At 67.3% G+C, this 55,213-nt stretch carries 54 protein-coding genes, 1 tRNA gene and 3 pseudogenes (1 of these 58 cut by a window edge); 22 read left to right on the top strand and 36 right to left on the bottom strand.

What is annotated here, in order from left to right; translation table 11 throughout:
- Positions 1-139: 139 nt before the first annotated feature.
- The 4 genes from C8N38_RS10425 to C8N38_RS10410 all read left to right on the top strand — a co-directional run bounded on the left by C8N38_RS10425 (position 140) and on the right by C8N38_RS10410 (position 3,851).
- Complete coding sequence (locus C8N38_RS10425) at positions 140-586, top strand: GNAT family N-acetyltransferase (RefSeq protein WP_425440036.1); 447 nt, start codon at positions 140-142, stop codon at positions 584-586.
- 109 nt (positions 587-695) lie between these two features.
- The gene (locus C8N38_RS10420) at positions 696-1,997 is read left to right on the top strand and encodes a DUF2927 domain-containing protein (protein WP_245895662.1); all 1,302 of its coding nucleotides are present in this window, start codon (positions 696-698) and stop codon (positions 1,995-1,997) included.
- A gap of 63 nt (positions 1,998-2,060) precedes the next feature.
- Positions 2,061-3,245 (top strand): vWA domain-containing protein, encoded by a 1,185-nt coding sequence (locus C8N38_RS10415; protein WP_108027040.1) that lies wholly within the window; start codon positions 2,061-2,063, stop codon positions 3,243-3,245.
- A gap of 243 nt (positions 3,246-3,488) precedes the next feature.
- Positions 3,489-3,851, top strand: a complete 363-nt coding sequence (locus C8N38_RS10410; protein WP_108027038.1) for a cytochrome b — start codon at positions 3,489-3,491, stop codon at positions 3,849-3,851.
- 356 nt (positions 3,852-4,207) lie between these two features.
- On the opposite strand, the gene C8N38_RS10405 is transcribed toward C8N38_RS10410, so the two are convergent.
- From C8N38_RS10405 to C8N38_RS10380, 6 genes are all read right to left on the bottom strand, one after another.
- Positions 4,208-4,618, bottom strand: coding sequence for a F0F1 ATP synthase subunit epsilon (locus C8N38_RS10405; RefSeq protein ID WP_075784985.1), 411 nt, complete (start codon positions 4,616-4,618; stop codon positions 4,208-4,210).
- Between the two features lie 57 nt (positions 4,619-4,675).
- Entirely contained in the window at positions 4,676-6,100 is a 1,425-nt protein-coding gene (gene atpD, locus C8N38_RS10400) for a F0F1 ATP synthase subunit beta (RefSeq protein WP_108027036.1), read from the bottom strand.
- 19 nt (positions 6,101-6,119) lie between these two features.
- Positions 6,120-6,989, bottom strand: coding sequence for a F0F1 ATP synthase subunit gamma (locus tag C8N38_RS10395; protein WP_108027034.1), 870 nt, complete (start codon positions 6,987-6,989; stop codon positions 6,120-6,122).
- Between the two features lie 21 nt (positions 6,990-7,010).
- Positions 7,011-8,549: a F0F1 ATP synthase subunit alpha gene (gene atpA, locus C8N38_RS10390; protein WP_108027032.1), complete on the bottom strand. Its 1,539-nt coding sequence runs from the start codon at positions 8,547-8,549 to the stop codon at positions 7,011-7,013.
- Positions 8,550-9,110, bottom strand: coding sequence for a F0F1 ATP synthase subunit delta (locus C8N38_RS10385; protein ID WP_108027030.1), 561 nt, complete (start codon positions 9,108-9,110; stop codon positions 8,550-8,552).
- 288 nt (positions 9,111-9,398) lie between these two features.
- Complete coding sequence (locus C8N38_RS10380) at positions 9,399-10,145, bottom strand: class I SAM-dependent methyltransferase (protein ID WP_108027028.1); 747 nt, start codon at positions 10,143-10,145, stop codon at positions 9,399-9,401.
- 66 nt (positions 10,146-10,211) lie between these two features.
- Between C8N38_RS10380 and gloB the strand changes: the two genes are divergently transcribed.
- Positions 10,212-10,973: a hydroxyacylglutathione hydrolase gene (gloB, locus tag C8N38_RS10375; RefSeq protein WP_108027026.1), complete on the top strand. Its 762-nt coding sequence runs from the start codon at positions 10,212-10,214 to the stop codon at positions 10,971-10,973.
- A gap of 175 nt (positions 10,974-11,148) precedes the next feature.
- A complete protein-coding gene (clpA, locus tag C8N38_RS10370) occupies positions 11,149-13,485 on the top strand; it encodes an ATP-dependent Clp protease ATP-binding subunit ClpA (protein WP_108027024.1) in 2,337 nt (778 codons plus the stop codon).
- 127 nt (positions 13,486-13,612) lie between these two features.
- Here the strand turns inward: clpA and C8N38_RS10365 are convergent.
- Positions 13,613-14,079 (bottom strand): annotated as a pseudogene (locus tag C8N38_RS10365) (IS5 family transposase); the annotation flags it as partial.
- Here C8N38_RS10365 and C8N38_RS10360 point away from each other — a divergent pair.
- Both C8N38_RS10360 and C8N38_RS10350 read left to right on the top strand, forming a co-directional pair.
- Positions 14,080-14,358 (top strand): annotated as a pseudogene (locus C8N38_RS10360) (integrase core domain-containing protein); the annotation flags it as partial.
- A 768-nt stretch (positions 14,359-15,126) separates the two neighbouring features.
- Positions 15,127-15,411, top strand: coding sequence for a transposase (locus C8N38_RS10350; RefSeq protein ID WP_108027020.1), 285 nt, complete (start codon positions 15,127-15,129; stop codon positions 15,409-15,411).
- 624 nt (positions 15,412-16,035) lie between these two features.
- On the opposite strand, the gene C8N38_RS10345 is transcribed toward C8N38_RS10350, so the two are convergent.
- Entirely contained in the window at positions 16,036-16,788 is a 753-nt protein-coding gene (locus tag C8N38_RS10345) for a cytochrome c biogenesis CcdA family protein (protein ID WP_108027018.1), read from the bottom strand.
- A 130-nt stretch (positions 16,789-16,918) separates the two neighbouring features.
- Between C8N38_RS10345 and C8N38_RS10340 the strand changes: the two genes are divergently transcribed.
- A complete protein-coding gene (locus tag C8N38_RS10340) occupies positions 16,919-17,158 on the top strand; it encodes a sulfurtransferase TusA family protein (RefSeq protein WP_108027016.1) in 240 nt (79 codons plus the stop codon).
- A gap of 61 nt (positions 17,159-17,219) precedes the next feature.
- On the opposite strand, the gene C8N38_RS10335 is transcribed toward C8N38_RS10340, so the two are convergent.
- From C8N38_RS10335 to purC, 7 genes are all read right to left on the bottom strand, one after another.
- Positions 17,220-20,162, bottom strand: a complete 2,943-nt coding sequence (locus tag C8N38_RS10335; protein ID WP_108027014.1) for an Rne/Rng family ribonuclease — start codon at positions 20,160-20,162, stop codon at positions 17,220-17,222.
- A 417-nt stretch (positions 20,163-20,579) separates the two neighbouring features.
- Positions 20,580-21,914, bottom strand: a complete 1,335-nt coding sequence (locus C8N38_RS10330; RefSeq protein ID WP_108027012.1) for a sigma-54-dependent transcriptional regulator — start codon at positions 21,912-21,914, stop codon at positions 20,580-20,582.
- A 7-nt stretch (positions 21,915-21,921) separates the two neighbouring features.
- Positions 21,922-23,685: a sensor histidine kinase gene (locus tag C8N38_RS10325; RefSeq protein ID WP_108027010.1), complete on the bottom strand. Its 1,764-nt coding sequence runs from the start codon at positions 23,683-23,685 to the stop codon at positions 21,922-21,924.
- A gap of 46 nt (positions 23,686-23,731) precedes the next feature.
- Positions 23,732-24,400, bottom strand: coding sequence for a phosphoribosylformylglycinamidine synthase subunit PurQ (gene purQ, locus C8N38_RS10320; RefSeq protein WP_108027008.1), 669 nt, complete (start codon positions 24,398-24,400; stop codon positions 23,732-23,734).
- 24 nt (positions 24,401-24,424) lie between these two features.
- Complete coding sequence (locus C8N38_RS10315; RefSeq protein ID WP_108027005.1) at positions 24,425-25,468, bottom strand: zinc-dependent alcohol dehydrogenase family protein; 1,044 nt, start codon at positions 25,466-25,468, stop codon at positions 24,425-24,427.
- Positions 25,469-25,471: 3 nt separating this feature from the next.
- Positions 25,472-25,711: a phosphoribosylformylglycinamidine synthase subunit PurS gene (purS, locus tag C8N38_RS10310; RefSeq protein ID WP_108027003.1), complete on the bottom strand. Its 240-nt coding sequence runs from the start codon at positions 25,709-25,711 to the stop codon at positions 25,472-25,474.
- 198 nt (positions 25,712-25,909) lie between these two features.
- A complete protein-coding gene (gene purC, locus C8N38_RS10305) occupies positions 25,910-26,671 on the bottom strand; it encodes a phosphoribosylaminoimidazolesuccinocarboxamide synthase (protein WP_108027001.1) in 762 nt (253 codons plus the stop codon).
- Positions 26,672-26,925: 254 nt separating this feature from the next.
- Between purC and C8N38_RS10300 the strand changes: the two genes are divergently transcribed.
- A complete protein-coding gene (locus C8N38_RS10300) occupies positions 26,926-27,240 on the top strand; it encodes a DUF1476 domain-containing protein (RefSeq protein WP_075785628.1) in 315 nt (104 codons plus the stop codon).
- A gap of 113 nt (positions 27,241-27,353) precedes the next feature.
- The gene (gene bmt, locus C8N38_RS10295) at positions 27,354-28,367 is read left to right on the top strand and encodes a betaine--homocysteine S-methyltransferase (protein ID WP_108026999.1); all 1,014 of its coding nucleotides are present in this window, start codon (positions 27,354-27,356) and stop codon (positions 28,365-28,367) included.
- Positions 28,368-28,443: 76 nt separating this feature from the next.
- Here the strand turns inward: bmt and C8N38_RS10290 are convergent.
- A pseudogene (locus tag C8N38_RS10290) lies at positions 28,444-29,573 on the bottom strand (PA0069 family radical SAM protein).
- Between the two features lie 184 nt (positions 29,574-29,757).
- Here C8N38_RS10290 and C8N38_RS10285 point away from each other — a divergent pair.
- The 3 genes from C8N38_RS10285 to C8N38_RS10280 all read left to right on the top strand — a co-directional run bounded on the left by C8N38_RS10285 (position 29,758) and on the right by C8N38_RS10280 (position 32,054).
- Positions 29,758-30,462 carry a corrinoid protein gene (locus tag C8N38_RS10285; protein ID WP_108026997.1) on the top strand — a complete coding sequence of 235 codons (705 nt, stop codon included), beginning with the start codon at positions 29,758-29,760 and terminating at the stop codon, positions 30,460-30,462.
- 795 nt (positions 30,463-31,257) lie between these two features.
- Positions 31,258-31,419 (top strand): hypothetical protein, encoded by a 162-nt coding sequence (locus C8N38_RS21530; protein WP_170120314.1) that lies wholly within the window; start codon positions 31,258-31,260, stop codon positions 31,417-31,419.
- Positions 31,416-32,054 (top strand): DUF1638 domain-containing protein, encoded by a 639-nt coding sequence (locus C8N38_RS10280; protein ID WP_245895660.1) that lies wholly within the window; start codon positions 31,416-31,418, stop codon positions 32,052-32,054. Before C8N38_RS21530 ends, C8N38_RS10280 begins: the two co-directional genes overlap by 4 nt.
- Positions 32,055-32,060: 6 nt before the next feature.
- On the opposite strand, the gene C8N38_RS10275 is transcribed toward C8N38_RS10280, so the two are convergent.
- Positions 32,061-32,480 carry a PaaI family thioesterase gene (locus tag C8N38_RS10275; protein ID WP_108026993.1) on the bottom strand — a complete coding sequence of 140 codons (420 nt, stop codon included), beginning with the start codon at positions 32,478-32,480 and terminating at the stop codon, positions 32,061-32,063.
- 59 nt (positions 32,481-32,539) lie between these two features.
- Here C8N38_RS10275 and C8N38_RS10270 point away from each other — a divergent pair, with 59 nt between their 5' ends.
- Complete coding sequence (locus C8N38_RS10270; protein WP_108026991.1) at positions 32,540-33,328, top strand: enoyl-CoA hydratase; 789 nt, start codon at positions 32,540-32,542, stop codon at positions 33,326-33,328.
- Between the two features lie 52 nt (positions 33,329-33,380).
- Here the strand turns inward: C8N38_RS10270 and C8N38_RS21525 are convergent, their stop codons facing one another.
- The 5 genes from C8N38_RS21525 to C8N38_RS10250 all read right to left on the bottom strand — a co-directional run bounded on the left by C8N38_RS21525 (position 33,381) and on the right by C8N38_RS10250 (position 37,512).
- Positions 33,381-33,539 (bottom strand): hypothetical protein, encoded by a 159-nt coding sequence (locus tag C8N38_RS21525; protein ID WP_170120313.1) that lies wholly within the window; start codon positions 33,537-33,539, stop codon positions 33,381-33,383.
- Positions 33,540-33,772: 233 nt separating this feature from the next.
- Positions 33,773-34,030: a hypothetical protein gene (locus C8N38_RS10265; protein ID WP_108026989.1), complete on the bottom strand. Its 258-nt coding sequence runs from the start codon at positions 34,028-34,030 to the stop codon at positions 33,773-33,775.
- A gap of 55 nt (positions 34,031-34,085) precedes the next feature.
- On the bottom strand, positions 34,086-35,564 hold the full coding sequence (locus C8N38_RS10260) for a carboxypeptidase M32 (protein WP_108026987.1): 1,479 nt from the start codon (positions 35,562-35,564) through the stop codon (positions 34,086-34,088).
- A 6-nt stretch (positions 35,565-35,570) separates the two neighbouring features.
- On the bottom strand, positions 35,571-36,716 hold the full coding sequence (locus C8N38_RS10255) for a COX15/CtaA family protein (RefSeq protein ID WP_108026985.1): 1,146 nt from the start codon (positions 36,714-36,716) through the stop codon (positions 35,571-35,573).
- 55 nt (positions 36,717-36,771) lie between these two features.
- Positions 36,772-37,512 carry an RNA methyltransferase gene (locus C8N38_RS10250; RefSeq protein WP_108026982.1) on the bottom strand — a complete coding sequence of 247 codons (741 nt, stop codon included), beginning with the start codon at positions 37,510-37,512 and terminating at the stop codon, positions 36,772-36,774.
- 70 nt (positions 37,513-37,582) lie between these two features.
- On the opposite strand from C8N38_RS10250, the gene C8N38_RS10245 reads away from it, so the two are divergent.
- Both C8N38_RS10245 and C8N38_RS10240 read left to right on the top strand, forming a co-directional pair.
- The gene (locus C8N38_RS10245; protein WP_108027068.1) at positions 37,583-37,912 is read left to right on the top strand and encodes a TfoX/Sxy family protein; all 330 of its coding nucleotides are present in this window, start codon (positions 37,583-37,585) and stop codon (positions 37,910-37,912) included.
- A gap of 73 nt (positions 37,913-37,985) precedes the next feature.
- Positions 37,986-38,606, top strand: coding sequence for a thiamine phosphate synthase (locus C8N38_RS10240; RefSeq protein ID WP_108026980.1), 621 nt, complete (start codon positions 37,986-37,988; stop codon positions 38,604-38,606).
- A gap of 20 nt (positions 38,607-38,626) precedes the next feature.
- On the opposite strand, the gene olsA is transcribed toward C8N38_RS10240, so the two are convergent.
- From olsA to C8N38_RS10225, 3 genes are all read right to left on the bottom strand, one after another.
- Positions 38,627-39,442: a lyso-ornithine lipid O-acyltransferase gene (gene olsA, locus C8N38_RS10235; protein ID WP_108026978.1), complete on the bottom strand. Its 816-nt coding sequence runs from the start codon at positions 39,440-39,442 to the stop codon at positions 38,627-38,629.
- The gene (gene olsB / locus C8N38_RS10230) at positions 39,439-40,215 is read right to left on the bottom strand and encodes an L-ornithine N(alpha)-acyltransferase (RefSeq protein WP_108026976.1); all 777 of its coding nucleotides are present in this window, start codon (positions 40,213-40,215) and stop codon (positions 39,439-39,441) included. The genes olsA and olsB overlap by 4 nt, the downstream gene beginning before the upstream one ends.
- 166 nt (positions 40,216-40,381) lie before the next feature.
- Positions 40,382-40,564: a DUF3553 domain-containing protein gene (locus C8N38_RS10225; protein ID WP_108026974.1), complete on the bottom strand. Its 183-nt coding sequence runs from the start codon at positions 40,562-40,564 to the stop codon at positions 40,382-40,384.
- Between the two features lie 35 nt (positions 40,565-40,599).
- On the opposite strand from C8N38_RS10225, the gene C8N38_RS10220 reads away from it, so the two are divergent.
- Positions 40,600-41,205 carry a histidine phosphotransferase family protein gene (locus C8N38_RS10220; protein WP_108026972.1) on the top strand — a complete coding sequence of 202 codons (606 nt, stop codon included), beginning with the start codon at positions 40,600-40,602 and terminating at the stop codon, positions 41,203-41,205.
- A 44-nt stretch (positions 41,206-41,249) separates the two neighbouring features.
- Here C8N38_RS10220 and C8N38_RS10215 read toward each other — a convergent pair whose 3' ends face one another.
- The 8 genes from C8N38_RS10215 to C8N38_RS10180 form a co-directional block, all read right to left on the bottom strand.
- Positions 41,250-42,515, bottom strand: coding sequence for a glutamate-5-semialdehyde dehydrogenase (locus tag C8N38_RS10215; RefSeq protein WP_108026971.1), 1,266 nt, complete (start codon positions 42,513-42,515; stop codon positions 41,250-41,252).
- Positions 42,512-43,618, bottom strand: coding sequence for a glutamate 5-kinase (proB, locus tag C8N38_RS10210; RefSeq protein WP_108026968.1), 1,107 nt, complete (start codon positions 43,616-43,618; stop codon positions 42,512-42,514). Before proB ends, C8N38_RS10215 begins: the two co-directional genes overlap by 4 nt.
- Positions 43,606-44,646, bottom strand: coding sequence for a GTPase ObgE (gene obgE, locus C8N38_RS10205; protein WP_108026966.1), 1,041 nt, complete (start codon positions 44,644-44,646; stop codon positions 43,606-43,608). The genes proB and obgE overlap by 13 nt, the downstream gene beginning before the upstream one ends.
- A complete protein-coding gene (locus tag C8N38_RS10200) occupies positions 44,633-45,184 on the bottom strand; it encodes a GNAT family N-acetyltransferase (RefSeq protein ID WP_108026964.1) in 552 nt (183 codons plus the stop codon). Before C8N38_RS10200 ends, obgE begins: the two co-directional genes overlap by 14 nt.
- Before the next feature lie 3 nt (positions 45,185-45,187).
- Positions 45,188-45,727 (bottom strand): GNAT family N-acetyltransferase, encoded by a 540-nt coding sequence (locus tag C8N38_RS10195; protein WP_108026962.1) that lies wholly within the window; start codon positions 45,725-45,727, stop codon positions 45,188-45,190.
- 323 nt (positions 45,728-46,050) lie between these two features.
- On the bottom strand, positions 46,051-46,320 hold the full coding sequence (rpmA, locus tag C8N38_RS10190) for a 50S ribosomal protein L27 (protein ID WP_075785608.1): 270 nt from the start codon (positions 46,318-46,320) through the stop codon (positions 46,051-46,053).
- 18 nt (positions 46,321-46,338) lie between these two features.
- On the bottom strand, positions 46,339-46,965 hold the full coding sequence (locus C8N38_RS10185; RefSeq protein ID WP_108026960.1) for a 50S ribosomal protein L21: 627 nt from the start codon (positions 46,963-46,965) through the stop codon (positions 46,339-46,341).
- Positions 46,966-47,221: 256 nt separating this feature from the next.
- A complete protein-coding gene (locus tag C8N38_RS10180; protein ID WP_108026958.1) occupies positions 47,222-48,049 on the bottom strand; it encodes a DUF2059 domain-containing protein in 828 nt (275 codons plus the stop codon).
- 158 nt (positions 48,050-48,207) lie between these two features.
- Between C8N38_RS10180 and C8N38_RS10175 the strand changes: the two genes are divergently transcribed.
- Positions 48,208-48,297 (top strand) — tRNA-Ser (locus C8N38_RS10175).
- 441 nt (positions 48,298-48,738) lie between these two features.
- On the opposite strand, the gene glmS is transcribed toward C8N38_RS10175, so the two are convergent.
- Positions 48,739-50,559, bottom strand: a complete 1,821-nt coding sequence (gene glmS, locus C8N38_RS10170; RefSeq protein WP_108026956.1) for a glutamine--fructose-6-phosphate transaminase (isomerizing) — start codon at positions 50,557-50,559, stop codon at positions 48,739-48,741.
- Between the two features lie 33 nt (positions 50,560-50,592).
- A complete protein-coding gene (gene glmU / locus C8N38_RS10165; protein ID WP_108026954.1) occupies positions 50,593-51,942 on the bottom strand; it encodes a bifunctional UDP-N-acetylglucosamine diphosphorylase/glucosamine-1-phosphate N-acetyltransferase GlmU in 1,350 nt (449 codons plus the stop codon).
- 126 nt (positions 51,943-52,068) lie between these two features.
- On the opposite strand from glmU, the gene C8N38_RS10160 reads away from it, so the two are divergent.
- Positions 52,069-52,740, top strand: a complete 672-nt coding sequence (locus tag C8N38_RS10160; protein ID WP_108026952.1) for an HAD-IA family hydrolase — start codon at positions 52,069-52,071, stop codon at positions 52,738-52,740.
- A gap of 3 nt (positions 52,741-52,743) precedes the next feature.
- Entirely contained in the window at positions 52,744-53,946 is a 1,203-nt protein-coding gene (locus C8N38_RS10155; RefSeq protein ID WP_108026950.1) for a DegT/DnrJ/EryC1/StrS family aminotransferase, read from the top strand.
- Here the strand turns inward: C8N38_RS10155 and C8N38_RS10150 are convergent.
- Positions 53,943-54,464, bottom strand: coding sequence for a DUF3280 domain-containing protein (locus C8N38_RS10150; RefSeq protein WP_108026948.1), 522 nt, complete (start codon positions 54,462-54,464; stop codon positions 53,943-53,945). The two genes, C8N38_RS10155 and C8N38_RS10150, sit on opposite strands and share 4 nt — an antisense overlap.
- Before the next feature lie 155 nt (positions 54,465-54,619).
- Here C8N38_RS10150 and C8N38_RS10145 point away from each other — a divergent pair, with 155 nt between their 5' ends.
- Positions 54,620-55,213, top strand: the 5' portion of a protein-coding gene (locus C8N38_RS10145; protein ID WP_158272335.1) for an AraC family transcriptional regulator. It continues 420 nt past the right edge of the window; the window shows 594 of its 1,014 coding nt (coding positions 1-594); its start codon is at positions 54,620-54,622; its stop codon lies off the right edge, out of view.

Genomic DNA, 55,213 nt, shown 5'->3' with positions numbered 1-55,213 from the left:
CGCAAAAAGCCGGGCCGCAAGGCCACGCCCGGCCCCGCAATGGTCGGCGAACCGCGTCCGACCCTTGTGAAGACCGCGGCGGTCTCGCAAGATGCGACTGTCGGATTCCCCCTGCTCTCCCCGCGAAAGGCCCCCCGCCGTGACCGACCTCATCGTCCGTCCGCTTCGCCCCGAGGACGCCAGTGCCTGGCATCGGCTCTGGGCGGCCTATCTCGACTTCTACGACACCTCGGTCCCGGCCGAGACCTACGACATCACCTTCGCGCGACTCCTGCATGGCGGCGATCCGAACATGGGCTGCCGCCTCGCGCTGAGCGGCGGTCAGGCGGTGGGGCTCGTGCATTTCATCTTCCACCGGCATTGCTGGAAGCCCGAGAATGTCTGCTATCTGCAGGATCTCTACGCCGATCCCGCCATGCGCGGCCGCGGCGTCGGCCGGGCGTTGATCGAGGCGGTCTACGCGGTGGCCGATTCCCGGGGCACGCCTTCGGTCTACTGGCTCACCCAGGACTCGAACGAAACCGCGCGACAGCTTTACGACCGGATCGGCCAGCCCACCCCCTTCGTGAAATATGTCCGCGGCTGACGCCCGCCGCGGCGGCCCCGCGGCGCGGACCATCGACCGAGCCGCGGCCCTGGCGCGGCCTTTGGCCCTGCTGCTGGCGCTTGCCGCCTGCGCCGGTCCCGGACCGGAAATGCCGGCACGCCGCCCGCCGGCGCTCGCCGATCTGCCGCCGATGAAAACCTTCGTCACCCATCGCGTGACACCGCCCCAACGCTCGAACGCCGCCATCGCCCAGGACTTTCTCGACCTCGCCTTCCAGATGGAAAGCGGGCGCAGCCTGCCTTACATGACGCGCTTCGAAGGGCCGATCACCGTCCGCGTCACCGGCCCTGCCCCCGCCAGCCTCGAACCCGATCTGGCGGCGCTGCTGGTCCGGCTCCGCCGCGAGGCCGGGATCGGGATCCGCCGGGTCGCCGCCGACGCGCCGGCCAGCATCACGATCGAGTTCCTGCCCCGCAGCCAGTTGCAGCGGCTGGTGCCGCAGGCCGCCTGCTTCGTGGCACCGCGCGTCTCCTCCTGGGAGGACTACCGGCAAAGCCGCCGCTCGGGCGAGGTCGACTGGACCACGCTGCCGGTGCGCGAACGGGTCGCGATCTTCATTCCCGGCGACGTCAGCCCGCAAGAGGTGCGCGACTGCCTGCATGAGGAACTGGCCCAGGCCATCGGCCCGCTGAACGACCTCTACCGGCTGCCGGATTCGGTCTTCAACGACGATAATTTCCACACCGTCCTGACCGGCTTCGACATGCTGATCCTGCGCGCCTATTACGCGCCCGAATTGCATAACGGCACCACCCGCGACGAAGCCGCCCGGGCGCTGCCGCGGCTTCTGGCCCGGCTCAACCCGCGCGGCGAACGCATCGGCGGAGGCGATCTGATGTCGCCGACGCCGCGGGTCTGGATCGACGCCATCGAGACCGCGCTCGGCCCCGGCACCGCCCCGTCGCAGCGGGTTGCGGCCGCCCGGAGCGCGGTCGAGATCGCCCGCACCCAGGGCTGGCGCGACACCCGCCTGGCCTTCAGCCTCTTTGCCTTCGGCCGCCTGGCGCTTGGCCAGAACAATGGCGAAACCTCGCTGGCTGCGTTCCTCGAGGCGGGCCAGATCTATGCCGCCCATCCGGTGACCCGCGTGCAATCGGCCCATGTGGCCATGCATATCGCGGCTTTCGCGCTGTCTGCCGGGCAGCCGGATACCGCCGTCCTGATCATCGACGATCACCTCGACGACGTGCAGAACGGCGAGAATGCCGCCCTTCTGGCCTCGATGCTGCTGATGAAGGCCGAGGCGCTCGACATGCTGGGCTGGCACAGGGAGGCCGCCGCGATCCGGCGCGATGCGCTTGGCTGGGCGCGCTACGGATTCGGCTCCGAGGACGAGGTGCGCGAGCGCATGGCGGAAATCGCCTGGCTGAACCCGGCACAGTCCGACTGATCCGGTCCGACTGATCCGGGCTTTTCCCTTTCCGGCGCGCCCGCCCGCCCCTATGCTCGGACCATGTTCCTGCCCTTTTTCCAGACGCTTCGCGCCACCGGCATTCCCGTCTCGCTGCGGGAGTATCTGAGCTTTCTCGAAGGGGTGAAGCTGGGCCTCGTCACCTATGACGCCGAGGGCTTCTACTATCTGGCGCGCACCGCGCTGGTGAAGGACGAACGCCTGCTCGACCGGTTCGACCGGGCCTTCGCGCAAAGCTTCGGCGGGCTCGAGGAAATCGGCCCGGGCGAGGTGCTCGAGGCGCTCGACCTGCCCGAGGACTGGCTGCGCAAGCTGGCCGAACGCCACCTGTCCGAGGCCGAGCGCGCCGAGATCGAGGCGATGGGCGGTTTCGACAAGCTGATGGAGGCGCTGAAGGAGCGCCTGAAGGAACAGAAGGAACGCCACCAGGGCGGCAACAAGTGGATCGGCACCGCCGGGACCTCTCCCTTCGGCGCCTATGGCTACAATCCCGAGGGCGTGCGCATCGGTCAGGACGAAAGCCGCCATCGCCGCGCGGTCAAGGTCTGGGACAAACGCGAATTCCGCAATCTCGACGACTCGGTCGAGCTTGGCACCCGCAACATCAAGGTGGCGCTGAAACGACTGCGCCGCTGGGCGCGCGACGGCGCCCGCGAAGAGCTGGACCTCGACGGCACGATCCGGGCCACGGCCGATCACGGCTATCTTGACGTCAAGACCCGGCCCGAACGGCACAACGCGGTCAAGGTGCTGCTGTTTCTCGATGTGGGCGGGTCGATGGACGACCATATCCGAGTCGTCGAGGAACTGTTCTCGGCCGCGCGGTCCGAGTTCAAGCATCTCGAGCACTATTACTTTCACAACTGCCTTTACGAACGCGTCTGGCGCGACAACCGCCGCCGCTGGGACCGGGTCACGCCGACCGCCGAGGTGCTGCGGACCTACGGGTCCGACTACAAGTGCATCTTCGTCGGCGATGCCAGCATGTCGCCCTACGAAATCGCCTTCGCGGGCAGCGCGAACGAACACTGGAACGCCGAGCCCGGCCGGGTCTGGCTGGAACGCGCCCGGGCGCAGTGGCCGGACCATCTCTGGATCAACCCGGTGCCCGAACGGCACTGGCACTACACCCAGTCGATCGGCATGATCCGCGAGATCTTCGACAACCGCATGGTGCCGATGACCCTCGACGGGATCGAGCGGGGCATGAAGGCGCTGGGCCGCTGACGCTTCGCCCCCTCTGCACGGTCCATTCCTCCGGCGCAAGCGCGGTAGGCGAGGGCGTTTGGACGTGTCCGCGCCCTGACCCTGGCTCCATCTTCCGATTGTAACCCCAATCGCAATCGGCGCGTCCCGCCGAACCGGGCTGCCGGACCGCCCCCCAAGCGACAGCCCGGCCCACTCCCGGGCAGGTCCGGACGGCGGCCGCGCAAGGGCGGTCCGCGCGGCCAGACAAGAGATACCCGACCGATGGACAGGCATGCCCAAACCGGCGCGCCCGGCCAGACGGCCGAGCGGGCTTTCAATCGGATCTCGAAATTCTTTCGCTGGATCATGGCCGCCCCCCTCCTGATCGCCTGGATCTTGGGCTATTACGGCGGCGCCAAGCTGCATTACGGCGTCAACGATGCCGAGACCGCCCAGAAGATCTGGGCAATCACCACCGACAAGTCGATCGCCGCGCTGACCATCTTTCTGATCGTCGCGCGCAGTGCCTGGCGTGCCACCCATCGGCCGCCGGCACTCGATGCCGCCATGCCGCCCCGGATGCAGCGTGCCACGCATCTGGGCCATTTCGCGCTTTACCTGCTGATGATCGCCGTCCCGCTGTGAGGCTGGCGAAACAGCTCGTCGGCCGGATACTCGATCCCGGTGGCGGGGCTTTTCCACATCCCGACGCTGGGCGGTAAGCACACGGAACTGACGCCCTGTCTGGTTCGGGCGCATTGGGCGCTGGCCTGGGCGCTGCCGATCATCGTCGCGGGACACGTTCTTTTGGCGCTGAAGCACCACTGCATCGACCGCGACAGCACGCTTTGGGCGATGGCCCCGACTTCCGGCACAGCCGCTGAGCGGTGTTCGGCGGACGGGGTGGTCCCGCCCGATCCGGACCCGCCGAAAGCGAAAGACCGAAAAAGAAAAAGGGCCCGCCGAGGCGGACCCTTTTCAAAGCGTACGAGCAGCGGGCCTCAGGTCTGCGGCTCGAAGCCAATATGGGTGCCCATCGCGACCATGTCGGCCAGCATCCGCGCCGCGGCGTCGACCACATCGGGATGCGCGTCGCGAGCGGCCGCACGGGCCTCGGCGACCATCTCGTCGATCATGTCCTGCGTCACCTCCTCGACCGGATGCGAGCGTTCGGCCAGAACCGTCGCCGCATCAGCGGTGATTTCGGCGAACCCGCCGGTGACGATGTATTTCTGCGATCCGCTCTCGGTGAAGACCTCAAGCAGGCCGGGGCGCAGGGTGGTGATCAGCGGCGCGTGCTGGGGCATCGCGGTCAGATCGCCCTCGAAGCCCGGGATAACGACCGAGGTCGCCTTTTCCGAGGCCACCCGGCGTTCCGGCGCCACCAGATCGAATTGCATCGTGTCGGCCATGTTGCCTCCTTGCAAGCAGGCGCCGGGCGGACGGTCCGTCCGGCGCCGTAAGCCCTATCAGGCCGCGTCGGCCGCCATCTTCTCGGCCTTGGCGATCACGTCGTCGATGTCGCCAACCATGTAGAAGGCGGCTTCCGGCAGGTGATCGTATTCGCCGGCCACGACCGCCTTGAAGGACGCGATGGTCTTTTCAAGCGGCACCTGGACGCCGTCCGAACCGGTGAACACCTTCGCCACGTCGAAGGGCTGGCTGAGGAACCGCTGGATCTTCCGGGCGCGGGCCACGGTCAGCTTGTCCTCTTCCGACAGTTCGTCCATGCCGAGGATGGCGATGATGTCCTGCAGCGACTTGTAGCGTTGCAGGATCCCCTGCACGTCGCGGGCCACCTGGTAATGCTCTTCGCCGACGACGGACGGATCGAGGATCCGCGAGGTCGAGTCGAGCGGGTCCACCGCCGGGTAGATCCCGAGTTCCGAGATCGCACGCGACAGAACCGTGGTGGCGTCGAGGTGGGCGAACGAGGTCGCGGGCGCCGGGTCGGTCAGGTCGTCCGCAGGAACGTAGATGGCCTGAACCGAGGTGATCGAGCCCCGTTTGGTCGAGGTGATGCGTTCTTGCAGCGCGCCCATGTCGGTCGCCAGCGTCGGCTGGTAGCCCACGGCCGAAGGAATACGGCCCAGAAGCGCCGACACCTCGGAGCCCGCCTGGGTGAAGCGGAAGATGTTGTCGACGAAGAACAGCACGTCGGTGCCGGACTGGTCGCGGAACTGCTCGGCCAGCGTCAGGCCGGTCAGCGCGACGCGGGCGCGGGCTCCCGGAGGCTCGTTCATCTGGCCGTAGACCAGGGCCACCTGCGACTTGGACAGATCGTCGACCTTGATGACGTTCGACTCGATCATCTCGTGATAGAGGTCGTTGCCTTCACGGGTCCGCTCGCCAACACCCGCGAACACCGAGTAGCCGGAGTGCACCTTGGCGATGTTGTTGATCAGTTCCATGATCAGAACGGTCTTGCCCACGCCGGCGCCGCCGAAGAGGCCGACCTTGCCGCCCTTCGAATAGGGGGCCAGCAGGTCGATGACCTTGATGCCGGTGACCAGGATCTCGGACGAGGTCGCCTGTTCGGCGAATTCCGGGGCCGGCTGGTGGATGGCGCGGGTTTCCGAGGCGCGCACCGGACCCTTTTCGTCGACCGGCTCGCCGATCACGTTGAGGATACGGCCCAGCGTGGCGTCGCCCACCGGCACCGAGATCGGCTTGCCCGAATCCGTGACCTTGGCGCCGCGCACGAGACCCTCGGTCGCGTCCATGGCGATGGTGCGCACGGTGTTCTCGCCAAGGTGCTGGGCCACTTCCAGCACCAGCCGCTTGCCGTTGTTCTCGGTTTCCAGCGCGTTCAGAATCTCGGGCAGGTGTTGGTCGAATTGAACGTCGACCACGGCGCCAATCACCTGGGTGACCTTGCCTACAGCATTTGCCATTGTCGTTTCTCCGGTTCCGTTAGAGCGCCTCGGCGCCCGAAATGATTTCGATCAGCTCCTTGGTGATCGCAGCCTGACGCGAGCGGTTGTACTCGAGGTTCAGCCGGTCGATCATGTCGCCCGCGTTCCGGGTCGCGTTGTCCATCGCGGACATCCGCGCGCCCTGTTCGGAGGCGCCGTTCTCAAGAAGCGCGGCGAAGATCTGGGTCGCCACCCCGCGGGGCAGAAGCTCGGCCATGATCTCGCCCTCGGTGGGCTCGTAATCATACATGGTCGAGCTGTCCTCGGGTTCGTCGAAGACGGCCGGGATGATCTGCTGGGCGGTCGGCTCCTGGCTGATCACCGACTTGAAGCGGCTGAAGAAGATCGTCGCGACGTCGAACTCGCCCTTTTCGAACCGGGCGATGATGTCCTGCGAGATGTCGCGCGCATTGCCGTAGCGGATGCGCTTGACCTCGCTCAGATCGACATGGCCCACGAAATGGTCGGCGAAGTCGCGCTTCAGCTGCTCGCGGCCCTTGCGGCCCACGGTCAGGATCTTGACGGTCTTGCCCTCGGCGATGAGGTCCTGCGCCTTGTGGCGCGCGAGACGCACGATCGACGAGTTGAAGCCGCCGCAAAGGCCCCTCTCGGCCGTCATCACGACCAGGAGGTGCACCTTGTCCGCTCCGGTGCCGACCAGAAGCTTCGGCGCATTGGCCGCGCCGGTGGCCGAGGCCGCGAGCCCGGACATGACCTTTTCCATCTGCGCGGCGTAGGGCCGTGCATTCTCGGCAGCTTCCTGGGCGCGGCGGAGCTTGGCCGCCGCGACCATCTGCATGGCCTTCGTGATCTTTCGCGTCGACTTGACGCTGGCGATCCGGTTCTTGAGGTCCTTGAGGCTAGGCATCTATCCTGATCCCATCCCCGCTCAGGCGAAGTTCTTGGCGAATTCGTCCAGCGCGGCGCGGATCTTATCCTCGAGCTCGCCCTTCACCTTGCGGTCGTTGTTGGTGATGTCGTCCAGCAGCGCCTGGTGCTTGGTGCGCAGGAAGCTCAGCAGGTCCGCCTCGTAGCGGGTCACGTCCTTGACGGCGACCTTGTCGAGATAGCCCTGGGTCCCCGCGAAGATCACGCAGACGATTTCGGCGTTGGTCAGCGGCGAATATTGCGGCTGCTTCATCAGCTCGGTCAGACGCGCGCCGCGGTTCAGCAGCTTCTGGGTCGCGGCATCGAGGTCCGAGCCGAACTGCGCGAAGGCCGCCATCTCGCGGTACTGAGCCAGTTCCAGCTTGACCGGACCCGCGACCGATTTCATCGCGTTGGTCTGCGCCGCCGAGCCCACCCGCGACACCGACAGACCGGTGTTCACGGCCGGACGGATGCCCTGGTAGAACAGGTCGGTTTCCAGGAAGATCTGGCCGTCGGTGATCGAGATCACGTTGGTCGGGATATAGGCCGACACGTCGCCCGCCTGGGTTTCGATGATCGGCAGGGCGGTCAGCGAACCGGCGCCGTGATCCTCGTTCATCTTGGCCGACCGTTCCAGCAGGCGGGAATGGAGGTAGAACACGTCGCCCGGGTAGGCTTCGCGCCCCGGCGGGCGGCGCAGCAGCAGCGACATCTGACGGTAGGCGACGGCCTGTTTGGACAGATCGTCATAGATCATCAGGGCGTGGCGGCCGTTGTCGCGGAAGAATTCGCCCATCGCGGTGGCGGTGTAGGGGGCGAGGTATTGCATCGGCGCCGGGTCCGAGGCGGTCGCGGCCACGATGATGGAATATTCCATCGCGCCGGTTTCCTCGAGCTTCTTCACCAGCTGCGCCACGGTCGAACGCTTCTGGCCGATGGCGACGTAGACGCAGTAGAGCTTCTTGCTCTCGTCGTCGCCCGCGGCTTCGTTGTAGGATTTCTGGTTCAGGATGGTGTCGAGCGCCACGGCGGTCTTGCCGGTCTGACGGTCTCCGATGATCAGTTCCCGCTGGCCACGGCCGATCGGGATCATGGCGTCGACCGACTTCAGGCCGGTGGCCATCGGCTCGTGCACCGACTTACGCGGAATGATGCCCGGCGCCTTGACGTCGCCGACGCGGCGCTCGGTCGTCGCGATCGGACCCTTGCCGTCGATCGGGTTGCCCAGCGCGTCGACCACGCGCCCCAGCAGCGCATCGCCGCAGGGCACGTCCACGATCGCGTTGGTCCGCTTGACGACGTCGCCTTCCTTGATGGCACGGTCCGACCCGAAGATCACGATCCCGACGTTGTCGATCTCGAGGTTCAGGGCCATCCCGCGGATGCCGCCCGGAAACTCGACCATCTCGCCCGCCTGGACGTTGTCGAGGCCATGGACACGGGCAATGCCGTCACCCACCGACAGCACGCGGCCTACCTCTGCAACTTCGGCCTCCTGACCGAAATTCTTGATCTGCTCCTTGAGGATCGCAGAGATCTCAGCTGCTTGGATACCCATTTATCCGACCTCTTTCATGGTGTTCTGGAGTGCACTGAGCCGCGCGCGGATCGAGGTGTCGATCATCTTCGAGCCCAGTTTTACGATAAGGCCGCCGATGAGGCTTTCATCGACGGAAGCAATGATCTTGACGTCCTTGCCGGCGTTCTCTTTCAGCGCGGCGGCCAGCGCGGCGCGTTGCGCCTCGCTCAGCGGCCGGGCCGACACCACATCGGCGCTGATCTCGCCCTTGGCCTCTGCAATCAGGCCGCGCAGTTCGGCGACCATCTGCGGCAGAACGAACAGCCGCCGTTTCGAGGCCATCAGTTGCAGCGTGTTCGCCATCATCCGGCCCAGCCCCATTTTCGACGCAATGGCGTCGATGGCCCGGGCCTGATCGTCACGCGAATAGATCGGCGACGAAATCAGGTCTCGAAATTCCCCGCTTTCAGCCAAGGCCGCGTCGAGCGCGTCGACATCGGCTTCGAGTGCGGAAATGGCATTGGCTTCCCTGGTGATGTCAAACAGCGCGGTGGCATAGCGCTTGGCAATGCCGGACGAAATCGAAGCTGGTTCGGACACGTCAACCCTTCCGATGTCTTAAGGCCCCTCGCATGCCCGTTAAACTCCCGGACGGGGCAGATCAAGCGGCGCGCCCGGTCGGGCACGCTCCGAAATCGGCGTGGGTGTAGCAGAGGAGGATTGACCTCGCAACCGCCTAGAACGGCAGAATGTTGCAGGGGGTAACGGTCACGCCACAACGGGCCGCAAGACCCTCGGGTGCCGCCGGGGCAACCGCGCCCGGTGCGGCGGCGCGCGGCGGCCCTCGGGCCGCGGCGCGGACCGCGAAAGCCCATGCCCGCTGGACTCTCAGGCGGGTTCGGCGCCGGGCTGGGGCAAACCATCGAGAATGCGCAGCGGCCGGGGCCGCGGATCCTTTGTCGCCAGCCCCGTCGGCCGGTAGACTCTTTTGGTCGCCTCAACCATCAGCACGCCGCCCGCATAATAGGCAGACATGCGTTGCCCTGCGTTTTCCCAGATCCCGGCGGTTTTAAGCCAGAATCGCCTGGCGGTCGGCGGCGAAAACAAGGCGGCGCGATGGGCCTCGGGTTCGAACCCGTGCTGACGCAATTGCGCCTCGAGCTGGCCGGAACTGTAGGGCCGGCCGAACCCGAACGGCGTGCCGTCCCGACGGGCCCAAAGGCCCGACCGGTTCGGCACGATGAAAAGCGCCCTGCCCCCGGGCCTGAGAACCCGCAGCGATTCCTCAAGCACCGCGCCCGGATGTTCGCTGGTTTCAAGACCGTGCAGCAGCACCAGCTTGTCGACGAACCCGTCGGGCAGCGGCCAGGCGGTTTCTTCGCACAGGACCGAGACGTTTTCCTCGCCCGCAGGCCAGGGCATCACCCCCTGCTGGCCGGGCATCAGCGCCACCACCCGGCGCGCGCTGGCCCTGAGCGGCCGCAGCAGCGGCACCGCAAAACCGAAGCCCGCGACCGTCTGGCCCTTGGCCTCGGGCCAGATCTCGCGCACCTGCTCGCGGATTGCCCTCTGCGCCACGCGCCCCAGATTGGTGCGGTAGTAGAAGTTCCTCAGGTCCAGAACGTCGAGATGCATTGCCGCGCGGCTGCCTCTGGGCTTTGGGTCTCGGGTTCCAAGATAACCAAGACGAACGAGAATGCCATGCCCCTAGAGATCGTCACCGTCCCCTGCCTCAGCGATAACTACGCCTATCTCGTGAAAGGACCCGGCGGGGCCCTTCTGATCGACGCGCCCGAGGCGGGCCCGATTGCCGAGGCGCTGGAGTCGCGCGGCTGGGGCCTTGATGCGATTCTGATCACCCATCACCATCACGACCACGTGGGCGGCGTCGCCGAACTGCGGACACGTTTCGGTGCACAGGTGATGGGTCCGGCGGCCGAGACGGCGCGGCTGCCGCCGCTCGACCGGGCGCTGGCCGAAGGCGACCGCATCGGCGAGGGCCCGGCCGAGGCCGAGGTGGTCGCGGTGCCCGGCCACACGCTCGGTCACGTCGCCTACCTCTTTGCCGGCGGAAACGCGGTCTTCACCGCCGACAGCCTGATGGCCCTGGGCTGCGGCCGGTTGTTCGAGGGCACGCCCGCGATGATGTGGGACAGCCTGACGAAACTGGCCGCGCTGCCGCCCGAGACCCTTGTTTTCTCAGGCCACGAATATACATCAGCGAATGCCCGCTTCGCCATGACCGTCGAGCCCGGCAACGACGCGCTTCGCGCCCGTTCGGCCGAAATCGACCGGCTCCGCGCCGAGGGCCGTCCGACCGTACCGGTGCCGCTTTCCGTCGAACTCGCAACCAATCCCTTCCTGCGCGCAGGCAAACCCGAGCTGAAGGCGGCGCTGGGCCTGGAGACCGCCGCCGATGTCGAGGTCTTCACCGAGATCCGCGCGCGCAAGGACAGGTTCTGAGGCCCGCGCCGCCCCGGCGGCCCTGCCGAAAAACCGGGCGAACCGGAAACGGCGTCCAAGTTTTGAACAGAAAAAACTTGAAGCAGGCCAACAAACACCAAAACTTAATCCTAAGGGGCCAAGGTGGAGGAACGGCAATGCCCGCCTCTGCCACAGAAGGAAAGGAGCACGTCCCGTGCCTTCATTCTCAAACACTCTCGAGCAAGCCATTCACGCTGCGCTGGCACAAGCCAATGCGCGCCGACACGAGCTCGCCACTCTCGAACACCTTCTCCTGGCACTGATCGACGAGCCCGACGCGGCCAAGGTGATGAAGGCCTGCTCGGTCGATCTCGAGGATCTGCGCAAGACGCTCACCGAATTCATCGAGGATGAACTGGCGACGCTCGTGACCGATATCGAGGGCTCCGAGGCGGTGCCGACAGCGGCGTTCCAGCGGGTGATCCAGCGCGCCGCGATCCATGTCCAGAGCTCGGGCCGGACCGAAGTCACCGGCGCGAACGTCCTGGTCGCGATCTTCGCCGAACGGGAATCGAACGCCGCCTATTTCCTGCAGGAACAGGAAATGACGCGCTACGATGCGGTGAACTTCATCGCCCATGGCGTGGCCAAGGACCCGTCCTTCGGCGAACACCGCCCGGTGACCGGCGCCTCGGAATTCGAGGAAGAGCCGCAGGTCGGCGCCGCCCAGACCGAAGCCGGCGAGTCCCGGGAATCCGCGCTGGCCAAGTACTGCGTCAACCTGAATGCCAAGTCGCGCAAGGGCGATATCGACCCGCTGATCGGCCGCGACCAGGAGGTCGAGCGCTGCATCCAGGTGCTGTGCCGCCGCCGCAAGAACAACCCGCTGCTGGTCGGCGATCCGGGCGTTGGCAAGACCGCCATCGCCGAAGGGCTCGCCCGCAAGATCGTCAGCGGCGAAACCCCCGAGGTGCTGTCGAAGGCCACGATCTTTGCGCTCGACATGGGCGCCCTGCTGGCCGGGACCCGCTATCGCGGCGATTTCGAGGAACGGCTGAAGGCGGTGGTTACCGAGCTTGAGGATCATCCCGATGCGATCCTCTTCATCGACGAGATCCATACCGTGATCGGCGCCGGTGCGACCTCGGGCGGGGCGATGGATGCCTCGAACCTGCTGAAGCCCGCGCTGCAAGGCGGCAAGCTGCGCTGCATGGGCTCGACCACCTACAAGGAGTTCCGCCAGCATTTCGAGAAGGACCGCGCACTGAGCCGCCGGTTCCAGAAGATCGACGTGAACGAGCCCTCGGTCGAGGATGCGGTCAAGATCCTCAAGGGACTCAAGCCCTATTTCGAGGAACATCACGAGGTCAAATACACCTCCGACGCCATCAAGTCGGCTGTGGAACTGGCCGCACGCTACATCCATGACCGCAAGCTGCCTGACAAGGCCATCGACGTCATCGACGAGGCGGGCGCCGCCCAGCATCTGCTGGCCGAAAGCAAGCGCCGCAAGACCATCGGCACCAAGGAGATCGAGGCCGTCGTGGCCAAGATCGCCCGGATCCCGCCGAAGAACGTCTCGAAGGACGATGCCAAGCTGCTGAAGGACCTGGAGACGACGCTCAAGCGCGTGGTCTTCGGCCAGGACAAGGCCATCGAGGCGCTGTCTGCCTCGATCAAGCTGGCCCGGGCCGGTCTGCGCGAACCCGAAAAGCCCATCGGCAACTACCTCTTTGCCGGGCCCACGGGTGTCGGCAAGACCGAGGTCGCCAAGCAACTCGCCTCCAGCCTCGGGGTGGAACTGCTGCGCTTCGACATGTCCGAATACATGGAGAAACACGCGGTCAGCCGTCTGATCGGCGCGCCTCCGGGCTATGTCGGCTTCGATCAGGGCGGCATGCTGACCGACGGGGTCGATCAGAACCCGCATTGCGTGCTGCTGCTCGACGAGATCGAGAAGGCGCATCCGGACGTGTTCAACATCCTGCTGCAGGTGATGGACCACGGCAAGCTGACCGACCATAATGGCCGGCAGGTCGATTTCCGGAACGTGATCCTGATCATGACCTCGAATGCGGGGGCCGCCGAACAGGCCAAGGCGGCGATCGGCTTCGGCCGCGACCGGCGCGAAGGCGAGGATACAGCCGCCATCGAGCGGACCTTCACGCCCGAGTTCCGCAACCGGCTCGATGCGGTAATCTCCTTCGCGCCACTGCCGAAAGAAACCATCCTGCAGGTCGTCGAGAAGTTCGTGCTGCAGCTCGAAGCCCAGTTGATGGACCGCAACGTCACGATCGAGCTGACCCGGCCCGCTGCCGAATGGCTTGCCGAGAAGGGTTACGACGACAAGATGGGCGCCCGGCCGCTGGCTCGCGTCATCCAGGAGACGATCAAGAAACCGCTGGCCGAAGAGTTGCTGTTCGGAAAGTTGGCCAAAGGCGGTGTGGTCAAGGTCGGCGTCCGGGATGGCGAGATCGACCTCAGGATCGAAGAGCCCGAGAAACGACGCCTCGATTCATCGAGAAAGCCGCCTCTTCTGACGGCGGAATAGGCGGCAGACAATCCCTTTCGCGGAAAAGAGGCGCGGCGGTTCTCCGCCGCGCCTTTAATTTGCACGAACGCAAGAAGCGGATTGTGGACTCCTGCGGCCCGCTGCCAGGCTCCGGACACATTGATCGTCAAAGCCAGAACATGACGGTGGCAGGGAGAGCGACCGCGGAGATGAAAACCCTTGGGCCTCTGTCCTAACGTGTCGCTGCTCGCGGTCCGTCCTTGAGCCTGTCAAGCATGATCTCTCTCCGGTTGCGACGTTTGCACCGGCGCTTGTCGTATTTGACGGGCTTGCCGCGGGATTTTCGGTCCGGGATGCAGAGCCTGATCCCCTTTTCTTTCAGGTCGTCTCGGAACCAATCGGCATCATAGCCTCGGTCGGCGAGCAGCCAGTCCCCCGAGGCAGGCGGCTCAGCAGCACGGCCGCAACGGTGTAATCGCTGGCGTGGCCGGTCGTCATGAAGCACTTGACTGGAGGGCCTCTGGCGTCCGTTACGGCATGCAGTTTGGTGTTCAAGCCGCCCTTGGTCCTGCCAGTCAGGCCCGTGCCCCCTTCGCGCTGCAGGCTCGACGCCGTGCGATGGGGTTTCAGATGCCCGAGGAGATCGTTCTCGACAACGGCCTCGAAAGCACAAGCAAGGCGATGTTCGATTGGTCCGAACGTACCGGCCTGCGTTTACGGTTCATCGAGCCCGGCAAGCCGGTCCAGAATGCCTTCGTCGAGAGCCTCAACGGCAAGTTTCGGTATGAATGCCTGAACCTGCACTGGTTCCGGTAGCTGCGGCGGGCCCGCGAAGAGATCGGCCGCTGGCGCCATCACTACAACACCGCGCGCCCGCATTCGGCGCTCGGATACCTCTCACCAACGGAGTTCCTGACCAAGACCACCGCTCGGGCGCTTGAGACTCTTGCGGTCTCCGCGTCGCCGCTCAACACTCAAACTCGACCGTAACATTCTGGATCGCCCCAGCCCCCTAATCGCGGGGGAAAGTCAGGCTTACCATGGCTCTTCGGGAGTTTGGAGGATCAGAAAACAGTCCGGGGGCCTGTTTTCCCGACGAAGGTTTCACCCGCTCCATCCGTTCGTCCGTCAGCCAGAAAGGATTGGTCATGAAGCCCTCACCTGTTTGGGAGCGTGAATCACGCCGACAGAGCGGCATCAAGCAAATCAGTGGGTCCCGACCCTAATGGACTGTCATCGTTTGAAGCCCGTTTCATGCACAGCCCGGATCGCTGGAACCGCCGCATGCTTGCCTTTTGCGCAGGATTGGTTTCGCCTCAAATACGTCTGCCGATGCCGTGCGAAGCAACCGCGACCAGAAACGTCGAAGGGTCGGCGTTCCCGCAATTGTCATCCCCTCAGCGTGACAGCGATCTGGCTCCGGCGGACAAGGAGGGTCATCCCGATACACCGACCACCGACCACCGACCGCGCTGGCGGCCCGCACGCGCATGCCGCAACCGGGAACCGGAGATCGCTCGGGGTCACGCCTGAGTTGAGTGCGGTGTTCCCGCCCCACCTGTTTATGAGAGGGCAGTTCGGAGATCTCATTTCCTGCGAAGCGCAGAGAGTGACTTTCTCAATGAAAGCGCATTTTGAGGTTCTCACGAACCAGCGCGAGAGCCAGCGGCGGAACCGGAAGTGCCCGATGACCTGAAGGTGAAGATTGTGGCCGACACATTGCGTCCGGACGCGACCGTGAACGACCTGGCCGCGCGGCACGGGCTTCCGGCAAGCCATAATTCAGCCTGGCGGCAAATGGCGCGCGCAGGAAAGCCCGTGTGTCCCGCGCCGGGCGATGCCGTGGAGTTCGTGCCGCTGATGGTGGCGCCGCCGGAACCTGCGGCTGCCACGGGTTGGGGCGGCGGCATCGAGATCGCCGTCGGCGTGGGAGACCGTGCGGCTCGAGCCCGACGCTGCGGATGAGCGGATCGCCGCCGTGCTGCGGCTATTGGCATGATCCGGTCCGACCGAGTGTGCATCCTGATCGCGACAATGCCTTTGACTGCGGACGCATGCGCAAGATTGGCAAGAACCGGACGGAAGGGCTCGACACCATCCTCCCGTGCGGCTGCGGTTCATTGGCACCATGCGGCCCCACTATGCCTGCCGCACCTGCACTTCTGAGCACCCGACGAGGCGATTGACGCAGCGCATCCGCAACAGCGAGCCGACGCACGTCTGCCGTGCAATTCAGGGCCCTCCACCTGAGCCCCCATGATCCCGCCACGACGCTTACCCCGAGTTCTGGTGGCGAACCGATTGCCGCCCGCAGCTCCGCACAGGTCCCTGCGAATGACGGGGCCAGACTGTCCGACCTTTATAAACTGCCCCTCAAACATTGGCTTCTCGCCGGAGAACACAGCTCGGTGGTAAACATCGGAAAAATCGCATCCCTTGTCGCGACTTGCCGCGAAACCGATCTCCATGGACGGGTACCTTTCACGCACGACAAACCACCCTATCCTTCCCCCGTCTCCCACTTGCCTGGCGGCGCCATCGGAAGCCCGGGTCAGCGCTCGACAGGGTCGCGCAGAATTCGGAGCGGTGTCAGCCGAGGCGTGCAAGCGAGGGGAAGGTCTCCAGCAACCAGTAGCTGAACGCGCTGAACGCGCCGGTCAACAGGGCCAGCCCGACCGCAATCAGCAACACGCCCATGGCGCGTTCGATCAGGGCCATGTGGCGCTTGAGGCGGTTCATCAGCCCCATCGCCCGCTGAATGAAAAGCGCTGCCAGCAGGAAGGGAATGCCAAGCCCCGCCGCATAGACCGCAAGCAGAACGGTCCCGCGCGAGACGCTGGCCTCGGAGGCCGCGAGCGACAGGATCGCGCCAAGTTGCGGCCCGATGCAGGGAGTCCATCCGAAAGCAAAGGCCAGTCCCAGCAGATAGGCCCCAAGAGCCGAGCCGCCGCGATCGCCCGCATCGACCCGCATCTCGCGGTCCAGCAGCGGAATCCGGAAGACATGCAGGAAATGCAGACCGAAGACGATCACCACCGCGCCCGATACCCGGGCGAAAAGCGTCTGGTTCTGCAGGAAGAATGCCCCGAAGGCCGAGGCGGTGAACCCCAGCAGCAGGAACACGGTCGAAAGCCCCAGCACGAAAAAGAGCGCGGCTACCGTCGCACGCCGCCGTGCCGCCCCGGCCGCGGTCAGTTCGCCCATCGTGATCCCGCCCATATAGGCCAGGTAGGGCGGCACGATTGGCAGCACGCAGGGGCTGAGAAAGCTCAGCAGGCCCGCCGCCAGCGCCACCAGCATGGCGGGCAGAAGCCCCGCGTCGATCAGCTCGATTCCGAACATTGCCCCTCCGTCGCCCGGTCCCCGGTCTCTTGACCTCGCTTCGGTCCTAGCCGAAGCCGGTTCATTCGTCACGGGCGACGGTCTCACAAAGCCGTGGACATGTGGGCGCATCGGGCCTAAGCGCGGCGCCATGGCGGAAGAGATCGAAATCGACGTGCGGGGACTGAAATGCCCACTTCCGGTGTTGCGGGCGCGCAAGGCCCTGGCCGGTCTCGCGCCCGGGGGCCTTCTGCGGCTCCGGGCGGACGACCCGGTCGCGGTGATCGACATTCCGCATTTCTGCCGCGAGGCCGGGCACGCGCTGATCGCGGCCGAGGACGACGACCAGGACTCGGCGGGCGCCACGCTTTACCTGATCCGGAAAGGTTAGGCCCGGCCCCCGAAGGGCGCCGGGCCTTGACCGTGCCTGTAGGTCTTCCCGGTGCCGCCGGTCAGCGACCGAGCGACCACCAGCCGCGCCGCTTGGGCGCGTCGGACTCGTCGGCTTGAGGCTCTTCAGCCTGCGTTTCAGGCTCGGGCTGCGCCTCCGAAGGGGCTTCGGCCACGGGGTCTGCGGGCTCCACCGGCTCGGGCGCATCCGCGATCCCGGTGGTGGTCCCGGTGGTGGCCTCGGGGCTCTGCTCCGCCTCCGCCAGGGCCGTTTCGACAGCCGGTTCGGGATCGGCCGACGGTTCGGGTGCAGCTTCGGGCGCCGGTGCGGGCAGGTCCTCCGCCGACGGCTCGACAGCCTCGGCCGCAGCCTCCGTCACCCCGTCGGTTTCGTTCTCGGTCCGGTCGGACTTGCGGCCGCGCGACCGGCTCCGCCGGGTCCGGCGGAGCTTGTCGTCGGCTTTCTCCTCGGCCCGAGCGGCCTCGTCCCCGCTGTCGCCGGCCTCGCGCGGTTTGGCTTCGGCCTGATCCCCGGCGTCGCCGTCATCCTCGCCCTCGGCATCGTCCTCGGCCGAACCGGCCTCGAAGCTCTGGTCGTCCCCGCCTTGCGAGGGTTTCTTGCGGCGGCGGCGGCGGCGGCGCTTCTTGCCGGGCTTGTCGTCACCCTTTTCGTCGGCCTCGGGCTGGGCGGCGGTCTCGACGACCGGCGCCTCGTCCTCTTCCTCCTCCTCGACCGGGTCGGGCATGTCGCTCATGTCCAGCGACACGACCGGCGTCACCGCCTCGGGCACCGACCGGGTCGCGGTCTTGAACCGTTCGATGGAGAAGTCGGGCGAGATCAGGAAGGGATCGGCCTCGATCCGCACCGACAAGCCGTAGCGGGCCTCGATCTGCGCGACATGCTCGCGTTTCTGGTTCATCAGGAAGTTGACGATGCCAATCGGTGCCTTCAGCAACACCTCGCGCGACCGGCCGCGCACGCCCTCTTCCTCGATCTGGCGCAGGATGCTGAGCGCCAGGTTGTCGTCAGACCGGATCAGCCCGGTACCGTGGCAATGCGGACAGGGCTGCGTCGTGGCCTCGATCATGCCGGGGCGCAGACGCTGGCGCGACATCTCGAGAAGGCCGAAGCCAGAGATGCGGCCCACCTGAATCCGCGCACGGTCAGTTTTCAGCTTGTCCTTCAGGCGCTTCTCGACGGACGCGTTGTTCTTGCGCTCTTCCATGTCGATGAAGTCGATGACGATCAGCCCCGCGAGGTCGCGCAGGCGCAGCTGGCGGGCCACTTCCTCGGCGGCCTCGAGGTTGGTCTTGAGCGCGGTCTCCTCGATCGAGCCTTCCTTGGTGGCCCGGCCCGAGTTGACGTCGATGGCGACCAGCGCCTCGGTCACGCCGATCACGATGTAGCCGCCAGACCGCAGCTGCACCACCGGGTTGAACATCGACGACAGATAGCTTTCGACCTGATAGCGCGCGAAAAGCGGCATGGGGTCGGTGTAGTGCTTCACGTTCTTGGCGTGGGACGGCATGATCATCTTCATGAAGTCCTTGGCCAGACGATAGCCGCCCTCGCCTTCCACCAGAACCTCGTCGATCTCGCGGCTATAGAGGTCGCGGATCGAACGCTTGATCAGGTCGCCTTCCTCGTAGATCGGCGCGGGCGCGATGGATTTCAGCGTCAGTTCCCGGATCTGTTCCCAGAGCCGCTGCAGGTATTCGTAGTCGCGCTTGACCTCGGACTTGGTGCGCTTGGCGCCCGCAGTCCGGATGATCAGGCCCGCGCCTTCCGGAACGTCCAGCTCCGAGGCGATTTCCTTCAGCTTCTTGCGGTCGACGGCGTTGGTGATCTTGCGGCTGATCCCGCCGCCCCGCGCCGTGTTCGGCATCAGCACACAGTAGCGGCCAGCCAGCGACAGGTAGGTGGTCAGCGCCGCGCCCTTGTTGCCGCGCTCTTCCTTGACGACCTGGACCAGCATGATCTGCCGGACCTTGATCACTTCCTGGATCTTGTAGCGCCGGGCGCGCGGCTTGCGCGGACGGATCTCTTCGGTGACGTCTTCTTCGGCGACCGACTCGATCTGGTCGTCGTGATGCACCTCTTCGGGACCCTCATCGTCCGCCTCGGCGGCGGGCACGGCGGGCGCCTCATCCTCAGCCTCGTCGGTCTTCTTGCGCGATCCGCGACGGCGGCGGCGCGACGAGGACTTGCGGCCCTCGGAGGCGCTTTCCGAAGACGGTTCGTCGGCCAGATCGCCCGCGGTTTCGTCGTCCTCGCCCAGATCGACCACGTCCATGCCGGGAATGCCGGCGCCCGGCTCGCGGGTCTCGACCGGATCGTCGCTATGGGCCGTCATCGCCATGACGGTGGGCGGGGTATCGTCGTCCTCCCCCTCGTCGCCGTCCGCCGCTTCGGCGGCATCCGTCTCAGGGTTGTCCGCGTCGTCGTCGGAATCCGCATCGGAAGGCGCCTCGGCCTCTTCGGCGTCGGGTGCGGACGCGCTGTCGTCGTCCGCATGCTCGGCGGACGCGGAGAGTTCCTCGATCTCGTCTGCGGGATCCTCGTCCCCGTCTTCGGTGTCGAACGCGCCCTCATCGGCCTGATCGCCGGAGGCAACAGCGGGGCCCGACGCCCCACTGCCCGAGCGCGGCTTGCGGCGCGACCGGCCGCGACGCTTGGGCTTGTCGCCCTCGCCATCTTCATCATCGAGGTCCTCGGCCAGCGCGCGTTCCTCGGCCAGCAGGGCCTCGCGGTCGGCGACCGGGATCTGGTAATAGTCGGGATGGATTTCCGAGAAGGCCAGGAAGCCGTGACGGTTTCCGCCGTAATCGACGAAGGCCGCCTGGAGCGACGGCTCGACCCGGGTGACTTTCGCTAGATAGATATTGCCAGCGAGCTGGCGCTTGTTGACCGACTCGAAATCGAACTCGTCAACCTTGTTTCCGTCCACCACGACAACGCGGGTTTCTTCCGCGTGGGTGGCGTCGATGAGCATCTTCTTTGCCATTGGATCTCTTTGCACCACGGCAGGTCGCTCGGCCCCGGCGGGGCAGAACGGCCTGGTGGGTGTCTTGTTGGGGCGTCAAGGCGTGCATGCGAGGCGCGGGCGGCGGCGTCAAGCCGTCTGCGTCCCTGCCTCGTCATCTCTGCACGCTCCATCGCGGTTCGTCTCCGATGCCGCGTCAAGCGGCATCCATTCGGTTGTCCCGGCGTCATTTCCGCGCCGGAATGCGGTTGGCCGAAACCGGCCAGATCGATCTGTTCCTTGCGGGCAACGGGCCTCTGGGCCCTGCGCCGCGCGAAAAAACAGCGAAACTCAAAATCTTCCGGAGCGGCCGACAGGCGGCACGGTCCTCCGTCAGTTGACATTAGCGGGTGGAGACGGTCAAAGACAATGCCTTTTTCCACACGCCGCAGTTGCGGGTCAAAGATAGTCCGACCGACTGAGGCCATACTTGGCCATCTTCTCGTTCAAGGTACGCCGCGGAAGGCAAAGCTCTTCCATCACCGCCGCAATCGAGCCCTTGTGCCGCCGCATCGTGTTGTCGATCAGCATGCGCTCGAAAGCCTCAACATATTCTTTCAGCGGCTTGCCTTCCGTCGTCATCACCGGCTGGCTGGCCTCGTTATCGGCCATCAGAAGGCTTGCGATGGTGCCCGAACCGCGCCGGTTCTGCAGCACCGCGCGTTCGGCGATGTTGATCAGCTGGCGCACATTGCCCGGCCAGGGCGCCTGCATCAGCTGGGCGGCCTCCTGCGCGGTCACCTCGGGCGCGTCGCAGCCGTATTCCTCGGCGAACTGGTCGCTCAGCCGGTTGAAAAGCGTCAGGATATCCTCACCCCGATTGCGCAGCGGCGGCAGGGTGATCTTCATCGCGGCAAGCCGGTAGAAAAGATCCGGCCGCAGCATGTCCTCGACGGTCTTGTCCTGCTCCTGCAGGTTCGAGACGGCAATGATCCGGGTTTCGGCCGGGCTGCCCTGTTCGTTGATGAAGGTCAGCAGACGGGCCTGCAGCGTCGGAGACAGCGCGTCGATATCCTCAAGGCACAGCGTTCCGCCGCGAGCCTCCTCGACCGCCGGAAGCGTGGTCGAGCCGTCCTCGATCGGCCCGAAAAGCCGCGCGGTCAGCGCCTCGGGATCGAAGGCGGCACAGGCGATCTGGACGAACTTGCGCCCGGCGCGCGGCCCCACCGCATGCAAGGCATGGGCAACAAGCGTCTTGCCGGTGCCGGTTTCGCCGTCGATCAGCACATGGCCATCGGCCTGCCCCAGGTCGAGAATGTCCTCGCGCAGCCGCTCCATCACCGCCGAGGACCCGATCAGCTTCTTGACCAGAACTGTGCCGTCGCCCAGTTCGCGCCGCAGGGCACGGTTGTCGAGCGCCAGCCGCCGGGTCTGGCTGGCCCGCTTGGCCAGTTCGGTCATGCGGTCGGGGTTGAACGGCTTTTCCATGAAGTCGAAGGCACCGATCCGCATCGCCTCGACCGCCATGGGCACATCGCCATGGCCGGTGATCATGATGACGGGCAGCGAGGAATCCTGGCTCATCAACCGCTTCAGAAAGGTGATCCCGTCCATGCCCGGCATCTTGATGTCGGTCACGACGACGCCCGGATAGTCGGGCCCGATCTCTTTCAGCGCATCCTCCGCCCGGGCGTAGGTGGCGGTCTCGAATCCGCTCAGGGCCAGCCATTGGCTGATCGACTGACGCATGTCCTGTTCGTCATCGACGATGGCGATCTTCATGGCCTGAGGCATGTGCTGCTCACTCCGCGGCTTCTTTGTCCTGGTTCAATATGGGAAGCTGCACTTCGAAGACAGCCCCCTCTTCGCGCGCATTGCGGGCTGTCAGGCGGCCGCCAAGGTCGGCGACGATCCCCGACGAGATGGCAAGCCCGAGCCCGACGCCGTCCCCGGGCTGCTTGGTGGTGTAGAAGGGTTCGAACAGCTTGTCGATGTCCTCGATCCCGTGACCGTTGTCGCGCACGGTCAGCGTCGCGGTTTCGCCCGACGACAGGATAAGGTCGATCTGCGGCACCGGGCTTTCGCGGGTCGCGTCAAGCGCGTTGCGCAACAGGTTGATGATCACCTGTTCCAGCCGGATGCGGTCGGCCATCACCATCACCGGCTCGCGCGGCAGCGACCGGGTGATCGTCACCTTCCGCCGCTTGAGCTGCGGCTCCATCATCGACAGCGCGCCAGAGACGCAGGACCGCATGTCCAGCGGCTCGAACGCGTCGCCGCCCTTCCGGGCATAGCTTTTCAGCTGGCGGGTGATCGCGCCCATCCGCTCGATCAGGTCGTCGATCCGCTGGAACGAGGACAGCGCCTCGTCGGGGCGCTTGCGCTGCAACAGCAGGCGTGCGCCCGCCAGATAGGTCTTCATGGCAGCGAGCGGCTGGTTCAGCTCGTGGCTGATTGCGGCCGACATCTCGCCCAGCGCAGCCAGCTTCGAGCTTTGCTCCAGGGTCTGCTCGGCCACTTCGAGGTTCTTCTCGGCGCGCTCGCGTTCGGCGATCTCGCGCTGAAGGCGCGCGTTCAGCTCGCGCAGCTCGACCGTCTCGCGCTGATAGCCCAGCGACTTCATCTGCGCCCGGCGCGACAGCAGGTAGAAGGACAGCGCCAGCAGCATGGCGAAGCCCATGATCTCGAGCGCAAGCACGGCATTCACCTTGTCGCGGATCGAGACATAGGGCGTGAACGAGATGATGCGCCAGCCGCGGAAGGGTATCCGCGCCTCGTTGCGCATCACCGCCTCGCCCATCACATAGGCATCGGGCGGCAGCGCGCCCCAGTCGGCGGTCGCCTGGATGGCACGCGCCACGGCCGAGGGCGCCGAGCGCGCGTCGAGCGCCTCATTGACCAGCCGCCCGCGCCAGCGCGGTTCGGTGGCGAGGATGATCTGGCCCTCGCTGTCGGTCACGATCACCGCGTCCGAAATGCCCGCCCAGCTTTGTTCGAACTTCGCCAGATCGACGCCCACCACGATCACCCCCGCCTTCTTGCGGTCGACCGTGATGGCGCGCGAATAGGTGAAGGTGAAATTCCCCGCTTCGGCGCGCGAGGTGATGAAGACGGTATCGTTCGACCTCAGCGCCTCGACATAGAACGGGGCCGACCGCAGATTGGTGCCGATGGTCGAGCGGTCGGTCGCCGCCACCACACGGCCGGTATCATCCAGAAGCTGCAGCGAGGCGGCGCCGATTTCGTCGACATAGGAAATCAGCAACTGCGAGCTTTGCGAGAAGTCGACATTCTCCAGCGCGCGAATCAACGTGGGGTCGCGCGACAGCAGCAGCGGCACCACCGAGGCGCGCTGCAACTCGCTGACGACGTTGCCGGAATAGAGCGCCATCCGCACCTGCGCCCGGCTGCGCGTGCTTTCGGTGAAACGGTCCGTCAGCCAGGTATTTGTGGTCCAGACCGTCGCGACCGCGATCAGGATGAGGAGGCAGACCGCAACGCGCACGATCCAGACCCCCCGCAGGGGATATGCGGACCGATAGGGGCTGCGCGTGGGACCGGACATGCCCGCAAATTACGCTTGCGCGAAGGAACGCTCAAGCGGCGCGGGGTCACGCCGGGACGAGTGCGCCCAGAAGCGAGCGGAAAAGCGCCGCCCCGTCGGTATTGCCATGCGCGGGTTCCGCCGCCCGTTCGGGATGCGGCATCAGGCCCAGCACCCTGCGGTTTTCCGACAGGATCCCGGCGATGTCGGCGGTCGCGCCGTTGATCGGTTCGGCATAGGTGAAGGCGATGCGGTCCTCGGCCCTCAGACGTTCCACCAGATCGGCATCGGCCACATAGTTGCCGTCGTGATGCGCGACCGGAATCGCGATGCGCTGGCCCTTGGAATAGCCGTCGGTGAAGGCGCTGTCGGCGGTCTCGACCGTCAGCGGCACCGACCGGCAGACGAACTTGAGCCCGGCATTGCGCATCAGCGCGCCCGGCAGAACGCCGGTTTCGGTCAGCACCTGAAAGCCGTTGCAGACCCCCAGCGCATAGCCGCCGCGGGCGGTATGCTCGATCACCGCGCGGGTGATGGGCGAGCGCGCCGCGATGGCACCGCAGCGCAGATAGTCGCCAAAAGAAAACCCGCCCGGGATGCCCACCACGTCGACACCCTCGGGCAGCGCGCTGTCCTTGTGCCAGACCATGGTGACCTCGGCGCCCGCGTTGCGGAAGGCCATGGCAAGGTCGCGGTCGCAGTTCGACCCGGGGAAGACGAGAACGGCGGCTTTCATGGGCGGGTTCCTCTGTGGCGCTTCTCAGGCGAGAAAATTGGTGATCACGGCAACGCCGGGCGGTGCGGGGGCATCGAAAGCGGCCAGTTCGCCACTGGCCTCGGTCAGTTTCACGCGGCGGCCGATCAGCGGCGTCAGGTCCACATGCCCGCCGTCGATCAGCGACAGCAGCGAGGGATACTTCCAGGCCGCCATGCCGCGGGTTCCGTAAACGGCCAGCTGGCCGGAATAGACCGCATCCATCGGCAGCGCCATGGTGGTGTTCTTGCCCGTGGGCATGCCGACCTGAACCATCCGCCCCAGCTTGCGCAGCGATTTCATGGCGCCGATGGTGGTCTCGGGAATGCCCAGCGCCTCGATCGCCACATGGGCGCCGCCGCCGGTGATCTCGCGCACCGCCTCGGCCGCGTCCCCGGCGCGCGCGTCGATCGCCGCATCGGCGCCCAGCGCGACCGCATAGTTCAGCTTGTCGGGCACCACATCGACGACCGCGACCCGCGCGCCCAGCGCCCGGCCCAGCATCAGCGCCGAGATCCCGACCCCGCCGCCGCCGAAGATCGCCAGCCATTCGCCCGGCCGCAGCGCGGCGCGCCCGGTCAGCGCCTGCCAGGCGGTCGTCACCCGGCAGCCGAGCGCAGCAGCCAGCGCCGGCTCCATGGTTTCAGGGAGCGGCGTCAGGTTGGTATCGGCGAAGGGCACCGCGATCAGTTCGGCGAAGGCGCCGGCCTGGGTGAAGCCCGGCAGCACCTGATGGGCGCAGATCGTCTGATGCCCCGAGGCGCAGTCGGCGCAATGGCCGCAGGCCAGGATGAAGGGCGCGATGACCCGGTCGCCGACCTGCCAGCGGGTCACCCCGGGCCCGACCTCTTCGACCACGCCGCAATATTCGTGGCCCGGGATCAGCGGCAGCGACACGTCCGGGTCGGCGCCCGTCCAGGAATGCCAGTCCGACCGGCAGATGCCGCAGGCCAGGACCTTCAGGACCACCCCGTCCTTGGGGCAGTCCGGGTCGTCGACCTTCGAGACCTCCAGCGGCTTGCGCCAGCCGGTGAGGACCGCGGCCCGCATCGCTCAGACAATCTCGATGTCGTAGCGTTCGATCACCGTGTTCGCGAGCAGCTTCTCGCACATCTCGCGCACCCGCGCCTCGGCCGCGGCCTTGTCGGTCGCGTCCAGATCGAGGTCGATCACCTTGCCCTGCCGGACCCCGCCGACGCCCTCGAAACCGAGCGTTCCCAGGGCGTGGCGCACCGCCTCGCCCTGCGGGTCGAGCACGCCGTCCTTCAGCATGACATGAACGCGGGCCTTCATCGGGTCGTCCTTCCTTGTATTGTCCTGGTGCTGTCCCGGCGCCCGGCGCAGTCACCGGGCGCGGTCTTTGGTGGCCGTCTGTCGCGGCGGGCGCGCGGCCCGCCGTCAATCGCGCCGGGGCCGCGCGCCCCGCACGCTGCGTCTGGGATCATGTTCGGTGGAACCCTGTGATGACACAAGCCGAACACGCTTACCCTTTCAATTGATCAGGGTCGGCTTGCTGGGATGCGAGACATTGGTGGGCAGCACCCCCAGACGCTTGGCCACCTCGGTATAGGCATCGGTCAGCGAGCCCAGATCGCGGCGGAACACGTCCTTGTCGAGATGCTGGCCGGTCTTGACGTCCCAGAGCCGACAGCTGTCGGGGCTGATTTCGTCGGCGACCACCAGGCGCATGAAGTCGCCTTCCCAGATCCGGCCGATCTCGATCTTGAAATCGACCAGCTTGATGCCGACCGCGACCATGATCCCCGACAGGAAGTCGTTGACCCGCAGCGCCAGCGCCACGATGTCATCGAGATCCTGCTGACCGGCCCAGCCGAAGGCGATGATATGTTCCTCGGTGACCAGCGGATCGCCCAGCCCGTCGTCCTTGTAGTAGAACTCGATGATCGGGCGCGGCAGCTGGGTACCTTCCTCGATCCCGAGCCGCTTGGACATCGACCCAGCGGCGATGTTGCGCACGACCACTTCCAGCGGAATGATCTCGACCTGGCGGATCAGTTGTTCGCGCATATTGATGCGCTTGATGAAGTGCGTCGGCACCCCGATCGCGTTCAGCCCGGACATGAAGAATTCGGACAGGCGGTTGTTCAGCACCCCCTTGCCCTCGATCACGTCATGCTTCTGGGCGTTGAAGGCGGTCGCATCGTCCTTGAAATACTGCACCAGCGTCCCCGGCTCGGGTCCTTCGTAGAGAATCTTCGCCTTGCCTTCGTAGATCTTCTTCCGACGTGCCATGGAAACTCCGAATGCGATTGGCGCGGGTGGCAGAGGTGCGCCCGCGCGATTTGACGCGCTTGTAGTCCAAGCCGCGCCCTGCCGCAAGGCGGCTGCGCGGTCCCGGCAGCCTACCGCCTTGCGGTTGCCGCCCGCCGAAGGCGCCGCGCGGTCTTGCCGTCCGGCCGCGCCCCTGCCAACGTGTCTCTAGGCAGACGGGGGAAGTTCCCTTAAATGGCATGCACCGCAGGAATTCCACGACGGGGGGAAAAGAGATGACCACGTTCGACGACCGCGAGCTCGCTTTCGAAAACAAGTTCGCTCACGATTCCGAACTTCAGTTCAAGGCCGAGGCGCGGCGCAACAAGCTGCTGGGTCTGTGGGCCGCCGAACTGATGGGTCTGAGCGAGGAAGCGTCGCTCGATTACGCCAAGCAGGTCGTGAAAGCCGATTTCGAAGAGGCGGGCGACGAAGACGTTTACCGCAAGGTGTCGTCCGATCTCGGCAGCCGGGTCGACGAACCCACGCTGCGCGCCAAGATGGCCGAGCTGATGGTCCTGGCCAAGGAACAGATCATGAGCGAATCCTGAGCCCGGAGGCGCCTGCCCCGGCAGGCGCGCGCCCCGGACTCTCGATCCGCCGCCGGTCCCGGGCGGGCTGACAGCCCAGCCGGGCGGTTTCAAATGCAAGAGGACTCCTCAGTATGACCGACGCCCTTTCCCGTTTGCTCGCAGAGCGCGACTGGCTGATGGCCGATGGCGCGACGGGGACCACCTTGTTCAACATGGGGCTGAGCTCGGGCGAGGCCCCCGAGTTCTGGAATGCCGACGAGCCCGACAAGATCCGCGCGCTTTACCGGGGCTCGGTCGAGGCCGGGTCGGACATCTTCCTGACCAACAGCTTTGGCGGCAATGCCTCGCGGCTGCGTCTGCACGAGGCCCAGGACCGGGTGGGCGAGCTGAACCGCCTGGCGGGCGCGCTGGCGCGCGAGGTGGCCGATGCCGCGGGCCGGCCGGTGGTCGTTGCGGGCTCGGTCGGGCCGACCGGCGAGATCATGGAGCCGATGGGACCGCTGTCCTATGCGCGCGCGGTAGAGATCTTCCACGAACAGGCCGAAGGACTGAAGGAGGGCGGCGTCGACCTGCTTTGGGTCGAAACGATCAGCGCCCCCGACGAATACCGCGCTGCCGCCGAAGCCGCGAAGCTTGCCGACATGCCCTGGTGCGGCACGATGAGCTTCGACACTGCCGGGCGCACCATGATGGGCATGACGTCGGCGGGGCTGGCCGAGCTGGTCGAGAAACTGCCCTACAAGCCGCTCGCCTTCGGCGCCAATTGCGGCGTCGGCGCCTCGGACCTTTTGCGCACGGTGCTGGGCTTTGCCGCCGCCGGAACCGAATGGCCGATCATCGCCAAGGGCAATGCGGGCATCCCGAAATATGTCGACGGCCATATCCATTACGACGGCACGCCCGAGTTGATGGCCGATTACGCCGTGCTTGCCCGCGATTGCGGCGCCACCATCATCGGCGGTTGCTGCGGCACAACGCCCGAACATCTGCAGGCGATGCGTGCAGCGCTCGAAACCCGCCCGCGCGGCCCGCGCCCCAGCCTTGACGAGATCACCGACCGGCTGGGCGGGTTCTCGTCGGCATCGGACGGCACCGGCGACGGCGAAGGCCCGGCCCGCGCCCCGCGCCGACGTCGCCGCAGCTGAGACAAACCCCGGGCATTGCCGCAATGCCCGGCCCCCATGCGCCTCCAGACGGTTGCGACGGGAATTCCTTCCGCGATCAGAACAGGGACAGCTGATCTCCCGCCCGCGGCGGCACCCGGAAGAGTGCGGTCGAAAGCTCGGGCTGCGCGGTTGCCAGCCCCAGCCGGGCCACGGTCAGCCGGAACCGCTGGGCGACGATCTCGGCATAGGGCCCCTCGCCCCGCATCCGGCGGCCCCAGTCGGGGCTGTAGATCTCGCCCCCGTGCATTTCGCGCAGCCGCGCCAGCACCCGCCCCGCCCGGTCTGGATAGTGCCGGGCCAGCCAGTCGGAAAAGAGAGGACCGACCTCGCGCGGCAGGCGCAGCATGATCCAGCTGGCAGCCCCTGCCCCGGCCGCCCGCGCCCGCGCCAGAATCGCCTCGAGTTCTGGATCGGTCAGCGCCGGGATCACCGGCGCCACCATCACCCGCACCGGCACCCCCGCCGCGGCCAGCCGTTCGATGGTCTGCAACCGCCGCTCGGGCGCGGGCGCGCGCGGCTCCAGACGTCGCGACAGGTCCCGGTCGAGCGTCGTCACCGAAATGCCGACCCGCACCAGATCAAGCTCGGCCAGTTCGGCCAGAAGATCGAGATCGCGCTCGATCAGCGCGCCCTTGGTCACCACTGCCACCGGATGGCGGAAATCGCGCAGAACCTCCAGCAGCCCGCGCATCACGCGATAGCTGCGCTCGATGGGCTGATAAGGGTCGGTATTGGTGCCAATGGCCAGCGTCGCGGGCCGGTAGCCCCGGCGCGACAGCTCTTCGGCCAGGACCCTTGGCGCCTCTGGCCTGGCGATCAGCCGGGATTCGAAATCGAGCCCGGGCGACAGCCCCAGCCAGGCATGGCTGGGCCGGGCAAAGCAGTAGATCAGCCATGTTCACAGCCGCGATAGGGATTCACCGACCGGTCGAAGGGCACATCGGGCGAGCTGTTGCGGGTGATCGCCGAACGCGGCCGCTCGATCCGTGTTTCGGTCCGCAGCGGCGGCGGCGCCTCGCCCGGGTCCCAGCCGTCATCCTCGGGCGTGACCGCCAGCCGGTCGAACCGGTTCGCGGGATTGCCGCCCGCCCCGCGCCCGGGCGTCGGCCCCTGCCCCGGAGTGCGCCCGGGCGCAGGGGCTGGCAAGGGGCCTGAACCGGCCGGGAAGGTCCGCGCGCGCGTCATGCACCGAGACTGGAACATAATGCGAACATTTGCAACGATCCCGCCCCTCCCGGCGGGTGCATTTTTGGGGCAAGGTCGCATCGGGAAGGCGGCTGGTCGCAATTCGGTAAGCCTTGCGGGTGCAAACTCCCGATGAAGGGACAAGAGGGTCCGGCAGGGCGCCGGGCCCCATTGGGAGCATGAGATGGCCGAGGAAGACGACGACATCGTCCTGGCGGAGCTGCCGGATGACGAACTGGTCCCGCAGATGCAGGACGACCTTTACGACGGGCTCCGGGACGAGGTCGTCGAGGGGGTCGAAATCCTGTTGTCGCGCGGCTGGGCGCCTTACCGGGTGCTGACCGAGGCGTTGGTCTCGGGCATGACCGTCGTCGGCCACGACTTCCGCGACGGCATCCTCTTCGTGCCCGAGGTGCTGCTGGCCGCCAATGCCATGAAGGGCGGAATGTCGCTGCTCAAGCCGCTTCTGGCGGAAACCGGCGCGCCGCGCATGGGCAAGATGGTGATCGGCACGGTCAAGGGCGACATCCACGACATCGGCAAGAACCTTGTCGCGATGATGATGGAAGGCGCCGGGTTCGAGGTGGTCGATCTGGGCATCAACACCGATGTCGACCGCTACCTCGTCGCGCTCGAAACCGAACAGCCCGACATTCTGGGCATGTCGGCGCTGCTGACCACGACCATGCCCTACATGAAGATCGTCATCGACACGATGGCCGAAAAGGGCATCCGCGACGACTATATCGTGTTGGTGGGCGGGGCCCCCCTGAACGAGGAATTCGGCCGCGCCATCGGCGCCGACGCCTATTGCCGCGATGCGGCCGTGGCGGTCGAGACCGCAAAGACCTTCGTCGCCCGCAAGCACAACAGCGCCGCGGCGGGCTGAGCCGCGCAGTCGAGACACGCAGCCCTTCGGTCCAGATGGCCAGGGCCCGGACGACGCCGAGACCGTCCAGACCCCGGACCGGGCTCGCCAGCCCCCTAGGCAGGGGATGTACGACCGCCGGGCGACGCCATCGTCACCGGGCGATTGCGTCGCTCGGCGGCCGTCGAACTGGCCGTGCCGTTTCAGCAGGGTGTGCGATCCGAACAAGGTTGTCGAAACGAACGGGCGGGTTCTCCCAAACCCGCCCGCCGCGCGAAAGCCGGTGCGCCTACCCCCCGGAAACGCCTGGAGCGCCCCCGTGCCGGCAATCGCCGCAGCGGCCGATCCTCCCCCAGGCCGGCCGCTGCCTGTCCTCTCGGTGTCCAACAAGCCTATCGCTCCACGCCCCGCTGGGCATGGCGCTGCGTTTTCAGGATCGGTGTCCTAGAGGCCAGCGCCCTGAAGGCCCCTGTCTTCGACGCCGGTTCTGTCCGCGCCGGTCATCTCTCTGGTCTCGGGGCCTGCGAGTGCGAAATATCAAGCCGACGCCCCCGATCCACGCCGCGCCCGGCGTCGATCGCTTTCCCTACGCAGACCCTCTGACTGACACTCCGGTACCGAAAACAAAAAACCTGCTGCGGCCTCACCGCTCGGCCGAAAGGATCGTTTGCGTATGCCGCAGCGTAACACAGGACCCGGCAAAAAGCCAGCACCGCGTAGCTTTTTCTAATTATTCCAACTCTTTGACGCGAAGTTCCCGAACGACCCTTGCCGGGCCATCGGCTTCGGCCCACATCGGTTAAGAAAGGAGACGCCATGCCTGTCCGTCGTCTTGCCCTGCTTCTGACTGCCGTGATTGGCGCCGCCGGTCTGACCGTGTGGCTGGCCGCGCTTCTGCCTGCCAGCGGGGTCGCATGGCTGCTGCCACTGGCGCTGGTCGCCGCGGTGGGATTGCGCCTGCTGCAGAGGCGGCGGTGAGCGCGCCCGACGACCGCAGCCTGACCGAGACCGGCCTGCCGCCCGACGGCACGGGACGGGTTCTGGTGATCGGCTGCGGCGCGCTCGCCCACGAGATCCTGGCGTTGAAGCGGCTGAATGGCTGGGACCATCTGGACCTGACCTGCCTGCCAGCGATCTGGCACAACCACCCCGACCGCATCGCCCCCGGGCTCCGCACGCTGGTCGAGCGGCACCGCGACGCCTATCCCACGATCCTTGTCGCCTATGCCGATTGCGGCACCGGCGGCGGTCTGGCCCGCACCTGTGCCGAGCTTGGGGTCGAGATGATGGAGGGCCCGCATTGCTATGCCTTCTTCGAAGGCCAGGCCGCTTTCGCCGCCCGCGCAAGCGAGGAAATCGACGCCTTCTATCTCACCGATTTCCTGACCCGGCAGTTCGACGCCTTCGTCTGGCGCCCGCTCGGGCTTGATCGCCACCCCGAACTGGCGCCGCTTTACTTCGGTAACTACCGAAGCCTCGTCTATCTGGCCCAGACCGAGGATGCCGCGCTCGACCGGCAGGCAGCGGCCTGCGCCGCGCGCCTCGGGCTTGCCTACGAGCGGCGGCCCACGGGTTATGGCGATCTGGCGGCCTTCCTGGCCGGGCGCGGCTGAGCCGGGCTATTTCGGCGGGATCGAATAGGTCAGGCTGGCCCGGGCCACGATCTCGTCCATGCCGTCCGAGCGGATCATCGCATCGCCCACCGCCAGCACCCGGCCCAGCTTCAAAAGCCGCGCCTCGCAGATCAGGTCGCGCCCGGCGGCGGGCTTGCGCATGAAGTCGATGGAACAATTGGTGGTGACCGCCAGCGCCTTCGGCCCGATCATCGCCAGCACGGCCAGATAGATCCCCACATCGGCCAGCGCGAACATCGACGGCCCCGACACCGTGCCGCCCGGCCGCAAGTGCCGGTCGGTCACCGCCAGCCGTACCCGCACCCGCATCGGCGCGACCTCCTCGACGACGAACTCCTCGCCGACCTGCGGAAACGCGCTCCGCAGAAAGGCGGTCAGCGCCGCCACGTCCATCACTGGCTGCATGGGCTTCCCCCTCCTCCCGTTCCGCCCTAGTCTTCGCCGCCTGAGGGAGGAGACACAAGATGACCGAGATCCTGTTACGTGACGACACCCGGGGCGTGGCCATCCTGACGATGAACGCGCCCGAGCGGCTGAACGCGCTGTCCGACGCGATGCTGGCCGCGCTGCAGGACCAGATCGACGCGCTGGCCGAGGACCGCGACACGCGCGTGGTGATCCTGAAGGGCGCGGGCAAGGCGTTCTGCGCGGGTCACGACCTGAAAGAGATGCAGGCCGGGCGCAAGGCGCTCGATGGCGGCAAGGCCTATTTCGCCGATCTCTTCGCGCGCTGCGCACGGGTGATGACGGGGCTCATGCGCCTGCCTCAGCCGGTGATTGCGGCGCCCCATGGCATAGCCACCGCGGCGGGCTGCCAGCTGGTTGCCTCTTGCGATCTGGCAGTCGCGGCCGAGGGTACGCGCTTTGGGGTGAACGGGGTCAATATCGGCCTATTCTGTTCGACGCCGATGGTCGCGCTGACCCGCACCATCCCCCGCAAGCACGCCTTCGAGATGCTGACCACCGGCCAGTTCATCGAGACCGGCCGGGCCGAGGCGCTGGGGCTGATCAACCGTGCGGTTCCGGCGGACATGCTGGACGATGCGGCCTGGCGGCTGGCCGAGACGCTGGCGGGCAAGCTGTCCCCCGCGCTCAGGGTGGGAAAGGGGCTTTTCTACGACCAGCTGGAACAGGGCATCGACGCGGCTTATGCCATGGCGGGCGCCGCAATGGTCGAGAACATGATGCTGTCGGAAACAGAGGAAGGGATCGGCGCCTTCCTGGAAAAACGGCCTCCCGCCTGGCAGGCCTGAGGTCTCATGATCGGGGCCGGGCGATGTCCGCCCGGCCCTGATCCTCATCGCGTCATTCCGCCGGCACGGCGCGGGCAGCGGCTCGTTTCTCGCGGCGCTCGCGCGAGGCTTTCAGCTGCTCTTCGGTCTGGCGAAGGTTGATATAGGCGAAGGCAAGCACGAAGCCGAGGGTGCCAAGACCCAGAACGGCGTTGATCGCATCGATATCCATTGGTCGTGTCCTCTCTGTGCAGGTTGCAATGTACAAGGGATACGCGGCGCCTCCGGCATCGGATCACCACCCCGCCCGAAAAATCTTGAAATCCAACGGCATGCGGCCGGTGCGCGACGAAAGACGCAGGGCAAGCCTTTGAAAGAAGGCGGAAAAAAGGCGCGCTCTCGCCACATTCAAACGAATGTGAGCACCACATCCGGGCGCAGTCGGGCCCGAAGGGCGGGGCTGGCCTAGCGGATCAGCAGGATCACCAGCAGCAGGAAGACCAGAAATCCGAGACTGCCGGCATGGGCGAAGATCAGGCTTGTCAGAAAGAGCCCCGCAAGCACCGCCGCCACGATCAGGACCTGCTCGCTCAGCGGCCGCGCCGCGAGCCGCGCGGCAATCTCGTCGGGCGGGCGGCGCCACCACAGACGAGCGACAATGGCGAAGGCCACCCGGCGGGCGGGGGTCCAGATCGTCTGCCAGAGCCGGTCATGCCAGGTCATGCCACCCTTTCTAGCAGCGCCGCCCCCCCGGGGCCAGCCTGGGGGGGGCGGGCCCTCAAAGCCCGTAGATCTCGCCGAACTTTGCGTCGAGATAGTCGAGAAGCGGTGCCTCGGTCGGCGCGAACCCGCAGGCCCGGCGGATCGTCTCGGCCGGTTCGTAAAGCCCGCCGGACCGCTGCACCTCGGATCTCAGCCAGGTGGTCGCAGGTTCGGCATGGCCCCGCGCCAGATCGGCGTCGAGCGTGGGCACCGCAGCGCGGAGCGCCTGGTACAGACAGCCCGCATAGACATTGCCCAGCGTATAGGTCGGGAAATAGCCGAAGAGCCCCACCGACCAGTGCACATCCTGCAAAAGCCCGTTGCGCGGCCGGTCGACCGCGACCCCGAAATCAGCCTCGAAGCGGGTGTTCCAGGCCTCTTCCAGATCCTCGACCTCGAGCCGCCCGGCGATCAGGTCGCGCTCCAGATCGAAGCGCAGCATGATGTGCAGGTTGTAATGCACCTCGTCCGACTCGGTGCGGATATGACCCGAATGAACCCGGTTCACCGCGGCATAGAAGGCGTCGGCCTCGGCCGCGCCCGCCGTGCCGAAGACCTCGGCCATCCGCCCGAAAAGCCAGGAGCAGAAGGCGCGACTGCGGCCAAGCTGGTTCTCGAAGATCCGGCTCTGGCTTTCATGCACCCCCATCGAGACGCCGGCCCCCAAGGGCGTCAGCCCATAGGCCGGGTCGATCCCCTGTTCATAGGCGCCATGTCCGGTCTCGTGCAGCGTGGAATAAAGCGAGCCCAGCGGCTCGGTCTCGTCGACCCGGGTGGTGATCCGGACATCGGTGCCCGAGCCCGAGGTGAAGGGATGGACCGAGAAATCGAGCCGCCCGTGCCGCCAGTCATAGCCGAAATGGGTGGCGACCTCGCGCGAGAGCGCCATTTGCCCGGCCTCGGGGAAATGGCCCGAAAGCGGTGCGGGCGCCCGGCCCGAGCCCATGATCCGTTCGCGAAGCCCCACCAGACGCGGGCGCATCCGGTCGAACATCGCGGCCAGCGCCCCCGCCGTCGCGCCGGGCTCGTAATCGTCGAGAAGCGCGTCGTAAAGATCGCCGCCCATGGCCAGCGCCGCCGCCTCTTCGCGCTTCAGCCGCACCACCTCGCGCAGCGTGGGCAGGAAATGCGCGACATCGTCGGCGGCGCGCGCCTCGGCCCAGATCCCCTGGGCGCGGCTCGTGACCCGGGCGATCTCGGCCGACAAGGTCTCGGGCAGGCGCGTCGCGCGGGTGTAGCTGCGGCGGATATGGCGCATCTGCGCCCGGCCGGTCTCGTCGAGCAGGTCGTCGTCGATGGCCCCCAGCCAGTCGCCCAGACGCGGGTCGGTCCGGCGGCGGTGCAGCACCGATTCCAGCGCCGCCATCTCTTCGGCGCGCTGGTGCGCGGCACCGCGCGGCATCATCGTCTCCTGGTCCCAGCCCAGCCGCATCGAGACCTGCGACAGTGCCTCGGTCTCGTGCTGAAAGGCCATCAGATCGTCAAAGGCGGTCATTGCGCGTCACCCCCGGATGGATTGCTGAAGAGGATATTGCGCCATGAACCGGGCGCGCAGCACCAGAACCCACAGAAGGACGGCGCCCACCAGATGGGTCAGCGCCATATGCCACTGGCCCGCGTAAAGCACCGACCCGACACCCAGAACGCCTTGCCCGAAGACCATCACACCCAGCCAGTCGAAGGCGCGCCGGGTGCGGGCATGGGGGCTTTTTCGGCCGCGCAGCCAGGCCGCAAGCCCCAGCAGCACGACCAGATAGCCAAGCCCGCGATGGACGAACTGCACAAGGCCCGGATTGTCCCAGATGTTGCGCCAGACCGGCTCCAGCGACAGCGGCTCGGGCGGCAGGAGGCCACCCGCCATCAGCGGCCAGTCGGGAAAGCTGCGCCCCTGATCGAGCGCGCCCAGCATCGCTCCGAACAGGATCTGCAGGAAGGCCAGATGCATGACCCCGGTCGCCATGCCGAAGGCGCGTCCGTCGCGGGCACGCCGCGCCTGCATCAGCTGCGCCTCGGGGCGACGCAGCAGCATCGCGCCCCAGGCGGCCAGCCCCAGCCCGGCGAACCCGAAGCCTGTCATCGCCGCCAGCCGCAGCGAAGCCGCGTCGAAAGGCGCGGGCAAGAGCCCCGCGGACCCCATCGCCCAGTCGGCCGCGCCGATCCCGAGGATCGTGCCGCCAAGCGGCAACAGCCGCAGCGCCCAGCCCTTGGGGAGCTTGCCGAAGACCAGAAAGCCCAGATAGCCCAGGGCCCAGACCAGGGCCGCAAGCGTCCCTGCCTGCCGGATGCCCCAGTCCCACCAGTAAAGCCGCTGGAAGCCCGCAAGGTCGGTCGCACCGCCTGCCGCCGTGAAACGGTCAAAGGCGGAGGACCATCCGGCCGGATCGAACGGCGGCAGCTGGCCGTAAAGCGGGCCGATCCCCGGCAGGGTCGCCGGATGGCCGGTCAGCCGCGCGACGCCCGCCGCGATCAGCATGGCGGCGATCAGCACGAAAACCGATATCAGCCACCAGGCCACGGCCCCGCGCGCGCCGCGCCGGGCGGCGCGGTCGATGGCGCCGGGCTGGACGACCGGGCGTTCCAGCGGCGCCTCGGTGCCGACCTCTTCGAAGATGCTGCGGGTCTTTGCCTTGCTGCGGGTCTTGCTCATCGGCCCCCCTCCGTCTTGCGTCGCGAGACTAGGCGGGTGGGCGCGGCGCTGCAAGTCACTCGCCGCGGCCCCTGACGCGCGTCAATTGCCGCAGCATCCCGTGCAGGATCTGCACGTCGGGCCGGGTCAGCGGCATCCGGCTCCACATGTTGCGCAGCGCCAGTTTCATCCCCGGCGCCTTGGGTTCGGGGAAGAAGAACCCCGCCTCGGACAGGCGCTCTTCGTAATGTTCGGCGAGCTTTTCGACCTCGAGAAGGCTGGCAGGTTCGGCCCCCGCCATCTCCAGCCGCTCGGGCAGGATCTCGGCGGTCTGGCGGCGCCATTCATAGGCGCTGAGAAGCACGCATTGCCCAAGGTTCAGAGAGGCGAAGTCGGGGTTCACCGGCACGTTCACGATGGCATTGGCCCGAGCGATGTCGTCGTTTTCCAGCCCCGCCCGTTCCGGCCCGAACAGCACCGCAACCCGGCGCCCCTCGGCCAGCATGGCGCGGGTCTCGGTCATCGCCTGTTCGGGGGTGACGACGGGTTTCGTCAGACCGCGCGGCCGGGCCGTGGTGGCGAAGACATAGTCGCAATCGGCGACCGCCTCGGCGGTCGAGGGAAAGATCCCGGCATGATCCAGAAGCCGCCCGGCGCCGCTGGCCAGCGCCACCGCGCGCGGATTGGGCCAGCCGTCGCGCGGATCGACCAGACGCATCCGGTCCAGCCCGAAATTCCACATCGCGCGCGCCGCCGCCCCGATATTCTCGCCCATCTGCGGGCGGACGAGGACGAAGACGGGCTGGGCTGCTGTCATGGGGCTCGCTTCCTTCAAAAACGGCTGGGTGATACGCTTTGACCGGCAAAAGGGCAAGTCAGAGGGGCACATGGCGTTCGACGAGGGACTGGCCGAAGAGCTGCGGGCCGATCTGGACGAGGCCGGCTTTGTCACCGAACGCCGGATGTTCGGCGGGCTCTGCTTTCTGCTGGAGGGCCACATGGTCTGCGGCGCCTTCGGCGAGGCGGGGTTCTTCCGGGTCGGCCCCGACCGCGCGACCGAGGCGCTGGCGCTGCCCGGCACGCGGCCCTTCGCGCCCTCGGGGCGGCGGATGACGGGGTTCATCTCGGTCGATGCCGATCTGGTGGCCGACGAGGCGCGGCGCGGGCAGATGCTGGCGCTGGCACTGGCCTTCGTCCGGAGCCTTCCGCCCAAATAGGTCCGGCAGGCGGGCCGTAGCCAACCGGGAAAAACCCGGCTATAGCGGCGCCACGGATAAGAGGAGCCCGCAAATGGCCGAACCCGAGCGCCCGCAAATCTACCTGATCACCCCGCCCGCCTTCGATCCCGATAGTTTCGGCCCGCGCCTGGCCGGAGTTCTGGACAGCCACGAGATTGCCTGCCTGCGCCTGTCGATGGCCAGCCGAGACGAAGACCTGGTGGCCCGCGCCGCCGACAGCCTGCGCGAGATCGCCCATGCGCGCGACGTGCCGCTGGTGATCGACACCCATGTCGGCCTGGTCGAGCGGCTGGGGCTGGACGGCGTGCACCTGACCGATGGCGGCCGCAATCTGCGCAAGGTGCGCACGCTTCTGGGGGCCGATCCGATCGTCGGCGCCTTCTGCGGTGCCTCGCGCCATGACGGCATCGGCGCGGGCGAGGCCGGAGCCGATTACGTCGCCTTCGGGCCAGTCGGCGAAAGCGGGCTTGGCGATGGCAGCCAGGCCGAGCCCGATCTGTTCGCCTGGTGGTCCGAGATGATCGAGATTCCCGTGGTCGCCGAAGGCGCGCTCGATGTCGCCACGGTCGCGGCGCTAACCCCGATCACCGATTTCTTCGCCATCGGTGAGGAAATCTGGCGCGAAGAGGATGCCTCGGCCGCGCTCGGGAAACTGATAGCGGCGATGGGCTGAGGCCCCGGCAGAGGCGCGGCCTAGCCTGCGGCGGCGCTCCGCACCGCCGTTTCGCAGGCCAGCGCCAGCGCCTTTCGGCTGGCGGCCTCCGCCACCCGGAGAGGCGGGTGATAGACCAGCTCGACCCCGCCGGGGCGTGCCGTCGCCAGAAGCTTCAGCGCATGCGGCCCGAACCCCATGTCGCCCCACCAGCCATAGAAGGCCGGGTCCTCGCCCTCGGGCGCGGTGTAGACGACCGTCACCGGCTGCACCCAGAGAATGTCGCGCAGGTCGGCCCCGAAAAAGGCCGCGAACAGCGTCGACTTGAAGGGCAACACCCGGCGCCCGTCGGTCGAGGTGCCTTCGGGAAAGAAAACCAGCCGGTGCCCGGCCTTCAGCCGCGTCTCGAAAAGATCGGCCTGGGCCTTCGCCTCGCGCTTTTCGCGCGCGATGAAAACTGTTCCGGCCGCCCGCGCCAGCCAGCCGATTCCGGGCCAATCCGCAACCTCGGCCTTCGAGACGAAATAGACCCGCCCGCCCGCGTTCAGCGCGAAGATGTCAAGCCAGGAGGCATGGTTCGCGACCAGCGCGCCGGGCGTGCGCATCGGTCGGCCGCGCCGCCGGTACCGCATCCCGAGGATGACCAGAGCGGTGCGGCTGACCGCCTGGGTGATCCAGGGCGTGACCGGCCGCCTCAGCCCGAAAAGCGGTCGTTCCACCAGCCGCAGTGTCAGCTTCAGCGCCATCCCGAGGCAGAGCAGCGCGATCAGCGCCCCCCCGCGCAGCACGACCCGCAGCCAGCCCGCCGCGTCGATCGGGAGCGCCTCGGGCGGCGCCGCGCCACGCCAGGTGCTCACCCCTGCCCCCGCCCGTAGCGCGACCGGCTTTTCTCGTTCATCTTCGCGGTGTCCATCAACAGGCAGACATCGGTGGTGTTGAAGGCCCGGTCGATGAAGGCGCCCTCGCCCACGAAACCGCCAAGCCGCAGATAGGCCTTGATCAGCGCGGGCATCGCCAGCATCACCCGCTTGCGGTCGATTTCGGCCTCGGGCATCAGGTCCATCCGCTGGAAATGCTCGGGCAGCACCCGGACCCGCAGATCGGGCGGCGCCAGATGGCGGTGATGCAGGTAGGACAGCGGCTCGGCCAGCGCCGCGGCATCGGTGCCGTGAAAGCTTGCCACCCCGAACAGCACCTCGATCCCCTGATCGAGCACGTAATCGGCCAGCCCGTTCCACAGGTGATACAGCGCGGTGCCGCCGCGATAGTCGGGATGCACGCAGGACCGGCCCAGCTCCAGCAGCCGCCGCCCCGAGGCCTTCAGCGCCGACAGGTCGTATTCGTCCTCGCTGTAGAACCGCCCGATGGCGGCCGCCCGGTCCGAGGTCAGCAGCCGGTAGCCCCCCACCACATGGTCAAGCGCCGCCGCATCGCGCCTTGTGTCGATCAGGATCAGATGGTCGAAATGCGGGTCCAGATCGTCGCGTTCCAGCCGCGCCTCATGGTCCACCAGCGGCCCGTCCGCCCCCAGTTCGGCCACGAAAACCTCGTAGCGCAGGCGCTGAGCGGCCATCAGGTCGGCCTCGCCTCGGGCCAGACGAAGCTGAAAGAACTCCTCGGGCGGCTGCATCTCTTGACCCCACACCACATTGACGCCCGCTTCTAGGGCGGCACCGGCGCAAGTGCAACCGCGCGGCCTGACGCGGCCGAACCGGCAGATCGCGGCAGCGCGGGTGTTCCGGCCGCGTTAATGTCCCATTAACGATGATGGGGCAGCTTTGCGCCGTACATGTATATCAGGACTCGAAGACAGGCATGAGCTCGACCCGCGTTCCGTCGATGACGACTTTTCCGGCCTCGGTGAAATTCACCGTGATCCGCGCCCCGATGACCGATTGCACCTGGCCAAGGCCCCAGTCCGGCTGTCCCGGGTGGCGGACCAGCATTCCGGGTTCGAGGATCGCGTTCATCGGGTGCATCGGCTCTGTCCTTTCCGCGGGACCGGGAGGCTGCCATGACTGATCTGACAGCGCTTGTGGGATCGCGGATCTGCCACGATCTTATCAGCCCGCTCGGCGCGATCGGCAACGGGATGGAGCTTCTGGCCATGGCTGCGGCCGAGGCACCCGGCGACGCCCCGAGCGAGGAACTGGCGCTGATCTCGGACAGCGTGGCCCGCGCCAATGCCCGGATCCGCATGTTCCGCCTGGCCTTCGGCGCGGCGGGCGACGGGGCCGAGGTTGCCGGGCGCGAAGTCTGCGAGATCCTTGCCGACTATTACGGCGGCAGCCGCCATAACGTGACCGCCGAACCGCCCGCAGCGCTCAGCCGCGCCATGGCCAGGGTCGCACTGCTGGCGGTGCTTTGCGCCGAAACGGCCCTGCCCCGGGGCGGGCGCATCGCGCTGTCCTGGTCGGAGGGGCGCGTTTCCATGCAGGCCGAGACCGAGCGGATGAGCCTCGATCCGCGGCTCTGGACTCCGCTGACCGAAGGCGCACTGTGCCATGAAGACCTTCGGCCCGCCGAGGTGCAATTCGCGCTTCTGCCCATCGCGCTGGCCGAGGCAGGACGGCGGCTGACCTTCGATCATGACGAAACCCACCTGACGCTTGCCTTCTGAGGCAGGGCCCCGGCGCGCCCCGGGGCCCGTCACACAGCGCGGGCTCAGGCCCGGAGCGTGCCATCGCCTTCGACCAGATACTTGAAGCTGGTCAGTTGTTCGGCCCCGACCGGGCCGCGCGCATGCAGCTTGCCGGTCGCGATGCCGATCTCGGCGCCCATCCCGAATTCGCCGCCATCGGCGAACTGGGTCGAGGCGTTGCGCATCAGGATGGCGCTGTCGAGCCGTTCGAAGAACCGCGCCGCCGCTGCGTCATCCTCGGTCAGGATGGCGTCGGTATGGCCCGATCCGAAGGTGCGGATATGCTCGATGGCGCTGTCGATATCGCCCACCACCTTGGCGGCGATGTCCATGTCGAGATATTCCCGCCCCCAATCCTCGGCGGTGGCGGGTATTGTGCCCGGCAGCCGGGCCAGCGCCTTGTCGGCATGGACCCGCACCCCGGCCTTGACCAACGCCGCGACCAGATCGGCGCCCAGCGACTTGGCCACGTCCTTGTGAATCAGCAGGCATTCGGCCGCGCCGCAGATGCCGGTGCGCCGGGTCTTGGCATTCAGCACCACCGACAGCGCCTTGGCCGGATCGGCGGCCTTGTCGACATAGATATGCACGATGCCCTCGAGATGGGCGAAGACCGGCACCCGCGCTTCGCGCTGAACGAGGCCCACAAGTCCCTTGCCACCGCGCGGCACGATCACGTCGATATATTTGGTCATGGTCAGCATCTCGCTGACCGCAGCACGGTCACGGGTCGGCACGCGCTGGATCGCGTCCTCGGGCAGGCGCGCCTTGGCAAGCCCTGCCACCAGACAGTCGTGCAGCGCGCCCGAGGAATGAAAGCTCTCCGACCCGCCCCGCAGGATCACCGCGTTTCCGGCCTTGAGACACAGCGCACCCGCATCGGCGGTGACATTGGGCCGGCTTTCATAGATCACGCCGATCACGCCCAGGGGCGTGCGCACCCGGCGGATATGCAGCCCCGAGGGCATGTCCCATTCCGCCATCACCTGCCCGACCGGGTCGGGCTGGGCGGCGACCGCGCGCAGACCAGCTGCAATGGCCTCGATCCGGGCCTCGTTCAGCATCAGCCGGTCCAGCATGGCCGGGGTCAGTTCCTTGTCGCGGCCATATTCCATATCGGTCGCGTTCTCGGCCAGGATCCTGGCCTTGTGGCTGAGAACGGCCTTGGCCGCAGCCTCCAGCGCCGTGCGCTTGGCCGCAGCAGGCGCAAAGGCCAGTTCGGCCGCCGCCGCCCTGGCGCGCGCGCCCAGATCGGCCATGAGGGCGTGAATGTCGATGATGTCCTTCATGTCGCCATGTCGTCCCTGTGGATCAGCGCCGCCCGTCCGGGATAGCCCAGGATCGACTCGATCTCGCTCGAACGGCACCCCTTGATGAGCCTAGCCTCGGCGGAAGTATAGCGCGAAAGCCCGGTGCCAAGACCCTCGCCCTGCGGGCCGAGGATCGCGACCGGCTCGCCCCGCCCAAAATCGCCGGTCACCTCGGTCACGCCCGCGGGCAGAAGCGACTTGCCGCTTTTCAGCGCCCCGGCCGCGCCCGCATCGACCCGAAGAAAGCCATGCGGTTTCATCGCGGCGATCCAGCCCTTCCGCGCCGCGCGCGGATCGCCCTTGGGGCGGAACCAGGTGCAGGCCGCGCCCTCTTCCAGCGCCTTCAAGGGCCGCATCCGCGAGCCTTCGGTGATCGCCAGCGCGCAGCCCGCGCCGGTCGCGGTCTTCGCCGCCATCAGCTTGGTCTTCATACCGCCCTTCGACAGGCCCGATCCCGCATCGCCCGCCATCGCCTCGATCTCGGGGGTGATCTCCTCGATCAGGTCGAAACGGTGCGCCTCGGGGTCCTGCATCGGGTTCGCGGTATAGAACCCGTCGACATCGGACAGCAGCACCGCAACATCGGCCCCCACCGTCACCGCCACCTGCGCCGCCAGCCGGTCATTGTCGCCAAAGCGGATCTCGTCGGTGGCGATGGTATCGTTCTCGTTCACGATGGGCACCGCGCCGAAACCTAGAAGCGTCTCCATCGTGGCGCGGGAATTCAGATAGCGCCGCCGGTCCTCGGAATCCTCCAGCGTCACCAGCACCTGCGCGGTGGTGATGCCATGCGGTTCAAGGCAGTCCTCATAGGCCCGCGCCAGCCGGATCTGGCCGACCGCGGCGGCCGCCTGGCTTTGCTCCAGCGCCAGCGTGCCAAGCCCGAGCCCCAGCACCCCGCGCCCCAGCGCGATCGAGCCCGACGAGACCAGCACCACATCGGTGCCGCGCGCCTTGATCATCGCCACGTCCTGGGCCAACCCCTTCAGCCAGTCGGCGCGCAGGCTGCCGGTGGCACGGTCTACCAGAAGCGCCGAGCCGATCTTGACGACCAGCCGCCGGGCCGAACTCAGGGACGCCACGCTTCGCCCTCCCCGTCGTCCTCGGCCTTGAGGCGCAGCCGGTCCTCGTCGATCTCGGCACGGAGCGCGCGCAGAACCTCGGTCACGCCCTCGCGCGACACACCCGACATCAGCATCACCGGGCCACCGGTCGCCTCTTCGAGGGCGGCGCGCTTCTCGGCGCGTTCGTCGTCGTCCAGACTGTCGATCTTGTTCAGCACCGTCACCCGCGGCTTGTCGGCCAGATCGCCGCCGTAAAGCTCAAGCTCGGTCAACACGGTGTCCCAGTCGGCGGCGACATCCTCGGACGTGGCGTCGATCAGATGCAGAAGCACCGCGCAGCGTTCGACATGGCCGAGAAATCGGTCGCCGATGCCGCGCCCCTCATGGGCGCCCTCGATCAGCCCGGGAATGTCGGCGATGACGAATTCGGCCCCGTCGACGCCGACCACGCCCAGATTCGGATGCAGCGTGGTGAAGGGATAGTCGGCAATCTTCGGCCGGGCGTTAGAGGTCGCGGCCAGGAAGGTCGACTTGCCGGCATTGGGCAGCCCCAGGAGCCCGGCATCGGCGATCAGCTTGAGCCGCAGCCACAGCGTGCGCTCGACCCCTTCCTGCCCGGAATTGGCGCGGCGCGGCGCCTGGTTGGTCGAGGTCTTGAAATGCAGGTTGCCCCAGCCGCCATTGCCGCCCTGCGCCAGCAGCACGCGCTGGCCCAGCTCGGTCATGTCGGCGACCACGGTCTCTTCGTCCTCTTCGAGGATCTCGGTCCCGACCGGCACCTTCAACACCATGTCCGCGCCCGAGGCGCCCGATTTCTGGCGACCCATGCCGCCCTGCCCGTTCTGGGCGAAGAAATGCTGCTGGTAGCGGAAGTCGATCAGGGTGTTCAGCCCCTCGACCGCCTCGACCCAGACATCGCCGCCCCGGCCGCCATCGCCGCCGTCGGGGCCGCCGAATTCGACGTACTTCTCGCGGCGGAAGCTGATACAGCCGTTCCCGCCGCTGCCCGAGCGGATATAGACCTTTGCAAGGTCAAGGAATTTCATGACGAGCCTCGAATTTTGCGCGTATCAGGCGATAGTGGATATTGGGCGCGGGCTCAAGCCGCGCCAGCGACCGCCCCGCCCCACGGCCGAGCCGTTCGAAGCCAAGCTTCTCGAGCACGCGGCCCGATCCCGGGTTGTCGGCGAAATGATCGGCCGCCAGAACGTCGAGCCCGCGAAACCGCGCGAAGGCCGCTGCCACGAAGGCCTTCGCCGCCTCGGTGGCATAACCCTGCCCCCAGACCGCTGGATCGAGGAAATAGGCCAGCATCGCCGGCGCGCCCCCAAGCCCGGCGACCCCCACCAGCCCAGAGCCGCGCCGTTCGATGGCCAGCCGGAACCCGGGCTCGCCCCGGAACCGCGACCGGGCGATCCAGTCGGCCGCCTGGGACTGCGTCCAGCGCACGGGAAGCGTCGACATCATCTGGGACACCCGCCGGTCGCGGCCGATCCGAAGCAAAGGGGTCACGTCCTCGGGCCGGAACTCCCTCAGGATCAGGCGCGGCGTCTCGACCCTGAAACCGTCCGCCGCACCCGTCATCGCTCAGCCAAGCTTCTTCAGATAGGTCCAGGTGGCCACCTTGGCCTCCCGCGCGACCGAATAAGCCTCGGCATCGCCGATATATTCGAACCCGGCATTGGTCAGCACCCGGGCCGAGCCGGGATTGTCCTGAAAGACCTCGGCGAAGACCGTCTTGGCCTTCTGCGGATTGGCCGTCAGAAGCGCGCCCACCGCCTCGGAGGCGATGCCGGTATTCCAGAAGGCGGGCGCGACCCAGTAGCCGATCTCGGACTGGTCGCGTTCCATCCGGTCGAGCGCGATCACGCCCAGCACCTCGGACAGCCCCTGTTCGGCCCCGTCCATGACCCAGACATCCTCGCTGCGCTCGGGGTCCTGGGCGCGCTGGATGAAGGCCTCGGTCGCGCCGGGCGGCAGCGGATGCGGAATCGAGCGGGTGAAACGCGCCACGCGGAGGTCGCCGCTGTAAAGCGACAGCAGCCCGGCATCGGACCGGCGCACCGGACGCAACACGAAGCGTTCGGCCGCGATCGCGGGCTGGGGGGGGATCAGGTCGAGTTTCATGGCTTGCCTCCTCCGAACGGTGCCGGATTCTCCCGGTGACCGGATATGCCGGGGCGCGGCGCGAAACATGCACGCCCCGGACCTGTCTCAAACGCCCGGGACGCGCGTCCTTCAACGCGCCCCGCGCCACGGTCGCCCGCGACCAAGATGGGTCCCTCCCCGGTCCACTGCAAGGCGCGGAGCCGGGTCCCGCAGCGGCCATCCGGCCGCCAGATCCCCGAAACGCATGGGGGCTTCATCTACCCGAGCTCCGTTTAGAAAAACAAAAAGGGGACCGGCGCCCTGCCGATCCCCCAATTTGTGATTTGCCCTGAGGTTTCGGCTTACTCGGCGGCCTCCGCCACCGGGAGAACCGAAATGAAGGTGCGGCCCTTGAGGCCCTTCTTGAAGGTCACGGCGCCTTCGCAGGTCGCAAAGATGGTGTGATCCCGGCCCATGCCCACGCCTTCGCCCGGCCAGAACTTGGTGCCGCGCTGACGGACGATGATGTTGCCCGACGCGGCCGCCTGGCCGCCATAGATCTTCACGCCAAGACGGCGCCCGGCAGAGTCGCGACCGTTACGCGAGGAGCCGCCTGCTTTCTTGTGTGCCATGTCGTCCTCTCCTCTCGCTTAGGCCTTCTTGGCCAGGTCCTTGGCAAGCGCCACCCAGCCATCATTCACGATCTTGCCCTTCAGGCCGAGACGCGAATCCATCGCGGCAGCCTGCTCGTCGGTCCAGGCGGCGATCTGCGCGAAGCGGGTGATCCCGGCCTCATGCAGTTTCTTTTCCATCGCCGGGCCGACGCCGGGCAGTTTCTTCAGGTCGTCGCCTGCGGGCGCAGCGGCTTCGGCCGGAGCCTCGGCCTTGGCGGCCTTCGGCTCGGTCGCGGCAACCGCAGCCCCCGACACCGAGCCGGACCCGATCGCGGCCTTCACGCCGGTCGCGGCGGCGCCCGAGGCCAGGATCTCGGTCACGCGCAGCAGCGTCAGCTGCTGACGGTGGCCCTTGGTGCGCTGCGAGCTGTGCTTGCGGCGGCGCTTGACGAAGTGGATGACCTTGTCGCCCTTGATCTGGTCAATCACGGTGGCCTGCACCGCGGCGCCCTCGACGGTCGGCGTGCCGACCTGGCCGTCCACCATCAGGATCTCGTTGAACTGAACCGTTTCACCGGCTTCGGCAGCAAGCTTCTCGACGCGCAGCACGTCACCCGACTGCACCTTGTACTGCTTGCCACCGGTCTTGAGGACCGCAAACATCGGCCATTTCCTTCTTGTCGCCGCGTCCTTCGGCCCCGCCCTTGGCGGTGTTCTCGCGCTTGCGCGCGCCCCGGACAGCGCGCCCCATCGGGGCGATGTCTATGTTTCGTCAATGTCAAACGACCCGTCATGCGCGCGAACGCAAAGACTGCGTGCGAACGCTTGCCGGGCCAGAGCCATGCGTATCGGCGATTTCGGCCGTCAAGTCAAGCCCGCTCGGGAATCGCCCGGGACCGGACCGGCCGCAGAACGGGCGCTAAAGATCCTGCCCGGCGATGAACCGCGCCGCGGCCAGCCCAAGATCGTGCGAGATGCTCTGGAAGGCCGCCTCGAACCCCTCGAAGAGCGCGTCGTTCAGGTCCTGCCCGGATCGGGTCTCGGACAACCGGATATAGGCTTCCATCGTCGCGTCGTCGAGCGGCGCGTAGGCCATCGCCAGATACGAGAAAAGCCAGGTCCGCGTATCCTCGCGAATCTCGGGCTCCTGGCGGCGGACATCGTCAAGGATCTGGTCCTCGGTCAGCGCATAATCGAAGGCCCGGCCATCGACGAGACCCGTGTAGAAGGCGTAATTGGCATTGAGCGCGCCCGCGACATTGGCCTCGATCAGCCCGTTCGCCGCGATGAACCGGCCCACCAGATCGAGCCGCGGATCGCCGTCGGCCTGCATCTCCTCCAGCCGCTCGCGACTGGCCTTGTCGACCTCGGGATCGAGCATCGCGCGCCGTGCCGACAGTTCCAGCGCCACGATCCGCGCGCCCTCGGGCGAGGCGAAGAAGGCGACCAGCGGCTCGATCTCGTCGGCCTCCAATCGCGAGCGGAGGGCCTCCCGCATCGCATCCTCGATCCGCCCGGCATCGTAGATTCGCGCGACGGCCGCATCCCAGCGCGCGCCGCCACGGTCGGGGAAAAGATCGGCTTCCAGCCCGTCGCCGTAGGCCAGCCCCTCTTCGCGCATGACCTCGACAAGATCCGGCAGCGCCAGCGCCTCGACGAGTCGCTGCACCTCGGGGTTGTCTTCGGCCCGGACCGGTCCCCCGGCAAAGGCGGCAATCAGGGCGGCGGCGGCGAAGAAACGTGACATCGGCGGGTCCGGGTTCAGGGGTGGTTGAGAGCTATCGCGAAGCGGCGGGAAATCCAACCATGTCTCGGGGTCCTTGCGAAGTTTCCCGTCCACGCGAAAAACGGTTGCACCCCGTCGCGGTTCCAACTAAATGACCGCTCCACAAGGCCACGGGCTGCGGAGAGGTGCCGGAGTGGTCGAACGGGGCGGTCTCGAAAACCGTTGAGCCTTCACGGGTTCCCAGGGTTCGAATCCCTGTCTCTCCGCCACTTCCTTCCCGAGATTTCTGGGCATTGAAATGACCCGCCCCGGCGGGCCCGGGCTCTGCACGCAGCAGGGATCTGGTTTCCCACAAACGGCGGCAGGGCCCGACGCATTGGCGTATCGCTTGCTGCGCCGACCGGACCGGTCTCGCGACCAAAGTGCCGCCGGACAGGCCCCCCGGATCATGCAGAATTTCTGTCTCGCCTGCCCCGTTGCCGGCCGCCGCCCCACGCTTCCCGTCATGTGGCAGGGCCGCCCGGAGCGGCGTGCGTCGTCCTGGCCGCACCCCGAGGCTCGCCTGTTCTTCGCTGGATCGGGCAGCCCATCGGTCAGGGCAAGGCCATGGCCGCGCCCCTGTCGAGGTCATGCCCGATGCGGCCCCGTCGTGGCGGCGCGGGCGGGCGCGGTCTTTCGCCCGCGCCCGCTATTCGCCCGCTATTCGCCCGCTATTCGACGGTGACCGACTTGGCCAGGTTGCGGGGCTGATCGACGTCGGTGCCCTTGGCCACCGCCGTGTGATAGGCCAGAAGCTGCACCGGCAAGGCATACAGCATCGGGGCGAAAAGCTCGGGGGCCTCGGGCAGGACCAGCGTCTCCCACACCCCGCTGCCAGCCTCGGCCGCGCCGCGCGCATCGGTGATCAAAAGCACCGGGCCGCCGCGCGCCATCACCTCCTGCATGTTCGACACGGTCTTGTCGAACAGACGGTCATGGGGCGCCATCACGATCACCGGCACGGTCTTCTCGACGAGGGCGATGGGGCCGTGCTTGAGTTCGCCGCTGGCATAACCTTCGGCATGTATGTAGCTGATTTCCTTGAGTTTCAGCGCGCCTTCCAGAGCCAGCGGATACATCGCGCCGCGCCCGAGGAACAGCACGTCGGTGACCTCGGCCAGACGCCGGGCCAGAGCCTCGATCCGGTCCTGCAGGGCCAGCGCCGCGTTGAAGCGCCCCGGCATCGCACGAAGCGCCGTCAGATGGTCGGCCAGCGCCGCCGGTGACAACCGCCCGCACTGCCGCGCGGCCTCAAGAGCCAGCAGCGCCAGAACGCCCAGCTGGCAGGTGAAAGCCTTGGTCGAGGCGACACCGATCTCGGCCCCCGCAAGGATTGGCAGCGCCAGGTCGCTTTCCCGCGCGATCGAGCTCTCGGCGACGTTGACCACCGAAACGATCCGGTCGGCCCGACCCGCGCAATAGCGCAGCGCCGCCAGCGTGTCGGCGGTCTCGCCCGACTGGCTGACGAAGACCGCCAGCGTGCCACCTGGAATCGGCGGCTCGCGATAGCGGAATTCCGAGGCCACATCGACATCGACCGGAAGCCCGGCCAGACGCTCGATCCAGTATTTGGCGGTCAGGCAGGCCAGATAGGCGGTTCCGCAGGCGACCATGGTGATCCGCGTCACGCCCGAAAAGTCGATGTCGCCGGGCAGCTCGATCCGGGGGCCCTCTTCGCCCAGATAATGGCGCAACGCATCGCCCAGAACGGCGGGCTGCTCGGCGATTTCCTTGGCCATGAAGTGCTTGTAGCCGCCCTTCTCGACCCGAGTGGCGTCGATCTCGATGGTGCGGATCTCGCGCAGGACCAGATCGCCCGTGGCGTCGAAGATCTCGACGCCCGCACGGGTGATGACAGCGCGGTCGCCCTCTTCGAGATAGGTGATGCGGTTCGTCAGCGGCGCCAGCGCGATGGCGTCCGAGCCCACGAACATCTCGCCATCGCCATGGCCCACCGCCAGCGGCGAGCCCTTGCGCGCGGCGATCATCAGGTCGTCCTCGCCCTCGAACAGGAACAGCAGCGCGAAGGCGCCCTCCAGCCGCCCGAGCGCCCGCGCCGCGGCCTCGCGCGGGGCCAGCCCTTCGTCGAGATAGGTCTGGGTCAGATGCGCCACGGTCTCGGTATCGGTGTCGCTTTCAAAGCCGATGCCCTGCCCGCCCAGCTCGTCCCGCAGCGCGCGGAAATTCTCGATGATCCCGTTATGCACCACCGCGACGCGGCGGGCGCGCTGGGGATGGGCGTTGGCGAGGGTGGGCGCGCCATGGGTGGCCCAGCGGGTATGGCCGATCCCGGCCTTGCCGGGCAGCGGCTCGTGGACCAGAAGGTCAGAGAGGTTGACAAGCTTGCCCACCGCCCGGCGGCGGTCGAGCCGCCCGGCATTGACGGTGGCGATCCCGGCGCTGTCATAGCCCCGGTATTCGAGCCGCCCGAGCGCCGCCACCAGCAGCGGCGCGGCCTCGTGATCTCCCAGAACGCCGACGATTCCGCACATGCGATTTGCTCCGTATGGGGCGGGAAGGCCCGCCTAATGTCCCTTGCGTTTCGCCTTCTCGGCCCGCAGGCGGTCCATCAGCCGCCGCGCGAGCCCCGGCTTGACCTCTTGCCGTGCACGGCCAAGTGCCAGCGCGTCGTCGGGCACGTTCGTGGTGATGACCGAGCCCGAGGCGGTCATGGCATGGGCGCCGATCCGCACCGGCGCCACCAGCATCGTGTCCGACCCGATGAAGGCATGGGCGCCGATCTCGGTCCGGTGCTTGAAGACCCCGTCATAATTGCAGGTCACGGTGCCCGCGCCGATATTGGCGTGCTCGCCCACCGTGGCGTCGCCGATATAGGACAGGTGGTTGACCTTGGCGCCCTCGGCCACCTGCGCATTCTTGATCTCGACGAAATTGCCGACCCGCACGTCCTCGGCCAGCTCGGCCCCGGTGCGCAGCCGGGCGAAGGGCCCGACCACCGCGCCGCGGCTGACATGACAGCCTTCGAGATGCGAAAAGGCACGGATCCGGGCGCCGGATTCGACGGTGACATCGGGGCCGAAGATCACGTTGGGCTCGATCACCGCATCGCGGCCGATCACGGTGTCGAAGGCGAAGAAGACGGTTTCGGGCGCTGTCAGCGTCACGCCGTTCTCCAGCGCCTCGGCGCGAGCGCGGGCCTGAAAGGCGGCCTCGGCCGCGGCCAGATCGGCGCGCGAGTTGACGCCCAGCGTCTCGGCCTCGTCGCAGATGACGACACCGGCCGACAACCCGCGGGCGCGGGCCAGCCCGACCACGTCGGTCAAGTAGTATTCGCCCGCCGCATTGTCGTTCGACAGCGCGCCGATCAGCTCGAACAGGGTCGCGCAATCGGCCGCGATCACGCCCGAATTGCACAGAGTCAGGGCGCGTTCGGCCTCGGTCGCGTCCTTATATTCGACGATCCGGTCGAGGGTCTCCCCCGCCATCACCAGCCGCCCGTAGTGCTTGGGGTCGGCGGCATGAAAGCCCAGCACCACCACCGCATGATCGGCGCGCGCCGCCATCATCGCCTCGAGCGTCTCTGGCCGGATGAAGGGGGTGTCGCCGTAAAGCACGATCGCGTCGCCCGAAAACCCGTCCAGCGCGGGGCGGGCCTGGGCCACGGCATGGCCGGTGCCAAGCTGCTCGGTCTGCTCGACGACGGCGACCTCGGGGTCGATGTCGAGTGCCGCGACGCGCACCGCCTCGGCCTGATGTCCGGTCACGACAACGGTCAGGGCCGGGTCGAGCGCGCGGCCGGCCGCCATCGCATGGGCCAGAAGCGGCGCTCCGGCGACCTCGTGCAGCACCTTGGCACGGTCGGACATCATCCGGCTGCCCTGGCCGGCGGCCAGGAGGATCAGGGCGGTGGGCATGGGGGTCTCTGCTCTTTCCTTTTTCTCGTCCCCCTTTTATCGCGGTTCCTGCGGTTCGCAACCGGCGGCCGGTTCACTTGGCATTTCGCTCTGTTACAGAGGCGCGGACGGGAAAGAGAGGCACGCATGAGGACGGTGATCTTCGATCTGGACGGAACGCTGGCCGATACCAGCCGCGATCTGATCGACGCGGCCAATGCCTGCTTCGAGGCGCTGGGGCAGGGCGCTTTGCTCGATGCCGAGGCCGATGCGACGACCGCCTTCCTGGGCGGCCGGGCGATGCTTCAGCTCGGCTTCGAACGGCTGGGGCTGATCGGCGAAGACGCGCCGGTGGCCGAACAGTATCCGTTGTTCTTCGATCATTACGCGGCCGGGCTCGACCGCCATACCCGGCTTTATCCCGGTGCCATCGAGGCGGTCGAACGGCTCCGCGCCGCGGGCATCGGGGTCGGGATCTGCACCAACAAGCCCACGGCGCTGGCCGAAGAGCTTATGACCCGGCTCGGCGTGCGCGGGCTGTTTGCCTCGCTGGTCGGTGCCGATACGCTGCCGGTGCGCAAGCCCGACCCGGCGCCTTATGCGCTGGCGGTCGAGCAGGCGGGCGGGCAGGTCGGCCGCTCGCTTCTGGTCGGCGATACCTTCACCGACCGCGCGACCGCGCGCGCCGCGGGCGTGCCCTGCGTGCTGGTCAGCTTCGGTCCGGCGGCGGACGAGATGCCCGGGCTGGAACCCGATGCCCTGATGGCCGATTATGCCGAGCTCGACGGCCTCGTCGCGAAGCTTCTACCCGCGGCCTGAGCCATGGCGCGGCGCTTCACCCGCAGCTTCACCCAGCAGGAGCCGCTCTCCGAGGCCGCCATCGAGGCGGCGGTCGCGGTGCTGCGGCACGGGCGGCTGCATCGCTACAACCTCGCCGAGGCCGAGGCGGGCGAGGTTGCCTTGCTGGAGGAAGAGTTTGCGGGTTTCACCGGCGCTCGCTTCGCGCTGGCCGTGGCCTCGGGCGGCTATGCGCTGGCCTGCGCGCTCAGGGCGTTGCAGGTGCGCCCGGACGAGCCGGTTCTGACCAATGCCTTCACGCTGGCACCGGTGCCGGGGGCCATCGCCAGCCTCGGCGCGCGGCCGGTGCTGGTCGAGGTCACGCCCGATCTGGTCATCGACCTCGACCATCTTGAGGCCCGGATCGCCGAGACCGGGGCGCGGGTTCTGCTGCTGTCGCATATGCGCGGCCATATCTGCGACATGGACCGGCTGATGGCGATCTGCGATGGCGCCGGGGTGCGGGTGATCGAGGATTGCGCCCATACGATGGGGGCCGCCTGGAACGGCGTGGCCTCGGGGCGGCATGGCGCGATGGCCTGCTATTCGACCCAGACCTACAAGCATCTCAATTCCGGCGAGGGGGGACTGCTGATTTCCGACGACCCCGAGCTGATGGCCCGGGCCGTACTGCTGTCGGGGTCCTACATGATGTATCCGCGCCACCGCGCGGCCCCCGCACCCGAGGTCTTCGAGGGTCTCTGGACCGAGGTGCCCAACGTCTCGGGCCGGATGGACGCCCTTCGCGCCGCGATCCTCCGGCCGCAGCTTGCGGACCTGCCCGGCCGGATCGTCCGCTGGGCCGGGCTTTACCGCGCGCTTGAGAATGGACTGCGTGCCTCGCCGGGACTTGCGCTGATCGAGCGGCCCGCTGCTGAGAGCTTCGTCGGTTCGTCCTTCCAGGCCCGCCTGCCCGACTGGACGCCCGACCGGATCGAGGCCCTCGTTGCCCGCTGCGCCGCCCGCGGGGTCGAGCTGAAATGGTTCGGCGCGGCACAACCGCAGGGCTTCACGTCGCGCTATGCCCATTGGGGCTATGCCGCGCCCGAGCCCCTGCCCCGGACCGACCGCGTTCTGGCAGGTCTGATCGACCTGCGGTTGCCGCTGACCTTCACCCCGGAGGATTGCCGCGTCATCGCGGAGATCCTTGACGAAGAGATCCGGCGCGACAGCCCACGCAGTATCTAGTCGCCATCGAGCGCGGCGGTGCCCGGCAGCATCCGGTTCTTCATCAGCCAGGCAAGCCCGCGCCGCCAGGCTTCGTCGGTGTTGCCCCGGATATCGGTCTGGTAAAGCGCCAGCACCTCGCCTGTCCGGGTGTCGCGTTCGCGGATGACGATGGTCTGCACCAGCACCGACAGCTTCTGCACCGCGCCGGTAAAGGACCGCTCGGCGCCGAGCCGCGCGGCAATGTCCGCCTCACAGGCGTTGCAGCTGAAGGGATTTCCGTGAAGCGCCAGATCGGTCTCGGCGGTCGTCATATCCACCAGCCGGTAGCGCCCGCTTTGCGCGACAAGCGTGCGGAACGCATCCGACAGCATCCGCGCCCGCGCCCGTTCGGCCGCGTTGGTGGCGCCGAACTCGACCTCCTGACTGTAATTGACGAACTCGATGTCGAAGACCGCAACCGGCAACGGATCGGCCCGTGCCGAGGCTCCGAAGACACCGGCCAGGATCAGGATCGGGATAAGACGGCAAAGCGGCATGGGATGGCCCTCCTCCCGCTCAGGCTAAGGCTACGCGGCTTTGCGCGCTTGCCATTTCGTGCCACGCTGCGCGGGGAGGCGCCGATATGGGAGGATATGTCAGGGCCAGCGCGCTGGCGCCGATCAGAATGTGCGTGGGCCGTCTCGGCGGCAGGATGGACCGCATCCTGCGCGCAGTGGATCTGCCCGTCGGGCTTCTCGACCGGCCCGATCTGGTGTTGCCCTTGGGGGTTCACTACGCCGTCCTGCAAGCCGCGGCCCGGGATACCGGCCACACGGATTTCGGAGCCGAGATGGGCGCGGCCGCCCGAATCGGGATGCTGGGCCGTTATGGTTCCGACGCGACCGCGGCTCCCACGCTTGGCGCCGCGATCCGGCGCGCCAATGGCACGCTGAACCGGATGATGCAGACCGATACCGATCTGGTGCTTTTCCGGCTGAGGCGGGGCGCGCGCTGGTCGATGGTCTTCCACACGCGCGGCGAGGCCGGGCGGTTCCAGAACGAATTGCTGGCCATCGGCTATCAACTCGACCTGCTGCGGCATTTTTTGGGGAAGGTCTGGTCGCCCAAGGCGATCCGCGTCCGCGACATCGACCGCGCGCGGATCGCCCATCTCGAACGGCTTTTTCGCGCCCCGGTGCGCGGGCCGGACCGAGGCGACAGCCCGGTTCCGGGCATCGAATTGGACGAACGGTGTCTTGCGGCCCTCAACCCAGCGGCGGGCATGGACGCGCCCTCGCACAACGCC

The sequence above is a fragment of the Rhodovulum kholense genome, assembly GCF_003053725.1.
Lineage (GTDB): Bacteria > Pseudomonadota > Alphaproteobacteria > Rhodobacterales > Rhodobacteraceae > Rhodovulum > Rhodovulum kholense.
The sequence above is the reverse complement of the archived record's forward strand: the minus strand, read 5'-3'. Positions and strand labels throughout refer to the sequence as shown.

Bases quoted from the DNA above. Each gene is read 5' to 3' on its own strand.
- purQ (WP_108027008.1), bottom strand. From the start codon at position 24,400: ATGAAAGCCGCCGTTCTCGTCTTCCCCGGGTCGAACTGCGACCGCGAC.
- C8N38_RS10300 (WP_075785628.1), top strand. From the start codon at position 26,926: ATGACCACGTTCGACGACCGCGAGCTCGCTTTCGAAAACAAGTTCGCT.
- purS (WP_108027003.1), bottom strand. From the start codon at position 25,711: ATGAAGGCCCGCGTTCATGTCATGCTGAAGGACGGCGTGCTCGACCCG.
- C8N38_RS21530 (WP_170120314.1), top strand. From the start codon at position 31,258: ATGCCTGTCCGTCGTCTTGCCCTGCTTCTGACTGCCGTGATTGGCGCC.
- atpA (WP_108027032.1), bottom strand. From the start codon at position 8,549: ATGGGTATCCAAGCAGCTGAGATCTCTGCGATCCTCAAGGAGCAGATC.
- C8N38_RS10255 (WP_108026985.1), bottom strand. From the start codon at position 36,716: ATGAGCAAGACCCGCAGCAAGGCAAAGACCCGCAGCATCTTCGAAGAG.
- glmU (WP_108026954.1), bottom strand. From the start codon at position 51,942: ATGCCCACCGCCCTGATCCTCCTGGCCGCCGGCCAGGGCAGCCGGATG.
- C8N38_RS10260 (WP_108026987.1), bottom strand. From the start codon at position 35,564: ATGACCGCCTTTGACGATCTGATGGCCTTTCAGCACGAGACCGAGGCA.
- C8N38_RS10345 (WP_108027018.1), bottom strand. From the start codon at position 16,788: ATGTTCGGAATCGAGCTGATCGACGCGGGGCTTCTGCCCGCCATGCTG.
- gloB (WP_108027026.1), top strand. From the start codon at position 10,212: ATGCCCCTAGAGATCGTCACCGTCCCCTGCCTCAGCGATAACTACGCC.
- C8N38_RS10240 (WP_108026980.1), top strand. From the start codon at position 37,986: ATGGCCGAACCCGAGCGCCCGCAAATCTACCTGATCACCCCGCCCGCC.
- atpD (WP_108027036.1), bottom strand. From the start codon at position 6,100: ATGGCAAATGCTGTAGGCAAGGTCACCCAGGTGATTGGCGCCGTGGTC.
- C8N38_RS10245 (WP_108027068.1), top strand. From the start codon at position 37,583: ATGGCGTTCGACGAGGGACTGGCCGAAGAGCTGCGGGCCGATCTGGAC.
- C8N38_RS10265 (WP_108026989.1), bottom strand. From the start codon at position 34,030: ATGACCTGGCATGACCGGCTCTGGCAGACGATCTGGACCCCCGCCCGC.
- C8N38_RS10335 (WP_108027014.1), bottom strand. From the start codon at position 20,162: ATGGCAAAGAAGATGCTCATCGACGCCACCCACGCGGAAGAAACCCGC.
- olsB (WP_108026976.1), bottom strand. From the start codon at position 40,215: ATGCAGCCGCCCGAGGAGTTCTTTCAGCTTCGTCTGGCCCGAGGCGAG.
- C8N38_RS10180 (WP_108026958.1), bottom strand. From the start codon at position 48,049: ATGTCACGTTTCTTCGCCGCCGCCGCCCTGATTGCCGCCTTTGCCGGG.
- C8N38_RS10215 (WP_108026971.1), bottom strand. From the start codon at position 42,515: ATGAAGGACATCATCGACATTCACGCCCTCATGGCCGATCTGGGCGCG.
- C8N38_RS10155 (WP_108026950.1), top strand. From the start codon at position 52,744: ATGGCGCGGCGCTTCACCCGCAGCTTCACCCAGCAGGAGCCGCTCTCC.
- C8N38_RS10160 (WP_108026952.1), top strand. From the start codon at position 52,069: ATGAGGACGGTGATCTTCGATCTGGACGGAACGCTGGCCGATACCAGC.
- glmS (WP_108026956.1), bottom strand. From the start codon at position 50,559: ATGTGCGGAATCGTCGGCGTTCTGGGAGATCACGAGGCCGCGCCGCTG.
- C8N38_RS10150 (WP_108026948.1), bottom strand. From the start codon at position 54,464: ATGCCGCTTTGCCGTCTTATCCCGATCCTGATCCTGGCCGGTGTCTTC.
- bmt (WP_108026999.1), top strand. From the start codon at position 27,354: ATGACCGACGCCCTTTCCCGTTTGCTCGCAGAGCGCGACTGGCTGATG.
- C8N38_RS10410 (WP_108027038.1), top strand. From the start codon at position 3,489: ATGGACAGGCATGCCCAAACCGGCGCGCCCGGCCAGACGGCCGAGCGG.
- C8N38_RS10285 (WP_108026997.1), top strand. From the start codon at position 29,758: ATGGCCGAGGAAGACGACGACATCGTCCTGGCGGAGCTGCCGGATGAC.
- obgE (WP_108026966.1), bottom strand. From the start codon at position 44,646: ATGAAATTCCTTGACCTTGCAAAGGTCTATATCCGCTCGGGCAGCGGC.
- purC (WP_108027001.1), bottom strand. From the start codon at position 26,671: ATGGCACGTCGGAAGAAGATCTACGAAGGCAAGGCGAAGATTCTCTAC.
- C8N38_RS21525 (WP_170120313.1), bottom strand. From the start codon at position 33,539: ATGGATATCGATGCGATCAACGCCGTTCTGGGTCTTGGCACCCTCGGC.
- C8N38_RS10250 (WP_108026982.1), bottom strand. From the start codon at position 37,512: ATGACAGCAGCCCAGCCCGTCTTCGTCCTCGTCCGCCCGCAGATGGGC.
- C8N38_RS10380 (WP_108027028.1), bottom strand. From the start codon at position 10,145: ATGCATCTCGACGTTCTGGACCTGAGGAACTTCTACTACCGCACCAAT.
- C8N38_RS10325 (WP_108027010.1), bottom strand. From the start codon at position 23,685: ATGTCCGGTCCCACGCGCAGCCCCTATCGGTCCGCATATCCCCTGCGG.
- C8N38_RS10315 (WP_108027005.1), bottom strand. From the start codon at position 25,468: ATGCGGGCCGCGGTCCTCACCGGCTGGCGCAAGCCGCTGGAGGTCTCG.
- rpmA (WP_075785608.1), bottom strand. From the start codon at position 46,320: ATGGCACACAAGAAAGCAGGCGGCTCCTCGCGTAACGGTCGCGACTCT.
- C8N38_RS10340 (WP_108027016.1), top strand. From the start codon at position 16,919: ATGGCGGAAGAGATCGAAATCGACGTGCGGGGACTGAAATGCCCACTT.
- C8N38_RS10275 (WP_108026993.1), bottom strand. From the start codon at position 32,480: ATGCAGCCAGTGATGGACGTGGCGGCGCTGACCGCCTTTCTGCGGAGC.
- C8N38_RS10195 (WP_108026962.1), bottom strand. From the start codon at position 45,727: ATGAAACTCGACCTGATCCCCCCCCAGCCCGCGATCGCGGCCGAACGC.
- C8N38_RS10270 (WP_108026991.1), top strand. From the start codon at position 32,540: ATGACCGAGATCCTGTTACGTGACGACACCCGGGGCGTGGCCATCCTG.
- C8N38_RS10415 (WP_108027040.1), top strand. From the start codon at position 2,061: ATGTTCCTGCCCTTTTTCCAGACGCTTCGCGCCACCGGCATTCCCGTC.
- C8N38_RS10225 (WP_108026974.1), bottom strand. From the start codon at position 40,564: ATGCACCCGATGAACGCGATCCTCGAACCCGGAATGCTGGTCCGCCAC.
- C8N38_RS10395 (WP_108027034.1), bottom strand. From the start codon at position 6,989: ATGCCTAGCCTCAAGGACCTCAAGAACCGGATCGCCAGCGTCAAGTCG.
- C8N38_RS10405 (WP_075784985.1), bottom strand. From the start codon at position 4,618: ATGGCCGACACGATGCAATTCGATCTGGTGGCGCCGGAACGCCGGGTG.
- C8N38_RS10185 (WP_108026960.1), bottom strand. From the start codon at position 46,965: ATGTTTGCGGTCCTCAAGACCGGTGGCAAGCAGTACAAGGTGCAGTCG.
- C8N38_RS10420 (WP_245895662.1), top strand. From the start codon at position 696: ATGCCGGCACGCCGCCCGCCGGCGCTCGCCGATCTGCCGCCGATGAAA.
- C8N38_RS10220 (WP_108026972.1), top strand. From the start codon at position 40,600: ATGACTGATCTGACAGCGCTTGTGGGATCGCGGATCTGCCACGATCTT.
- C8N38_RS10200 (WP_108026964.1), bottom strand. From the start codon at position 45,184: ATGACGGGTGCGGCGGACGGTTTCAGGGTCGAGACGCCGCGCCTGATC.
- C8N38_RS10330 (WP_108027012.1), bottom strand. From the start codon at position 21,914: ATGCCTCAGGCCATGAAGATCGCCATCGTCGATGACGAACAGGACATG.